Origin of the sequence: Micromonospora sp. NPDC002717, from assembly GCF_040295705.1 — a bacterium.
Classification (GTDB): domain Bacteria; phylum Actinomycetota; class Actinomycetes; order Mycobacteriales; family Micromonosporaceae; genus Micromonospora.
Window position 1 is genome coordinate 221,721 of sequence record NZ_JBEOVW010000009.1, and the last position, 55,426, is coordinate 277,146.

Here is a 55,426-nt window from a genome sequence, read left to right on the forward strand (position 1 = left end):
TCCGCAGCATGATCCACAGACACTCGACGAACGAACTCCTGCCGTCCGAAGATCTTGGCCTACTCGAAGGCTCCCCCATCAGGGCACTTGTACACCTTCCGCTACGGCCGCCCTACGGGGTCCTATACGCTGCAATGCCAGGTAGGCGCAACCTGTTCGTCGCCCTACGTCCGTTTGTATGCGAAAAGGGTAAGGTTGCACCATCCGAACAATCGCTAGCTGAGCAACGTTTCGATCGAGCCCAGGAGGGTTGACAGCACGTACGAGGGAAGTAGGGGGTGTGGATAATCTCCCACGCCACCTATAGCCAAGTCCGATCAGGTCTGTCAGTATCGGTCCCAACCGATCGCTCCCGGCGTAGCGAGTGATCGATCGGATCTAGAGGAGGGAGAAGTCGTCGTGACCGCAGACCCGGCACAGTCAGCTATCCGTGGCACGCAAGACGGCCCCCGTGGTTCATCGCCACCGCGTGACCCCTCTGCGAAGCCTTCGGCGGCTAGCCGAGAGCACGCTATCGATTCCCAAAGTCACGACATTACGGCGAGAGCAAGACTGACATTGGCTCTCGTAAAAAGGCGAATGAAGCGGGGAATTAGCCAGCGCCGCGTTGCCGCCCGCATGCACACGACCCAGTCGGCCGTCTCGGACCTCGAAAAGGGGCTTGTAGACCCGCGCCTGTCGACCCTGCAAAGATATGCGAGGGCGATTGACTGCCGGTTGGATTTCTCCGTAGTGGAAGATGATGGGCAACAGCTCGACTCTCACGTCTGGACTTCCACCGTCATCTTCACTTCCTGGAAGAACCGGTCACTGCCATATAAAGTAGATAGTGTGAGCGTAACCAGGAAGCCGGCTAAAGTGTTGGAGCGTGCGCTAAGGGACGGGCGACCCCAACAGCATTATCCAGCCTTAACGCACAGTCGGAATCCTTACGTCCGGGAGACCCGGGTTACGGAGACCCCTGACGCCTTCTTGAGTTCGGTAAGACGTGGCTGAAGATACATTGAGTGCCAAGCAAATCTCAGATCGCATTGCTGGTTCAATCTCGCTTATCGATCTGCGACTAAGGCATGTGAAAGCTAACCTGTTCCTGCTTGCGCCAGAACCGGAACTAGAAATCTGGCCGACAGTAGAGCCATCAATGACGCGCCTCTCCGACTTGGTTGTCTATGACACAAAGTATGTCATCCAAGCCCAGGATTCACGGCAGCGACCGGCGGTGGAAGCGGAGGTTACTTTTACGCTGATCTTCCAACTTGCCGATCAGAGCATTTCGTCTGAAGACCTCGCAGCATTCGGCGCAGTTGGCGCATTATCTGTCGCCCATCCTTATGTCCGCGAATTAATCCATAGCTTGACGGCCCGGATGGGAATACCTCCGCTTCTGCTCGAAGTGATGCCCCCAGAGTCGGAGCTCGCCTCCACCTGAGGGCACCGCCTCGCTTGGCCGAATCATCTGCGATGCGCCTTGGCTACCTCCGTGGCGACTCGTCGGGCCCACACTGGTCGCCGTCCGGGCCACACCTGGTGCCACTAGCCCAGTCGCGCGTGGATAGCGCTCGGCAGGCCTAGTCCTGCCCAAATTCTGCATCTTGATCGTACTTATCAAGGCCCTTGTAGTTCAACGGATCCGATCTGTGAATTTCAAGAGGCAGTCTATCGTTTTCCACTTCCTCGGGGGTCACCGAGACGGGATCGCCGTTATTGACTCGCCGCCAGCGACGACCGTTCGCATCAGTGAAACGCAGCTCAAAGATCAGAGCCTCGCGGCGAAGAGCTTGTGCGCTCACCACCCTAGGGGTATCGAACGCCGTGCTAACACGCCGCACTCTATCTGTCGGGAAACCCCTCATTATTCCGCTCTCCGAAGGAACGGGGGGAGGATCGGGTAGGAAGAGTTCGAACGTCTCCTTAGCCAATAATAGAGGGTCGTCCGAAATTTTGATTTCCGCGACGACATCGCGAGCCGGGACGGTGCCCGTGTTATGGACCGAAACCGATAGATAGGCAAGCAGGACCTGACCCTTGCCGATTTTCTTATCTACGACGGTGACCTGCGGCTTACCGGTCATGATGAATCGCGCGAGCGTCTTACGCTCATCGTCGCGCTGAGCGGCAAGCTCCGCCCGGTCTTCAGCAGCCGATTTGCGTTCCTCAGCAGCCTCCGCGCGCGCCCGGCGAGCCTCTCCCATCTCATGAATTAGCAATAATGCAGTGAGGGCGGCCGCGATGATTGCGCTGATGACACCGATTACACTTCCCCAACCTTGCATCCAGTCGGTAACTTTAGGGCGCTCAGCGCCGGGAGGCGCTTCATACGCTACCGACAGGGTCGAGAGCCCAAGCGTGATAGCACCAATACCAAATATCCCGCATCCAGCTAGGATGATCCATCTGCTCGAAAAGCGCACGATGGCATTCTCGCGGAGAGACGCCGAGAATTCCATCCCGTCTGCCGTCGACCCGCCCTCTTGGGGAGCGGGCCGCCGCCCGGCCCGCCACGTCAAGCGGACCTTGACGCCCGTACGGACGCTGGCGGGTCGGGCGGTGGTCTGCTCGGCTTGCCCGGGTCGATGCCAGACCGGGATGGCCTACCGCAACCACCCACGGGCCGTGACCCGCCGGCGGCGCCCCGGCCATCCTGGAGCCGGAGCGCCCCCGCCGGAGGCGCACTGACCGCGACCCCGCGACCTCCGCCCGTTCGCCGACGCGGTCGGCGTGCGCTCCCCTACGCCGCGCGGGCTCGTGGCCGCGCGGCCCGGCCGGCTGCCGGCCCACCACCCACCGGGTCAACGGCCTGTCGTTCGGCGGCGGCCCACCGGGCTACCCGCTCTCCGCGCCAGCCGCCGGGCATCAGGCGTGACGGCCGCAGAGCGCCAGCGGCAGCGGCCGGCGCGCGCCCAGGCGGCGGCGCGTGCGGCCCGTCAAGGGCCGCCTTGAAGACGTACAGAAAGTTTGAACCACATCGCCGGCAGCCGGCTGTCCGACTCCGGGTGATGCGTGACGTCGTGGCCTCGGCTGATTAGTTACATGGTCACAACACCCATGTCTACCAGCAGGATCAATCCGACTTGCTCATGATTCCCGTTGATTCACGCCACGGACGCGCGCAACGGATCCGTCGGGTCGATCGCGGCGTCGTCGAATCGCTGTTCCAGAGCCTCGGTGTCGTGCTGCTGACGGAACGCCTTCTCGGCTGCGGTGATCGGCAACAACCACAAGAGCCGGGCATGCCCAGTTGGCAACTCGCATACCTCCAGATCTGGGCCGTGCAGATAGGGCAAGCTGACGAGCAGGTGATCACACGCCGAGCCGGGCAGCCAAGGGTCGCCAATCGGCATCGTGTGCCAGTGGTCGAGGCGATGGGTCGCGTGGTAGTAGGCAACCATCGCGACCAGATCGACCACGGCCGCCTCCCGCCGTTTCGACGTCATCACGAACTCGATCCCGTGCCCGTCCTGGTTGACCGCCGACCAACAGCCAGCGGTGACATATGCCCAGGCGCTGCTGCGGGGTCCTGGACCGACGACCATGATGCGGAAGTCGGGCACGGCCCTGCGACGGCCGAACCCAAGGTCGTAATCGACAATCTCCACGTCATGCCCAGCGAAGAAGGCCCGCACGTGAGCCTCGGTCGCCTCCACAACCGCCAGCCGTTGCCGCCTCGGTGTCACCGCACCCTTTTCCTTGCCTCAAGTCCCGGCATGGTCAGCATCATTTGATCATGTCGACCATCATCCGACGCCGTTCCGTCAAGCATCATGGGAGACCAAGCATCGCCGGCAGGCGGCCGGCCTCAGATCGGAGGCTGTGTCGCTGCGTCGCCGCCCTGCTCGCGCCACTGGCCGCCGTCGGCCTGGACGAGACGCCGGACCATCGAGCGGGCGTCGTCCTCGGTGTCGAACTGCCACCGGAGCACCTTGCCCGTCTCCGAGTCGCCGGCCCTGGCCACGACGTGCCAGCGGACCTCGCGGGCTAGCCACACATCACGGCGGGTCAGCCTTCCCCACACCCCGTTCCACCAGCGCCCGACCAGTTCCCGTGCCACGCGGTGATCGTACATACGTACGAGACCGCTCGGTTCATGTCCGGCCTGATAGACGACTGCGCCCCGATCGGACCCTCCGTAGGCTGACCGCATGTCCGCCCTCATCGACACCGCTCGGGATATTGCGCGTCGCCAGCTAGAGGCGGTGTTGCCCCGCCGCTGGAGTCACGTCCAGGCCGTGGCCGCCAAGGCTCATCGTGTCTGTGCGGCCGTTCGTGAGGAGGACCGCGATGTGTTGGTCGCATCCGCGTGGCTGCACGACGTCGGCTACAGCCCGGACCTGGTCGACACCGGCTTCCACTCTCTGGACGGCGGACGATGGCTCAGGCGGGAGCACTTCGATGAGCGGATCGCGGCCCTGGTGGCGCACCACTCGTGTGCGTGGCTTGAAGCCGAAGAACGCGGGCTAGACGAGGCGTTGGCTGAGGAGTTTCCGCGGGAAGAAGGGGCTGTCGCTGACGCTCTCTGCTTCTCTGACATGACCACCGGACCGGACGGCCAGGACTTCGAGGTGCTGGAGAGGCTGGCTGAGATCCGGTCACGATACGGGCCAGAACACCTTGTTACCCGCTTCATCATCCGAGCGGAGCCAGAGATGGTGGCGGCTGTGCAACGCACGCAGTTGCGCCTTGGCGGCCGGGTGCCTCAGCCGATGTAGGGCTCTCGGCGGTCCTCGTAGCCGTGCTGGATGCGCAACAGTGTTGACGGGTGAATCGGAAGCTCCGGCAGCTCGTCACGGCTAAGCCATCGCACGTCGGATGACTCGTCGCTCGTTGCCAGCCTTCCGCCCCGAGGCTCTGCCCGGAAGCAGAGCGAGAACTGTTGGCGGACCTCGCCGTTGGAGTACTCGATGACGTGGCCGGGGTCGGAGTAGACACCGACAAGCCCCACGACTTCAACGTCGATGCCGGTCTCCTCCCGGGTCTCTCTGATCACCGTCTGCGTCACGGTCTCCCCGATCTCCTGACCGCCGCCAGGCAGGGACCAGAGGCCGTTGTCCGTGCGGTGAATCAGCAGTACGCGGCCACGGTCATCTCGCGCGAACACGGAGACGGCCACGACGATGCTGTTGGCCCTCGGCGCGTTCGGGTCGTGATAGTGCTCAGTCCTCGCCACAGGATCTAGGCTGCCACCTCGGTCTGCCCCAGCGGATACGAGGACAACAAGACCCGGTCGAAGCTGTCGGCGTAGGTCCTGAACAGATCGCCACCGGATAGCCGACGCAGGTGCATCACGGGGGCATGCGGCGCCGGGATCCCGAGGACATGCGTGTTGACCATCATCTCGTCGTCGAATCGGTAGATCGAGTTGTACAGGGTGGTCCCGTGGTACTTCACCTCAACACCTGGGGTGCCGTCGAGGCGGTCGTAGTACTGCATGACCTGCCGAATCTTGGCTGCCATGACACCAGGTGCACCCTCCTCGACACTCCTTCGCTCAATGGCTGGCTGCGCGGGATCGCCCAGCAGAATTTTCACTGCCACTCCATCGAGTGCCTTTTGTCTCAGGGTGTCGATTAGGCCGGGGTCCTGCTCGACGAGGAAGAGGCCCGCGTACGCGAGCACGTCGATCCGCTCTTCCGCCCTGTCGATGAGTCGACGCCAGACGTCGTAGGGCACCGACGACCTACGCGAGTAGAGCTGGACGACCTCGTTCTGACCGAGCCGCGACGCCTTCTCGGGCGTCACCGCGTTCGGCCACAGGTAGGACTCGCTCTCACGCACGACGGCGGCGATGGCATGCCGGTGACGCGGGTACGGCGTCCGGTCCTGGGTGATCCAGCGCTCCACCGTCTTCGGGTCAACCCCGATCTTCTCGGCGACGACGGCCGGCGTCATGCCGTTCCGAAGGATGGCGTCGCGCAGTCGGTCGTTCGGCATTGGAGCCTCCCCCTGGGACGACTAGGACGCATTCACGATAACGAAGACGTCCCTAGTTGTCCACGGTGTCGGGTGGCTCGTCCCGTCGATTTCGAGAGCCTTACTGGCAGAGGTCACGAGCAAGAGTCCACCGGGGACACGCTCAAGCTGACCCAAGACACAGGAGGTCTGTTGTGAAGCTGTACGTGGACACCCAGAGCAAGCAGGTCCAGGTGACGAAGGACCCGGAGCCGAAGAACGACCAGAACGGTAACCAGCGGTCGGAGAAGAACACTGGCCGGCTCATGTGGTCGACCCAGGTCTTCGTTCTCGACGAGACCGGCGGCGAGATCATCACCATCACCACGGCGGGTGAGAAGCCGGGCGTGACGGTGGGTCAGCTCGTCGCTGTCGAGCAGTTGGAGGCCATTCCGTGGGCGACCAACGGGCGTAACGGCGTCGCGTTCCGCGCCATCTCGCTGAAGCCGAAGGCTGGTAACTCGGCGGCTAAGTAGGTCCTTTGCTCACCGTGCTGTGTGAGCTTCTGGTGTCTGACGAAGCGGCCTGAGGTCCGCTGATCCGGTCCTCTGACAGGTCCGGGAGTGGTTCTGGCTCCTACGCTCCCGGCCCTGGCAACCCACGGTTGCCGTCCCATTAGTGGCGCGGGGCCGGTACTGGCCCTGTGCCTGCCGGCCTCGCTGCCGGTTCTTCCCCTGTTTCCTCGGCCGGCTGGCCGATTCACGAGGAGGAACACCATGTTCCGTTACTACGTCTCGTTCAGTCACGAGACCCCGACTGGTTTCGGGATTCTCGCCATGGACATGTCCATGGACAAGCGCATCACCGACGCGGATGACGTCACTGTTCTCCGCGACCTGTTCATCAAGCAGGGTTACGTCAACCCTGTCGTTCTCGGTTTCTCGCCGTACGCGCAGCCGAGGACCACCACCAGCAACAGCTGATCAATCGCACGAAAAAGCGTGGGGTCGGTACTGGCTCCTACACCTGCCGACCCCACGCCCTGCAACCCATCCAGCCCATTGCTTGGGAGGACGTGTCATGTCCAAGTCTAGTCCTCGTCGGTCCTTCGGCCGGAAGTCTGCCGGCACGATCACGGTCATTGAGGCCAAGGTCCACCGGTCCTCGGCCCGTAACGCCCGGTTGGCGTTCATCCTGACGGCGGTCATCGTCGGCCTTCTCGCGGCCGTGGTGGCCGCTTCTTACATGCACCCGATTCTCGCCCTGTTCGTCGGCGTCCTCGTCGGCGTTCCTTTGGGTGGTATCGCGTGGGTGCTGGTTCGTGTGTGGCCGGTGCTGCGGCTGCTGTGGTGGTGGACCCCGGAAATCGGGATCACCACGTTTCTCGGTGCGGGCTGGGTTCAGCTCGCCAACCACACCCCGACCGTGGTGACTCTCGCGGTCGTGGTCCTGGTCGTGGGCGTCCCCGCCGCCGTCCCGGTGCTGCGCCGCCAGGTGGTGGCGTGGACGTGGTGCCTGATCGTGCGGCACCGGCTGCGCGTGTGTTTCGCGCAGTTCATCATCGCTAACCAGTCCGGCAGCCTGCCACTGATTCTGTGGGCCAAGCCCACCCCGGTCGGTGAGCGGGTCTGGGTCTACCTTCGGCCCGGCCTGTCCCTGGCCGACCTAGAGGGGCGTCTCGACCGCATCGCGGTCGCCTGCCACGCCTCCACCGCCCTGGTCGAGCGGGCCTCGGACGGCAACGCCGCGTATCTGCGGTTCGACATCAAGCGCCGCGAGGTGCTCACCGCGACGGTGGGCTCCCCGCTGCTCGACGTCATTAACCCGACCACCCCGGGAGCGGACCGGCCTTCGCCTGCCGCACCGACGGCACTGGACCTGCCCGACGTCGACGTTCCCACGGTCACCCTGCCGGCGCAGAAGAGGCCGGCCACCTCGGCCAACGGCAGTAAGCCCGCGGCGTCCTCGTCCTCCGCTGCTGAGGACGACGTCTCCGACTGGATCTAACCCCCCACACCCAAAACCGGATGCGAGGAGCTGTCTTCGGCTCGTTCGTGTGGCTCCTCGCGCCCACCAAGCCCAAGGAGGGCACACCATGACCACCACGGCACCCGCCCCCGCTGCGGGGGTTCCGGTGGGGCCTGGCCTGTCGATGTTCGACCCCATCTTCGTGGGCATCGACGAGTTCGGTCAGCCCGTCTACATCACCCTCGCCTACCGCAACCTCCTCGCCGGCGGCGAACCCGGCGGAGGCAAGTCCGGTCTGCTCAACTGCATCGCCGCCCACGCGGCCCTCTCCGTCGACTCCCGCCTGGTCCTGCTCGACGGCAAGCTCGTCGAGCTGGGGCAGTGGGAAGACTGCGCGGACGCCTTCATCGGTCCCGACATCACCGAAGCCCTGACCGTCCTGCGGCGGCTCCAGGTCGTGATGAACAACCGCTACGCCTGGCTGCGCGCCCACGGGCGCCGCAAGCTCACCGCCCTCGACAACCTGACGGTCATCACCGTCCTCGTCGACGAAATCGCCTTCTACTCCGCCACCGTCGGATCGAAGCAGGAACAGGAAGAGTTCGTGGCGCTCCTGCGTGACCTCGTCGCCCGGGGCCGCGCCGCCGGCATCCCGGTCGTCGCCGCCACCCAGCGGCCGTCCTTCGACATCATCCCCACCAGCCTGCGGGACCTGTTCGGCTACCGGGCCGCGTTCCGCTGCACCACCCCCAACAGCTCGAACATCGTGCTCGGGCACGGCTGGGCCGAGCAGGGCTACTCCGCCACCGACATCCAGCCCACCAACCAGGGCGCGGCCTACCTCATCGCCGAAGGCGGTGTCCCCCGCCGCATCAAGGTCGCCTACCTCACCGACGGCCAGATCGCCGGCATCGCCGACTACGCCGCCTGGATCCGCCGACCCAACCGGCTCACCACCCCCGCCACCGCGGCAGACCTGGGGGTGGCGGCATGACCACCCGCGAACGCGCCTACGCCAAGGCGAACAACCAGCGGGCCGCCCAATACACCGAAATGTGGATCGTCGGCAGTCCCGAGGACCTGGCCGTGATGATCCAGGCCGCCTCCCGCACGGGCCGGCTCGTCTACGTCTCCGCACCCCACCAGATGGGCGGCGACGACACCCGCCACCGCCGCTACCTGCGGCTCCGCTCCAACTGATCGGCCGACAGGACCGGACCACGCCTGGCAGCAAATGCCGGTCCTGCCGACCACCAACCAACAGCCCTACCGAAAGGACGTGGCTGCCATGAAGGCTACCCACAACCCACCCACCGCAGTAGCGGTCACACCTGCTGACCTGCTGCGGATGGCTGCCCTCTACCTGCGCCGGCACGGCTGGCACCAGGGCACCTACTACGCCAAGAACACCGACACCCTCACCCCGCCGGCCTGCGCCGTCGGGGCCATCGGCATGGCCGCCGCCGGCCGTCCTCTCCTTCACCCGGTCATGCTCACTCAGGCCGACGAGGGCACCTACCACCGCGCCATCGCCGCGCTCGTCGACTACCTCGACGACTACGCGCCGGTCTTCCACGTCGACGAAGACGGCTACCTGCTCGACGAGCACACCTCCCCGTACTCGTGGAACGACGACCCGGCCCGCACCGCCGAGCAGGTCATCACCGCCCTCCTGGCGGCTGCTGACGAGTGGGACCGCCTCCACACCCAGGGAGGCGAGAACCGATGAACACCGTCAAGAAGTCCTTGACGCCTGTCCGTCCGGTGCAGCGGCGTCGGGAGGTCGTCGAGAACGACGAGTTCGCCGCCTTCGCCCGGCGCATCATCCGCGCCCACGGCCGCCGCGTCGCCACTGGCGATGTTGAAGCCCTCCGCGACCTCACCGCCCTGTCGGCGGTCATTGATCAGGCCATCACTGAGGCCGTGGTCGGGCTGCGGGCCTTTGGCTACTCCTGGGCCGAGATCGGCTCCCGTCTCGGCATCTCCCGGCAGGCCGCCCAGCAGCGCTGGGGAGGTCAGTCATGACCACCCTCGCTGAGGCCCCCATCGGTCTGGCGGTCGAGTTCTACGACCCGTCCGGCACCCGCTACGGGTTCCCCACCTTCCCCTACCTCACCGCACCCGCCGGCCTGGCTACCCGCCGGCAACTGCGCGCTGCCGGCCTCCGACCCGGAGGACACGACCCAGTCGCGCAAATCCTGTGGCGGCGCGGCAAGCGCGTCGCCTACCTCTACCGCCTCGACCTCGCCCAACCAAAGCGCACCGCCACCCCCGCGCAGCGGGAGGCCATCGCCAAAGCGCTCCGCGCCCGCCGGACCTGCCGCGTCTGCGGGCTCGTGCAGCCCTACTACATCCCCCGCCGTACCGGCGGCTGCCTCGACTGCATCCCTGGAGGTGCCTGATGACCACCACGACCGTCAACGCTGCCGCCGAGCAGCGCATGACTCCCGACGACTACGCCGTCACCACCATCGCCGCTGACTTCGCCGACCACGGCCAGGCGGCCCACCGGGCGTTCCTCGCCGGCTACTACGCCGAGTCGATCCGCCTCATCCACCAAGCCCACCTCACCGACTGCACCGTCGCCGAAGGCGACGTCTGCCCCACCTGCAACGCGATCCGAGGAGGCATGGTCGGTCTGCTCGCCGCGCAGCGCACCGACACCACCGGCCGAGGTGACCGGCCGTGACCCGCGCTGACCACACCACCGGCACCCGCGTCGAGGGCGTCGTCCTGGTTCTTATCCTCCTCACCGTCGCCGGCTTCGCCGGAGCCGCCTCCTTCACCCACGTCAAGGACTGGACCCTCACCAACTCGCCGGCCGGCACCGGGGCTTGGTTCGGCTGGGCCAACGCCGTCATCTCCGAACTCGTCCCCATCGCGGCCCTGCTCACCATCCGCCGACGCCGCCGCACGGGTGCGCCGATCGGCTACCCGCTGTTCCTGCTCATCGCCGCCGCCGGCCTCTCCCTCGCCGCACAACTCGCTGTCGCCAAGCCCGGCCCGTCCGGGTGGCTCCTGTCCGCCGTCCCCGCTCTCGCCTTCATGGCTCTGGTGAAACTCGTCCTCGCCCCGACGCCGGCCCGGTCGGAGGACACCACGCCGGCCGTCGAGCCGGTCGAGCCGATCCGCGTCCAGGTGGCCGAGCAGGTCACCACCGAACCGCCGGCTGCCATCACGCCCGCACCCGAACCGACCCCGACCCCGGCCGCCGAGCCGGCCCCGGCTGTTGAGCCGGAACCCGTCACCGCCCCGGCCCCTGAGCCGGTCGACGTCCCTGCCCACCTGCTGCCCATGGCGCGGTTCGCCGCCGTGCAGCACGAACAGGCCACCGGAGCACCCATCACCCCCGCCGAGCTGGCCGACCGGCTCGACGTCGCCCCGGCCGTCGCCGGGCAGCTCCTCGCCATCGCCCGAGGTGCCCGATGACCATCCACCTCGTCGACATCGAACACATCACCCACACCTGCCCCGCCAACCCTGACGGGCACCCGTACGACACCCGCCGCACACTCGTCGACGTCACCCCCGGCGGCCCCTGCCGCACACCGGTCACCATCCGCTGCGGCAACACCACCACCCAGATTCCCTGCCACCGGCACGAGCCGGCCAAGCGCCAATGCGGCGCCTGCCGGGTCATCGTCACCGAACGCACCATCACCACCCGCACCCCTGGGGTGTCGGCTTGATGGCGTCGACGCTGGACCTCACACCCCGTGCCTCGGCCCGGGGTGTGGGCTCGAACGCCGACGTCCCGCCCGTCTACGGCTACACCGCCGCCGGGTCCGCCTTCGAACGCGCCACCCGGCCGGACTACTTCGGCTGGCTGGAACACGTCCGCGCCGCCGCCGGCTGCACCCGCCCCATCCGCCTCGCCGGCCAACTCCTCACCGTCGAGCAGAGCACCGGCCGGGTCCTGGACCAGCGGCACACCGACGGAATGCCCGACGCCGCGATCTACACCGCCTGCGGCAACCGCCGCGCCACCGTCTGCCCCTCCTGCGCCCACACGTATCAACGCGACGCGTTCCAGCTCCTGCGCGCCGGCCTCGTCGGCGGCAAAGGCGTCCCCGAAACCGTCGCCACGCATCCAGCCGTGTTCGCCACCTTTACCGCACCGTCCTTCGGGCCGGTCCACGCCCGGGTGGTCAAGCGGCACACCTGCGGCAACCGCAAGCGCTGCGACTGCCGTGCCGAACCGTGCCACGCCCGCCGCGACGTCGGCGTCTGCGCACACGGTCGCCCCGCCGTCTGCTGGGCGCGCCACGAAACGGGTGACGCCGTTCTCGGCCGGCCGCTGTGTCTGGACTGCTACGACCACGACCACCAGGTCGTCTGGAACCTCTACTCCGGGGAACTGTGGCACCGCACCAAGCAAGCCGCGCAACGCCACCTCGCCAAGCTCGCCCGCCGCCGCGGCATCCCCCGAGTCGAGGTCGTCACCGCCTCCGGCAACACCCGCAAGGTCCCACCGGTCCGGCTCTCGCCCGGGAAGGTCGCCGAACTCCAGGCGCGGGGAGCGGTCCACTTCCACGGCATCGCCCGCCTCGACGGCGTCGACCCGGCCGACCCCGACGCGATCGTCCCCCCGCCAGCCGGGTTCACCGTCGCCGATCTCGTCGACGCGCTCCAGCACGCCGCCGCACAGATCACCTTCCACACGCCGGCACACCCCGACCGGCCCGATGGCTGGCCGATCGCCTGGGGCGAGCAGGTCGACCTGCGGCCGATCAGCACCAGCGGCGAAGGTGAGGTCACCGATGGTCTGGTCGCCGGCTACCTTGCCAAGTACGCCACCAAGAGCACCGAGGCCACCGGGCACACCTCCACCCGCCTTACCGCCGACTCGATCGGGGACTACGCCGACCCCGACGGCGACCACACCGCCCGCCTCATCGACGCCTGCTGGCGCATCGGCCGACCCACCCACACCCCCACGCCGCTACTCGACCGGCCCCGCGACCACCGGCCCCGGCCCGGCTTCGTCCAGCCCTGGCAGTGCCCCGACTGCGGCACCCACACCCGCTACGCCGCCTGCCCCGTCTGCGTCGCCGCCCGTCAAGCCAGCCTTGACACCGAACCGGCGAAACCGGTCAGCACCAACCCGTACGCCCGGCTGCGGCGGTGGGCTCACATGCTCGGCTTCGGCGGCCACTTCCTGACCAAGGGCCGCCGCTACTCGGTGACGTTCCGACTCCTGCGCGACAGCCGGGTGAGCTTCCGCCGGCACGAGGGCCAGGTCCACGAGCACCCTGCCGCCGGCGGCCCTCCCGTCGATCACCACGACGACGACGCCACCCTCATCGTCGGCACCCTCACCTTCGCCGGCGTCGGCTGGCACACCACCGGAGACGCCCTCCTCGCCAACACCGCCGCTGCCCTCGCCCGCGAGCGACGAACCACCGGCCGCGAAGAACTCGCCCACGAGCTCGGCACCTCTTCGGTCGGCACCGTGCCGGCTGCCGCGTAATGACCCAGACAATCAGTGAGGAGTAGACGACCAATGGCTAGGCAGGCGATCGAACCGCTGTGGACCGTCGAGGAGGTATCGGCCTACCTTGGCGTGCCCGTCGCCACGCTGTATCAGTGGCGCCACCGTCGCGTCGGCCCGCTCGCGTCTCGTGTCGGGCGGCATCTGCGCTACGACCCCGCCAACGTCCGGGCCTGGCTCATCGAGAGGCAGGCTGCTTGAGATGCCCGTCGATGATCTGTGGTATCTGACCAAGCGTGGTTCGGACGGCAAACGGCTACCCTCCAAGCGGCACGGTCGGGGAAAGCGCTGGAGGGTGCGATACGTGAATGACTCCGGCCAGCCCAAGCAGAAGCTGTTCGAGCGCAGGGCCGACGCAGACCAGTTCGACGTGAACACTCGGGCCGATGTCTTCCGGGGTCAGTACGTCGACCCTGCCGCTGGCAAGGTCACCGTGGCGGCCTACGGCGAGCAGTGGCGCAAGCACCAGTTGCATCGTGACTCGACGGCGGCGCGCGTCGAGATGACCCTTCGCGTGCATGTCGAGCCGATCCTTGGTCGGATGCAGCTTGCGCAGGTGCGCCCGTCGCATCTTCAGGCGTGGGTGAAAGACCGGGCGAAGGTGCTCGCACCATCCTCGCTGCGAGTCGTCTACCACGTGCTGGTCGGTATGTTCGAGGCGGCGACACGTGACCGGATGATCGGCCGTAGCCCGTGTGTCGGCATTCGGTTGCCAGAGATCGAGCGGGCGGAGCGGTTCATTCCCACGCCCGAGCAGGTGCACGCACTCGCTGATGCGTTCAGCGTTAGGCCAGAACCGGGCAAGCCGAGCCGGCAGCGATACGGGGCGCTGGTGTACCTGGCTGCCGGCGCCGGCCTGCGTCAGGGCGAAGCTTGGGGCCTGGAGCTGGAGCACGTCGACTTCCTGCGCCGGGAGATCCGGATCGTCCAGCAGTTGGTCACCCCGCCGGGAAAGTCGCCACGACTCGCGCCACCGAAGACTGCGACCAGTCGGCGGACCGTGGAGATGGGCCAGGTGGTCGCCGATGCGCTCGCCCGGCACATCGAACTATTCCCGCCGGTCGACGTGCACGTTGTCGATGAGACGAATCCGCGTAAGCCTGTGGCTCGCAAGGCGAAGTTGCTGTTCACGAGCGGCCGGGGTAACCCGATCCAGCGAACTGGGTGGGCGTACCCGTGGAGGAAAGCCGTGGAAGCGGTTGATGGCGTACCGGAGGGGTTCGGCTATCACGGGCTGCGCCACTACTTCGCCACACTGTTGATCCACGGCGGAGCGAGCGTGAAGACGGTTCAGATGGCGCTGGGGCATGCAACGCCGATTATCACCCTGAACACGTACGCGGGGGAGTGGCCGGAGGCGATCGACCGAACGCGAAACCTGGTCGACGGGGCTCTATCTGGCGCTCGGATGGCGGTAGGGCAGTGATGGGCCGAGCTGTGCCCAATCTGTTCCCGCGTCCTTGGATTGGCGTTGCGTCGCAGGTCAACGCGCTGGTTGCCTCCGGTTCTCACACTTCCGCTGGAAGTAGTGCCGGGACGCTCCTGCGACTAGAGGGAATAGGTGCGGGCGACGGCCAGCATCTCCGAGCTGTGCGAGCCGACCACCCCGACGTCCGGCGGGCGGGGCCGGAAGCCGGGCAGCGCGTCCAGACCGTCGCTGGCGTCCATCGCGCGCAGCGCCACCTGCCCCGCCTTCGGCGTGACGGTCAGGGTCACCTCGACGCCCTCCGGCGGCGGGGCGTGGAAGACCACGCCGAAGCCCCAGCGGCCGTCCCGGGCCTCCGCCGGCACCGACCGGCCGGCCACCTCCGCGCGCAGCACCGTCGCGGTCGCCGAGTCGACGTGCAGGGTGGCCAGGCGGACCTGGCGCTGCGGCACGAGCCGCAGGCGCAGGGTGCGCTCGGTGCCGGCGGTGGTGTCCGAGAGCACCTCCAGCTTCGGCGCGGGCAGGTTCGCCGCCTGCGCCGGACCGGCGCGCAGCTCGGCGTCACCCAGGCCGGGGAAGTCGGCGACCTCGACGACCCCGTCGACGTAGCCGTCGGTCCACGGCTGCGGGTCCTCCTCGTGGGAGAGCCAGCGGGCCTGCCCGGTGCCGGCGTCGAGGGCGTACATCAGGTGGGTGGGCGCGGGGTGCGCGGCGTCGAAGCGGTCGACGGCGAGCCCGACCCCGGCGAACACCACCGCCGCCAGCGCGGCGGCTGCGGCCGGCAGCGCGCCGAGCCGGCGGGCGCGCAGGGCGACCATGCCCCGCTGGCCGCCGGCCTGCGGGTGCAGGAGGTCGACCACCGGCAGTGCGGCCAGGCCGAGCAGCACCGCGACCAGCGCCGCGACGCCGCCCATCGCCATGCCGAGCGCCGGGAACAGCAGTACGACGGTGGGCAGCAGGACCACCACGGCCACCGCGGCGGCCAGGGTCGCCGCGACCACCGGCCACGGGCCGTCGATCCGCGCGCCCACCGCGACCAGCCCGGCCAGCGCGCCGGCCAGGGCCGGCAGGGTGACCAGGTACGCCCCGCCGGGCACCAGCACGGCGAGCAGCACCCCGAGCAGGGCCAGCCAGCCCAGCGCGCCGATCGCGAGCGCGGCCGGGCCGACCCGGCGGCGGGTCAGCGCGTACCAGGCGAACAGGACGGCGGCGGCGAGCGCCACCACGGCCAGCCGGTACCAGGTGGGCCGGTACGGGTCGAGCAGTTCGGCGTAGCCGGGGCGGACCGCGGTGACCGCCGCCCAGAGCAGTTGGGCGGCGAGCGGGGCGACCACGATCGGTGCCAGCGCCAGCCCGAACCCGGCGGCGAGCCGGCCCCCGGTGACGCGGCCACGACGCCGGGCCAGCCAGCCGAGGGTCACCACGGCGGCGAGCGCGAGCAGCGCCAGCGGCAGGGTCAGCCAGCCGGGGTAGCGGACCAGCCCGCCGGGCACCGGGAAGTAGGTGGCGTCGTGCCCGGACCCCAGCGCCGTCAGGTCGACCCGGCCGAATTCGCGGGCGAGGCCGAGGGCGTTGTCGCCGTGGTGCTGGAGGCTGGCCCGGTCCATGGCCGCCGGGGTGTCCAGCGGGGTGTGGTAGATCGCCCCGCCGTCGATGTACGCCGAGTTCAGCCCGACGAAGTCGGCGTCGAGGAACGCGGTGAAGTCGGTGTCGTTGGGCAGCGCCCGGTAGATCTCCACCGCGAACGACGTGCCGACCGGGTGCGGCGCGCCCCGGCCGAAGGCCTCCACCAGCGCCGCGTTGTTCCGCGAGGTCTCGAACATGATCACCGGGCCGGTGGAGCCGCGCGCCTCCAGGTTGAGCACCACCCCGCCGTCGGCCGCCAGGGGGTGGCCCGACGCGAACGCCGACGCCCCGCACAGGCACGCCTCCTCGGCGTCGGTGAGCACGAAGACGATGTCGTTGCGCGGCCGGGGGCCGGCGGCCAGCGCGCGGGCCACCTCCAGGATCGCCGAGGTGCCGGCGGCGTCGTCGTTGCCGCCGGGCCCGGACTGGACCGAGTCGTAGTGCGCGACGAGGAAGACCCGGCCGGTCGGATCGGTGCCGGGGAGCCGGGCCACCACGTTGCGGACCCGGGCCAGGGTGGCGCCGCCGGCCGCCCCGCTGAGCTGGCCGGCCTCGGGCGCGACGGTGTCCTGCACCTCCGTCTCCAGGCCGAGGCCGCGCAGCACCCCCTCGACGTGGGCGCGGACCTGGTCGTTGGCCGGGCTGCCGGCCACGTGCGTGCGCGCCGCGACGACCTTGACGTGCTCGTACGCCCGGCCCGCGCTGAACTCGCCGGGCGGCGCGTCGGCCGGTCGCGGCGCCGGGGTGCGCAGGTCGAGCAGCGTGCCGGCGCCGACGGCGACGAGCGCGACGAGCGCCGCCGCGGCGGCGGCCAACCGGCGGCGTGGCCGGGCGAGCGCGCGGTCGGCGGCGCGGGTGGTGGGTGCGCCCACGGGGACTCCTCGGGGGTGGGGCCAGGGGTGGCACCAATCCTGCACCGGGGCGGCGCCCGCGGGACTCCCCCGGACGGGCGGGGCAGCGCCCGGGCCGCCCGGCGGGCAGTGATCCGGCCCATGCCCGCGCCTGCGGCGCCCGTCGTGTTGTGTGCGAACGTTGTCTAATACAGGATCAGCAGGGCACTCGGAAGGAGCCCGACATCACCAGCGATCTCCCTCGTCTCGCGGCGGTGACCCGGTCGCACCGGGGGGCCGGCTCGGCCGGTTCTCCTGTCGTGCCGTACCCGCACGGCGGGATGGGGAGGCACCCCAACCTGCCTCCGGGTGAGCGGCTGCGGGTGCTGCTGGTCGAGGACGACGAGGGCGACGCCTTCCTGGTCGGCGAGCTGCTCGCCGAGACCAACTCCATGATCGAGCTGCTGGTGGCGACGAGCCTCAGCGAGGCCCGGCGGCGGGTGGTGGGCGTCGACTGCGTCCTGCTCGACCTCGGCCTGCCCGACGCGCAGGGCCTCGACGGCCTGCGCCAGGTGCTGGAGATGGCCAGCGGCGCCGCGGTCTGCGTGCTGACCGGCCGCTCCGACGAGCACCTCGGCATCGTCGCGGTCGCCGAGGGCGCGCAGGACTACCTGGTCAAGGGCGAGGTCGACGGGGTGCTGCTGACCCGGGCGCTGCGCTACGCGGTGGAGCGCAAGCGGGCCGACGAGAACGCGCGGCGGCTGCGCGAGGTCGAACTGCGCCAGGCCGAGTCCGCCCGCCTCGAACGGGGCCTGCTGCCGCAGCCGCTGATGACGACCGACGAGGTCGCGGTGCACACCTTCTACCGGCCCGGCCGGCACGCCGCCCTGATCGGCGGCGACTTCTTCGACGTGGTGCAGACGAGCCCCGACCGGCTGGAGCTGATCGTCGGCGACGTCTGTGGGCACGGCGTGGACGAGGCGGCGCTCGGCGTGGAGCTGCGGGTCGCCTGGCGGGCGTTGATCCTCGCCGGCGTGCCGGACGACGAGGTGCTGCCGGCGTTGGAGCAGGTGCTGATGAGCGAGCGCCGCCTCCAGGAGATCTTCGCGACCGTCGCCACCGCGCGGCTGGACCTCGACGCCAACCGGGCCACCGTCCGGCTGGCCGGGCACCCGCCGCCGCTGCTGCTCGCCGGCGGCAAGGTGGTGCCCGTTCCGGCGCCCGGCGGCCTGCTGCTCGGCGTGCGACCCCGCCGGCCCGTGGCCTACGACCTGGAGTTCGACACCGATGACTGGTCCCTGTTGATGTACACCGACGGGCTGATCGAGGGGCGGGTCGGCGAGGGCGACGAACGCCTCGACGTGCCCGGCCTGGGCGGCCTGCTCGCCGACCCGGCGAGCCTCGACGTGCCGCTGGCCGGGCTGCCGGCCTGGCTGGTCGAGAGCGCCGAGCAGCTCAACGGCGGGCCGCTCGCCGACGACGTCGCCATGCTGCTGGTCAGCCGGGGCGGTGGCCGGTGACCGGAGTCCGCGAGTGGACCCTGCGTCAGCGGGTCGTCACCCTGCTCGCCGTCGTCGCGGTGCTCCTGGTCGGCCTGGCCGGTGGCGCGGTCGTCGTGGCGGCGAAGAACCGGACGCACATCGACGCGATCCTGAACAAGACCGGCCCGCTGCGGGTGCAGGCGCAGGAGGTGCTGAACGCGCTGCTGGACCAGGAGACCTCCGTCCGCGGCTTCGCGGTCAGCGGTGACCCGGCCGACCTGGCCCCGTACGACGCCGGCCGGGCGCGGGAGCGGGAGCTGGTCGCCGAGATGCAGCCACTGCTTCGCGACTACCCCGGGATCCGGGAGCAGCTGCGGGTCGTCGAGGAGCGGGCCGAGGCCTGGCGCCAGTCGGTGGCGGTGCCCGTGATCACCACGACGGAGCAGAGCGGCACCGCCGCCGGGCAGGCGCTCGTCACCGACCAGGCCCGGGCGCAGTTCGACCAGGTCCGCGGCGCCCTGGACAACCTCGAGTCCGAGATCCTCGAGGCCCGGCAGCAGAGCGCCGAGGACGTCCGGCGGACGAGCGACCTGCTGGTCGTCCTGCTGATCGCCGCCCTGGCGGTGGTGGTCATCGCCGGCAGCATGCTGCTGATCTCGCTGGACAAGATGGTGGTCCGTCCGCTGACCGGGCTGGCCGACCAGGTCCGGGAGGTCGCCGAGGGCGACTATCGGCACGGCATCGTCGGTGCCGGCCCGCCCGAGTTCGTCCGGCTCGCCGGCGACGTCGACGCCATGCGGCGCAAGATCGCCAAGGAGCTGGACGAGGTACGGGAGGCCCGGGAGCGGATCGAGTGGGTCAACAGCCAGCTCCAGAAACAGGCCGAGGAACTCACCCGCTCCAACCGCGACCTGGAGCAGTTCGCGTACGTCGCCTCGCACGACCTGCAGGAGCCGCTGCGCAAGGTGGCCAGCTTCTGCCAGCTCCTCCAGCGCCGGTACGCGGGGCAGTTGGACGAGCGGGCCGACCAGTACATCGCGTTCGCCGTCGACGGTGCGCAGCGGATGCAGCGCCTGATCAACGACCTGCTGGCGTTCTCCCGGATCGGTCGGCTCACCACCGGCTTCACCGAGGTCGACATGAACAAGGTCATGGGCGACGTGGCCGGCCAGACCGAGGCCGCCCGGCAGTACGCCGACGCCGAGCTGACCTGGGGCGAGCTGCCGGTCGTCCGCGGCGAGGAGCCGCTGCTGACCAACCTGCTGGCCAACCTCGTCAGCAACTCGATCAAGTTCCGCCGTCCCGACGTGCCGCCGAAGGTGCACGTCTCGGCCCGGCTGGTCGGCGACGAGTGGGAGATCAGCTGCCAGGACAACGGCATCGGGATCGAGCCGGAGTTCGCCGACAAGATCTTCGTCATCTTCCAGCGGCTGCACGCCAAGGACGCGTACCCGGGCACCGGGATCGGCCTGGCGATCGTCAAGAAGATCGTGGAGTACCACGGCGGCCGGGTCTGGGTGGACACCGGCACCGAGGAGGGCACCGCGATCCGCTTCACCCTCCCCGCCCTGCCCGAGGACGTCGAGGCGGCGACCGCCGCCGCTGCCGACGCCGACGGGCCGGTGGCCGGCGACGGCACGAGCGGGGCCGGGGACGACGGCGGGGCGACGGGCGTGCCGGAGCAGGCCGCTGGTTCCGGCGACGAGACGGACGCCACGGACGGCCCCGACCGGGCGCCGGCAGGCGGTAGAACGGGTGACATGAGGGAGACGGTGGGATGACCGCGCCGGCGGACGGCAAGAGCCCGATCGAGGTCCTGCTGGTCGAGGACGACCCGGGCGACGTGTTGATGACCCAGGAGGCGTTCGAGGAGCACAAGCTCCGCAACCGGCTGACCGTCGTCTCGGACGGCGCCGAGGCGCTGGCCTACCTGCGGCGCGAGGGCCAGTACGCGGACGCGGTGACCCCGGACCTGGTCCTGCTCGACCTGAACCTGCCCCGCCGGGACGGGCGGGAGGTGCTGGAGGAGATCAAGAAGGACGAGCAGCTCTGCCGGATCCCGGTCGTGGTGCTGACCACCTCCCAGGCCGACGAGGACATCCTGCGCAGCTACCAGCTGCACGCGAACGCGTACGTGACCAAGCCGGTTGACTTCGAGCGGTTCATCTCCGTGGTCCGGCAGATCGACGAGTTCTTCGTCAGCGTGGTCAAGCTGCCGCCGCGTGGCTGACACCCTCCTCGACGACGTCGGTGGGCTGCTGCACGAGACCGCCGACCAGGTCGTGCTGCCGCTGTTCCGCAAGCTGGACGACGCCGACGTCACCGAGAAGGCGCCGGGCGAGCTGGTCACCGTCGCCGACCGCCGCGCCGAGGAGATGATCTCGGCGGCCCTGCGCCGGCTGCGCCCAGGCTCGGTGGTGGTCGGCGAGGAGGGCGTCGCCGACGACCCCGGCCTGCTGCGCCACCTGCGCGGGTCCGGCGACGTCTGGCTGGTCGACCCGATCGACGGCACGTCGAACTTCGCGGCCGGCCGGCGGCCGTTCGCGCTGATGGTGGCGCTGCTGACCGACGGCGAGCCGACGGCCGCCTGGGTGTTCGACCCGCTCGCCGGCACGCTGGCCGTCGCGCGGGCGGGTGAGGGGACGTGGCTGGACGGCCGGCCGGTGCGGACCGGCGTGGACACGCCGCCCGTGGACGCGCTGCGCGGTGCCGCGATGTCGCGGTTCCTGCCGCCGGCGTCGAAGGCGCGGGTCGAGGCGGGCGGCGGGCGGGTCGGCGAGCTGCTCCCCGGCCAGCACTGCGCCGGCCGGGAGTACCTGGACGTGCTCACCGGCGACCAGCAGTTCGTGCTGTTCTGGCGCACCCTGCCGTGGGACCACGCCCCCGGCACCCTGCTGGTCCGGGCGGCCGGCGGCGTCGCCCGGCGCTTCGACGGCGCCGACTACCACCCCGCGGACGAGGGCCACGGCCTGCTGGTCGCGGCGAGCGAGCGGGTCTGGGCGGAGGTCCACGAGGCGCTGCTCGGCGCTGCGTGAGGTCGATGCGACACTGCGTCGATGTTCGATGGCCGGGGCGGTCACGGGCCTGGTCACGAGCGGCCGGTCCGGTATCCTGACCGCCGGTCTCCGCCAGCAGGCCGCCGACCGGCGCCCGGCGGGGCCGCCGCCGCGCAGCGCTGCCACCCGGGGCCGGCGGCCGACGAAAGGATGCTTTCGTGCGCAGGACCATGCCCGTCGGGCGTCGCGGCCGTCGTCCGCTGATCGCCCTGTCGGCGCGGCGTGACCGCCGCCCGCTGCCCGCCCCGTCGGCCGTACGCCGTCCGCTGGTCGCCCTGCTCGTCGCGGTGGCGCTGCTCCTCGGCGGCGGCGCCGTGCCCGCGTACGCGGAGCCCAACGAGGGCGGCACCAAGAAGCTGCGCGACGCCCTGGAGGCCACCGCCAAGGCGCACATCGAGGCCAAGGCGAAGCTGGACAACTCCAAGCGCCGGCAGAAGACGCTGACGGGGCAGCTGACCACGCTGGAGGGCCGGCTGGTCGAGCTGACCGCGCAGGTCGGCGAGGTGGCCGCCCAGTCGTACCGGGTGGGCCGGCTCACCCCGACGGCGATGCTGCTCAACAGCGCCTCGCCCGAGGCGTTCCTGGAGCGGGCGGCGCACCTGGACCTGATGGCGCAGCGCGACGGCCGGCGGCTGCGCGACCTGACCGAGGCGCGCGAGCAGGCGCGGCAGGCCAAGATCGCCCTCGACGCCGAGGTCCGGGAGCAGCAGAAGCAGCTCGCGGTGATGGCGAAGAAGAAGAAGGAGGCCGAGGCGGCGCTCGCGGCGGTCAGCTCGGGCAGCAGCGGCGGCTTCAGCGGCGGGAACTCCTCCTCGGCGAAGCCCGCGCCGCGCAACCCCGACGGCTCCTGGCCCTCGGAGTCCTGCTCGGTGAACGACCCCACCACCTCCGGCTGCATCACCCCGCGCACGCTCAACGCCCTCCAGCAGACCCAGAACGCCGGCTACAAGCGGCACGTCTCCTGCTACCGCAGCGGCGGCTCCGGTGAGCATCCCAAGGGCCGGGCCTGCGACTTCTCGGCCGCCGCCGGCGGGTTCGAGGACAAGACCGCCACCGGCGGGGACAAGGCGTACGGGGACAGCCTCGCCGCCTGGCACGTGCGCAACGCCAGCCGGCTCGGCGTGCTCTACGTGATCTGGTACCGGCAGATCTGGCACCCGGGCACCGGATGGCGGGCGTACGGCGGCAGCGGCAGCCCCGCCGCCGACCACACGAACCACGTTCATCTATCGATGTACTGACCCGCGGCCCCATGTTCACTGCGTACCATCGCGCGGGTGAGCTTCCCATCGTCCGACGTCACGGCCTCTCCGGCCCGGCCGGAGAGGCCGCCCGCCAAGGCCCTGCCCAACGGGCTCGCCGCGTTCCTGGTCTTCTTCTCCAGCGGCGCCGTCCTGGTGCTGGAGACCGTCGCGCTGCGCCTGGTCGGGCCGTACGTCGGGGTGACCCTCCAGGTGACCAGCTCGGTCATCGGCATCGCGTTGGCGGCCATCGCGTACGGGGCGTGGTCGGGCGGCTGGCTGGCCGACCGGCGTAACCCGCGCACCCTGCTGGCCCCGGCACTGGTGCTGGCCGGCATCGCCACCGCGGTCACCCTGCCGGTGGTCCGGTACGCCGGCGAGGTGCTGCGCGGCGGGGCCGCCACGGCCATCCTGCTGCTCGTCGCGCTCGCCGTCTTCGTGCCGGCGGCCCTGCTCGCCGCGGTCACCCCGCTGGTCGTCAAGCTCCAGCTCGCCGACCTGCGGCGCACGGGCCAGGTGGTCGGCCGGCTCTCCGGCATCGGCACGCTGGGCGGCATCACCGCCACCCTGGGCACCGGTTTCGTGCTGGTCGCCGCGCTGCCCAGCACGGTCATCCTGTTCGCCCTGGCGGCCTCGCTCGGGCTCACCGGGCTCGGTCTCGGGGTGTGGCTGCGCCGGCAGGACCGGGCGGAGCTGCCCGGCCCGGCGCGGGCCAAGGCGGCCCTGGCCGTGCTCGGCCTCGTCGGCGCCGGGCTCACCACGGTCGCCCCGAACCCGTGCGACATCGAGACGGCCTACCACTGCGCCAGCGTCGAGGCCGACCCCGGCCGGGACTCCGGCCGCACCCTGCTGCTCAACTCGGCCCAGCACTCGTACGTGGACCTCGCCGACCCCACCCACCTGGAGTACGCGTACACGCGGTGGATCGGGGCGGTGGCCGACGTGGTGGCTCCGAAGGGGCAGCGGCTGGACGCGCTGCACCTGGGCGGCGGCGGGTTCACCGTGCCGCGCTACCTGACCGCCACCCGCCCGGGCACGGACAACGTGGTGTTCGAGATCGACGGCGGGCTGGTCGAGCTGGGCGAGCGTGAGCTGGGCGTACGCCAGGGGCCGGACCTGCGCGCGGTGGTGGGTGACGCCCGGATGCTGGTCGCGGGGGAGGCGACCGACAGCCGGGACCTCGTGGTCGGCGACGCCTTCGGACACCTGGTGGTGCCCTGGCACCTGGCCACGCGGGAGATGGCCGCCGAGATCCGTCGGGTGACCCGGCCCGGCGGCGTCTACGTACAGAACGTCATCGACTACCCGCCGCTGCGCTTCATCCGCAGCGAGCTGGCCACCGTCGCCGCCGAGTTCCGGCACGTCGCGGTGATCGCCCCGTCGGCGGCGCTCGCCGGGCAGGAGGGCGCGAACTTCCTCATCGTCGCCTCCGACGCCCCGCTGCCGTTGGACGCGATCCGCGACCGGCTGGTGGACCTGCGGGAAGGCGCCACCCTGCTCGCGGGCGCCGAGCTGACCGCCTTCGTCGGCGGGGCGCTGGTGCTGACCGACGACTACGCCCCGGTGGACCAACTCCTCGCCACCGCCTGATCGGGTGACTTCGGTGACCGATTCCGACCGCCGAGGTGTAGCCGGGGCAGTCCGGGGCAACAACGACCCCCATGGGTGGACCGATCCGGGACGGCGCGCAACTGCTGGGTGAGCGGTACCGGCTGATCGAGCAGCTCGGCGCGGGCGGCATGTCCGTCGTGTGGCGGGGCTACGACGAGGTGCTCGGCCGCCAGGTGGCGGTCAAGGTGCTCGCGTCCCGGCTGGCCAACGACCGCGCGTTCCGGCACCGCATCCGGATCGAGGCGCAGGCCGCCGCGCGGCTGTGCCACCCCAACATCACCAACGTCTACGACTACGGCGAGTCCGAGCAGGTCGGCCTGACCGTGCCGTACGTCGTCATGGAGCTGGTCGACGGCGAGTCGCTGACGGGCCGGCTGCGGCGGGGGAGCCTGCCCTGGCGGGAGGCGGTGACGATCGGCGCGGAGGTGGCCTCGGCGTTGGCCACCGCGCACGCCCGGGGCGTGGTGCACCGGGACGTCACCCCGGGCAACATCATGCTGACCACCACCGGCGTCAAGGTCGTCGACTTCGGCATCTCGGCGCTGGTGGGCGAGAAGGAGAAGGGGCCGGACGGGGCCCTGCTCGGCACGCCCGCGTACCTCGCCCCGGAGCGGCTCGACAACGGCCAGGTCTCCCCGGCCACGGACGTGTACGCGGTGGGCCTGCTGCTCTACCGGATGCTGACCGGGCGGCTGCCCTGGCAAGCGAGCACCACCACCCAGATGCTGCGCGCGCACATGTACAACGACCCGGAGCCGATGCCGTCGGTGCCGGGGCTCCCCGACGAGGTGCGCGACCTGGTGCGCCGGTGCCTGGCGAAGCGGCCCGAGGACCGGCCCGGCACCGCCGAGGTCGCCCGGACGCTCGCGGAGGCGGCCGGCATGATCGCGGCGGTGCCCGTCTCCCCGGCCGCCGGGCCCGTGGACCCGGCCGAGCTGGCCAGCGCCGGCACCACGATCCTGCCCTGGTCCGCCGCCACCGACGCGCTGCCGTTCTCGGGTACGCGCAACCGGCGGGCGGCGACGCGGCGCCGGCGGGTCGAGGCGGGGGTGGCCGCCGCCGGCCTGGTGGCGGTGACCGCGGCGCTGTGGGGGGTCACCTCCCGCAGCCCGGCCAGCGGCGGCATCGACCAGCCGACGCAGGCGCGGATGGGCGCGGAGCAGCCGGCGCCCTGCCGCGTGGCGTACACGCTGCGCAAGGACTCCGGCAAGGACTTCGCCGCCGAGCTGACCCTGACCAACACCGGCCAGCAGGAGCTGCGCGGCTGGCGGATGAGCTTCACCTTTCCCGGCCAGCAGACCGTGACGAAGTCGGTGCCCGTGCCCGTACGGCAGCAGGGCCGGACGGTGCTCGTGGAGCCGCCCCCGGAGCGGGCGTTGGCCCCCGGCGCGTCGGAGAAGTTCACGCTGACCGGCCGGCACACCGGGACCAACCCGCTGCCGGTGGAGTTCCGCCTCGGCGACGAGACCTGCGGGGTGCAGGTCTCCGGCGTGGCCGGCTCGGCGCCGAGCACCGCGCCCGCCACCAGGGCCCCGACGACCAAGACCCCGAAGACGAAGGCCGGCACCTCAGCGGGCGGCTCGAAGGCCAAGTCCGACAACTCCGGCAAGGGGAAGGGGTCGGGTGGTGGGAAGAAAGCAAGCCAGGAAAAGGGAAAGGGACGATGACGACGACTGAGCCAGCCGGGGTCAGCTGAGCCCGCCGGTCAGCTCAGCGCCGCGAAGCTCTGCACCTGCGCGATGTTCCCCTCGATGATCAGCATGCTGCCCGGGGAGATGACGGTCTCGTCGGTGGCGTACCGGAAGCGTTCGCCGGGCAGCTTCACGCCGACCACCCGCACCCCGTAGCGCTCGGTGGGCACCAGGTCCGTCAGCGGCCGGCCGACCATCGCCTCCGGAACGCACACCTTGGCGATGGCGAAGTCGTCGCCGAACTCGATGAAGTCGAGCATCCTGGTGACGATCAGGTGGGCCACCCGTTCGCCGGTCTCCGCCTCGGGAAAGATCACGTGGTGCGCGCCGACCGAGCCGAGGATCTTCGCGTGCTTCTCCGAGGTCGCGCGGGCCCAGATCTGTGGCACGCCCAGCTCCGTCAGCGCCAGCACACTCAGCACGCTCGCCTCCACCGAGGCGCCGATCGCGACCACCGCCCGGCCGAACTCCGCCACGCCGAGCTGCCGCAGCGCCCCCTCCTCGGTGGCATCGGCCTGTACGACGCGGTCGAGTTGGGCCGACCATCGCTGCACCTGGTCCGGGTTGCGGTCGATGGCCAGCACGTCGTGGTCGAGCGCGGTCAGCGCGCCGGCCAGGTGGTAGCCGAACCGGCCCAGCCCGATCACCAGGACGCCGCCTTCGTTCGTGGTTCTATCCGACAATGGGTTGCTCCTCCGGGTAGCGGTACAACCGCCGGCGGGTGTTCAGGGCGATCGCCGACCCGAGGGTCAGCGGCCCGACCCGGCCGACGAACATGAGGACGATCAGGGCGAGCTGGCCGCTCTCCGGCAGCGCGGAGGCGACCCCGACGCTGAGGCCGGTGGTGGTGAACGACGAGGTCACCTCGAACAGCGCCTGGTAGTAACGGACTCCCTCGGTGAGAAAGACCAGCAGCACCGTGCCGACGGCCACCAGCGCGACGCTGATCAGCGCGACGGTGATCGCCTGGCGTTGGCTGGCGGTGGCCACCCGGCGGTTCCCGACCGTCACGTCCGGCTCGCCGCGCAGCTCGGCCCAGATGACGAAGGCGAGCAGGAAGAAGGTCGTCACCTTGATCCCGCCGGCGGTGCTGGCGCTGCCGCCGCCGATGAACATCAGCGCGATGATCAGCGGATAGGTCTCGTCCTCCAGGCCCTCGACGTCGACGACGTTGAAGCCGCCGGTGCGGATGAACGCGTTCTGGGTGAACGCCACGAGGAGCTTGTCCGGCCAGGCGTAGACGCCCAGCGTGCGCGGGTTGGCCCACTCGATGACCAGCAGGCACAGGAAGCCCACCACCAGCAGCGTCAGGCTGCCCCAGACGGTGAGTTTGGTGGCGACGGCCCAGCGACGCGGCTGCCGCCACTCCCGGGTCGCCTCGAACAACGCCGGGAAGCCGAGCCCGCCGACGATGGTGCCGATGGCCAGCGGCAGGGTGACCCAGGCGTCGGAGGAGAAGCCGATGAGGTTGTCGGTGTAGAGGGCGAACCCGCCGTTGTTGAAGGCCTGGACGGCGTGGAAGACGCCGATCCAGAGGGCCCGGGTGAACGGGTAGTCGTAGGTGATCCAGAGCCGGGCCGTCAGGATCGCGGTGATCACCGACTCGCAGACCAGGGCGAGGCCGGCGATGCGCAGCAGCAGCCGGCGTACGTCGCCGATGCCGAACTCGGCGGTCTCGGCCTGCACCAGCAACCGGCTGCGCAGCCCCAGCCGCCGGGCCACCACCAGGATCACCAGCGTCGCCCCGGTGACGATGCCGAGGCCGCCGACCTGGGTGAGCACGGTGATCATCACGAGCCCGAACTCGTTCCAGTAGTTCGGGGTGTCCACGACCGCCATGCCGGTCACCGAGACCGCCGAGGTCGCGGTGAACAGGGCGGTCAGGAACGGGGTGTAACTGTGCTCGCTGGTGGCCCAGGGCAGCATCAGCAGCCCGGTGCCGAGCAGGATCGCCACCAGGAAACCGAACGGCACGATCCGTACGGGGTGACGAAGAAGCCGGCGCACCAGACAATCTTCCTTTTCCATCGCGATCCGGGTGTCGAAACCGGAATGCCCAGGGTTCATCCGCCCGTCAGCCGCCGACCAACTCGCCGTCAATCCGGACAGGTCTGCTGAGGCGGATCCCTCGACGACAGGAGACGGCGTTGCGACGTACCCTTTCCGCCCTCGGAGTGGCCGGGGCCCTGCTCGCGGCCGTTGTGGCCGTGCCGGCCGTGGCCGCGTCGGCCGCCCCGGCGCCCGCCGCCGAGCGGGCCCGGGCGACCGACCGGCCCCTCGTCATCGCCCACCGCGGCGCCAGCGGCTACCGGCCGGAGCACACGCTGGAGGCCTACCGGCTGGCGATCCGGCAGGGCGCGGACTACATCGAGCCCGACCTGGTCGCGACCCGCGACGGCGCGCTGGTCGCCCGGCACGAGAACGAGATCAGCGGTACGACCGACGTGGCCGCCCGCCCCGAGTTCGCCGACCGCAAGGCCACGAAGACCATCGACGGCGTCGCGGTCACCGGTTGGTTCACCGAGGACTTCACCCTGGCCGAGCTGAAGACGCTGCGGGCCAAGGAACGGCTGCCGCAGGTGCGCGTCGGCAACACCGCGTTCGACGGGCGGTTCGACGTGCCCACCCTCCAGGAGGTCATCGACCTGGCCCGCGCCGAAGGGCGGGCGCGGGGGCGCACGATCGGCGTCTACCCGGAGACGAAGCACCCCACCTACTTCGCGGCCATCGGGCTGCCGCTGGAGGAGCCGCTGGTCGAGGTGCTGCGGCGCAACAAGCTGACCCACCGGAACTCGCCGGTGATCATCCAGTCGTTCGAGACGGCCAACCTGCGCAAGCTGGACCGGATGATCGACGTCAAGCTCGCCCAGCTCCTCGACGCCACCGGCCGCCCGTACGACTTCACCGTCGCCGGCGACGCCCGCACCTACCAGGACCTGGCGAAGCCGGCCGGCCTGAAGTGGATCGCGAGCTACGCCGACGGTGTCGGCGCGCAGAAGAACCTGATCGTCCCGCGCGACGCCACCGGCAAGCTGCTCGCCCCGACCACCCTGGTCCGGGACGCGCACCGGGAGCGGCTGGTCGTGCACGCCTGGACGTTCCGGGCGGAGAACCAGTTCCTGCCGGCCGACTTCCGGATCGGCACCGACCCGAACGCGCACGGCGACATCAAGGCCGAGTACGAGCTGTTCCTCGGCCTCGGCCTGGACGGCATCTTCAGCGACCACCCGGACACCGCCGTCGCCGCCCGCGAGGGTCTCGCCCGACGCTGACCGATCCCGCCGCCCCATCGCCGGCCCGTCACCCCTTTCCGGGTGGCGGGCCGGCGTCGTTTGTCGGGGTGCCCGTGGTGCTCAAGGTGCTCGCGCGGGCCGTCCGTGCCCGGTGCCTGTCGAGCTGATGTCGCAGACGATTGAGGTGTGCCCGGGGGTGGCTGCGCGACGCTGTCGAGCTGCCCCACCTATGAGGGCGCCCCCGGCCCCATGCCCGCCGCCACCCCGACCCGTGATTCGCGGGGTGGGGCGGCGAACGCCCGAGATCTTGGTACGAAACGGCCCCTCCAGGGACACTTTCGTACCAAGATCTCGCAGGCGCTGATCCGGCGAGCCGGGTGGCTACGTGGTGGGGCGCTCGGCCACGTAGGTGCCCCGGCCGGGCTGGCCGGTGATCAGCTCGCGGTCGTGCAGCAGCGAGAGGGCTCGCGAGGCGGTGTTCATGTGGACCTGGTAGGCCTCCGCCAACTCTCGGGTCGACGGCAACTTGTCGCCCGGCTTGAGTTCGCCGCTCTTGATCTTCGCGGTGATGTCGTTGGCGATCTGACGATATGGGGCTTCTGCTGTGGGCATGGAGAGACTCCGGTTGGTTCGGCGTCTCCGATCATGCCGGCCTACACCAGTAACTGCAACAAGCTGTCGTGTCGCGACACCGGGGGTCGACCTACACAAACATTTGGGGTAGCTTCTCCCTGTCCGGCTCCGGTTGGTTCGGCAAGCCTCCGGGTTCGGACCTCGAGAGGGCTCCGGGGTCGTACCGCCGACGAGGGCTGCGGTCGCGGGGCCGGCGGCCCGGTCCGCATCCCCTACCTGCGGACCGGGCCGCCTTCCAGCGGACGCGACGCGAGGACGGTGGTCATGCGCAAGGTGCTGAACCTGTTCCGACCGGCCCGGCGCAGGCGGGTGACCCGGCCGCCGAACGGCGGCTGGTACCGGTCGGACTCCTGCCGCCCGCTCACCGCCGGGCAGATCCGCGACCGCCGGTTCCGCTCGGTGCGGCGGGGGCTCGACCCGGTCGAGGTGCACGCGTTCCTGCACCGGGTGGCTGCCGAACTGGCCGCCACCCGTCGGGACCTCGTCCTCACCGCCGAGGAGAACGCGCGGATCAAGCGGGCGCTGCGCAGTTGGCAGTCCCGGTTCGCGCCGGGCGGGCGGCGGTGAGCCGGGAGCGGTTCGTGGTGCACCTGCCGGTGCTCGCCACCGACCTGTCCGCCGCGAAGCGGTTCGCCCGGGCGATCACCCGGGCGCTGGGATTCCTCCCGGACGTCGACCGTGGCGAGACCACCGTCTCTGCGGAGGACGCCCAGTTCGTACGCCATCGGGTCTTCTGCGACAGCCTGCTCGACGGCGGTCGCCGCTGCGGACGGGCGGCCGACCACGACGGCCCCTGCATTCCGCCGGCGCGGCCGTGACGGGTGTCCCGGCCGGCGGGGCGCGGGAGGAATACGGCATTCGGTGGGTGTCGGTGGCGCGGGGCGACACAGGAGCGTTTCCATCGATGGTCCGGAGACCCATCGCGGACGTGCGCCGTCAATGCCGAGTCGAGACCGTTGTAACTCTCGGCCACCCCACCCCTGTTACTTGTGTGTTTCGGCCACATAGCCCGTGCGTGACGTCACTTCTAGCGTGAGCCGTCACATGTAGTTCCCTACCTCCGAGTCCTCACGTGGAGTCGCAATGACGGTCCGGACGACGCGGCGGGTGTTCCTCTCCGCCGCCACCATGATGGCCGCGGCGCTCGCCGCCACGGCCTGTGGCAGCCCGCAGGAAACCGCCTCCGGCGGCGGTGACAGCGCCGCCCCGGTGAAGGTTGGCCTGGTGTACTCCCAGTCGGGAGCCCTCGCCAGCTACGGCAAGCAGTACATCGAGGGGTTCAAGGCCGGTCTCGACTACGCGACCAAGGGCACCAACAAGGTCGGCGACCGGACGATCGAGATCACCGAGGTCGACGACGCCGGTGACCCGGCGAAGGCGGTCTCCGCGGCCAAGGACCTGATCGGTAAGGGCAACAAGATCATCGCGGGCTCGACGGCGTCCGGCGTGGCGCTCCAGGTCGCCCCGATCGCCGCGCAGAACAAGGTCCTCTTCATCTCCGGGCCGGCCGCCACCGACGCGGTGACCGGTGCCAACAAGTACACGTTCCGCTCCGGGCGGCAGTCGTACCAGGACGTGGTGACCGCCAAGTCGTTCATCGGCGACCCGGCCGGCAAGAAGGTCGTGGTCTTCGCCCAGGACGGCGCCTTCGGCGACGCCAACGAGGCCGCCGTCAAGACCGTCATCGGCGGCGCGGGCGCGACCGTCAGCAGCGTCCGGGCCCCGGCCAGCGCCACCGAGTTCACCCCGTTCGCCAGCCAGATCAAGTCCGCCAAGCCGGACCTGCTCTTCGTCGCCTGGGCCGGCACCACCGCCCCGGCCATGTGGCAGACCCTCGACCAGCAGGGCGTGCTCTCCTCCACCACGGTCGTCACCGGCCTGGACATCCGCGCCTCGTGGCCGACCTTCGGCGCCGCCGGCAGCAAGATCTCCTTCCTGTCGCACTACTTCGACGGGGCCTCCGACAACGAGGCCGCCAAGGCGCTGAAGGCCAAGGTCGGCACCGTCGACCTGTTCCACCCGGACGGCTTCGCCGCCGCGCAGATGGTCGTGCGCGCCGTCGAGGAGGGTGGCGACGACGTCGAGAAGATGGTCAAGGCCCTGGAGGGCTGGAGCTTCGACGGGGTCAAGGGCAAGATGAGCATCCGCGCCGAGGACCACGCGCTGCTCCAGCCGATGTTCCAGGCCAAGCTGACCGGCAGCGGCACCACGTTCACGGCCACCGCCCAGAAGGCGCTGACCGGGGACGAGACCGCGCCGCCGGCCGTGGCGATGAAGGGCTGACAACAGATGCTCGCCACCCGCGGTCTGACCTGGCGGATCGGTGAGGTCGCCATCGTTGACAGCGTCTACCTCGACCTGGCGCCCGGGGAGTTCCTCGGCGTCATCGGGCCGAACGGCGCCGGCAAGACCTCACTGTTCAACCTGATCACCGGCGTACGCCGGGCCACGGAAGGTCGGATCACCCTCGACGGGGAGGACATCGGCTCCCTCCCGCCGCACCGGCGGGCCCGCCTCGGGCTCGGCCGTACCTTCCAGGCATCCTCGGTCTTCGGCTCGCTCAGCGTGCGGGAGAACGTCCGGCTCGCCGTGCAGGCGCACCGCGGGGGCTCGATGAAGCTGTGGCGGCGGGCGGCGGCCGACCGTGAGGTCGCCGCCGCCGCCGACGCGGCGCTCGACCGGGTCGGCCTCGCCCACCGGGGCGAGGCCCTCGCCGGCACCCTCGCCCACGGCGAGAAGCGGAAGCTGGAGATCGCCCTGCTGCTCGCCGGGGAGCCCCGCGTCATGCTGCTCGACGAGCCGATGGCCGGCGTCAGCGCCGAGGACGTGCCCGAACTCGTCTCGGTGATCCGCTCGCTGACCGGCGACAGCGGCCGGTCGGTGCTCATGGTCGAGCACCACATGGACGTCATCCTGGAGCTGGCCGACCGGATCGCCGTGATGCACCACGGCGCGCTGCTCGCCTGCGACACCCCGAAGACGGTGATGGCCAACCCCACCGTGCAAGAGGCCTACCTGGGGGAGTCGCTATGAGTAGTGAACCGATTCTCAGCGTGGAGAACCTGTCGGTCCGGATCGCCGGGCTGCACATCCTCCAGGGGGTGTCCTTCACGGTCGCCCCGACCGGCGTCACCGTCCTGCTCGGGCGCAACGGCGTCGGCAAGACGACCACGCTGCGCGCGATCGTCGGCCTCACGCCGCGTGGCGGCGAGGTCCGGGGCGCGATCCGGATGGGCGCGCAGAGCCTGCTGGCCCGGCCGACCCACCGGCTGATCCGCGGCGGGCTCGGCTACGTGCCGGAGGACCGCTGCGTGTTCGCCGGGCTCACCGTCACGGAGAACCTGCGGCTCGCCGAACGCCGGGGCACCACCCCGGCGTACGACAAGGTCTACGCCCTCTTCCCGGAGCTGGACCGGCGCGGACGGCAACGGGCCGGCTCGCTCTCCGGCGGGCAGCAGCAGATGCTCGCGATCGGCCGCGTGCTGCTCAACGACAACCGGCTGCTGCTGATCGACGAGCCGACCAAGGGCCTGGCGCCGAAGGTGGTGACGGAGGTGGCCGAGGTGCTGGAACGGGTCGCCGAATCCGTGCCGGTGCTGCTGGTCGAGCAGAACCTGGCGGTGGTCCGGCGGCTCGCCCGGGACGCGGTCGTGCTGGCCGCCGGGCAGGTGGCCTGGACCGGCGACGCCCAGGAACTGCTGCTGGAGACCGCCCTGACCAAGTCGTTGCTGGGCGTGGGCTCGGCGGAGGTGCACCACTGATGGACACCGTCATCCTGTTGGCGCTGACCGGGCTCGGCCTGGCGGCGCTCTACTTCCTGGTCGCCAGCGGGCTCTCCCTGGTCTTCGGCCTCGCCGACGTGCTCAACTTCGCGCACGGCGTCTTCCTCGGCGTCGGCGCGTACGGGACCTGGTGGGCGGCGCACAACCTGCCCGGCGCCGGCTCGGACGGCTTCGGCTTCGTGGTCGCCGTCGCCTTCGGGGTGGCCGCCGGCACGCTGGTGGCGATGCTGGTCGAGCTGGTGCTGATCCGGCCGCTCTACTCCCGGACCATCGAGCAGGTGCTGGTCACCGTCGGCCTCTCGCTGGCCGGCGTGGCCCTGCTCCAGGCCACCTGGGGCGCGGACGCCCGGCCTTTCCCGCGCCCCGAGTGGACCCGGCAGGTCACCTCGATCCTCGGCGCGAACGTGCCCAACGGCGGCCTGCTGCTGATCATCGCCGCGGTGCTGGTGCTCGGCGCGATCCTCGCCTTCCTCCGCTGGACCCGCTACGGCCTCATCATCCGGGCCGGCGTCGAGAACCGGGAGATGGTCACCGCGCTCGGCATCGACGTGCGCAAGGCGTTCACCCTCGTCTTCGCCATCGGCGGGGCGGCGGCGGCGCTGGCCGGCGCGCTCGGCGGCGTCTACTTCGGCACCGTCTCGCCCGGCCAGGGCAGCTCGCTGCTGATCTTCGCGTTCATCGTGGTGGTCATCGGCGGGATGGGCTCGGTGGTCGGCTCCGCGTACGCGGCCGTCGCCGTCGGGCTGACGCAACAGTTCGTCAACTACTACGGCACCTCCGGGCTGGGCGACATCTGCGTGGTCGCGCTGCTGGCCGTGGTGCTGCTGCTGCGCCCGCAGGGCATCGCCGGAAAGGTGGCAACGGCATGACCGAGGTCAAGAGCCCCGAGGTCCCGGCTCCGCCCGCGGCGGTGCCCGGCGAGCTGGGCCCGCGCCGGGGACGCTGGCACGGGCTGCGCCCGTTCCTGCCGCTGGTCGCGCTGGTCGTCGCGCTGATCCTGCCGTACTCCACGCTGCACCTGCCGGGCATCTTCGAGGGGGCGCTCAACTCCCCGGGCACCCTGCAACTGCTCGCCGTCTGCCTGGTCTTCGGCGGCCTGGCCGCCGGGTACGACCTGCTCTTCGGCCGCACCGGGATGCTGTCCTTCGGGCACGCCCTCTACTTCGCCGCCGGCGTCTACGGCACCGACATCCTGATCACCAAGGCGGGGCTGCCGCTGTGGCAGGCGGCGCTGCTGGCGATCACCGGCGGGTCGATCCTCGCCGCGCTCCTCGGCGCGGTGGCGCTGCGCACCGTCGGCATCGCGTTCGCCATGGTGACGCTGGCCTTCGCCCAGGTCGGCGCGATCCTGGTGGCCCGCGACTTCGGCGGGCTGACCGGTGGCGAGGAGGGCCTGCCGCTGGACGTCTCCGGGCTGCCGCAGGGGCTGGTCGGGGTCACCAACACGGTCAACCTCTACTGGCTGGCGCTGGCGTACCTGGTCGTGGTGGTCTTCGTGGTGCACCGGGTCTCCGGCTCGCCGACGGGGCGGGTGCTCGCCGGCCTGCGCGACGACGAGCGGCGCATCGGGGTGCTCGGGCTCGACCCGTACCGGTTCAAGCTGGTGGCGTTCACCCTGGCGGGTGGGCTGGCGGCGGCCGGCGGCGTGGTCTACGTCCTGATCGTCGGCGGCGCCTCGCCGCACATCACCTCCTCCGAGTGGACCCTGGCGCTGCTGGTCATGGTGGTGCTCGGCGGGCCGGGCACCCGGTGGGGCCCGGTGATCGGCGGCATCCTCTACATGTACCTGGACCACCGCCTGGTCGCGTTCGGCACCTCCGACGCGGTGGAGGCGCTGCCCGGGTTCCTGAGCCGCCCGCTGTCGCAGCCGCTGTTCGTGCTCGGCACGGTCTTCATCCTGGCCGTCTACTTCTTCCCCGGCGGCCTGGCCAGCCTCGCCCCCCGCGTGGCACTCCTACGCCACACGCTCCGCCGCCCCCCTCGCCCCTAACCCCCCACCCCGGACAAACCCCGTTGATCATGAGGTTGTTGCCGCGAAACGCCGTTGACGGTGGCAATAACCTCATGATCGACGGGGGCTCGGTCGTGGGGAGGAGCGGTGCGGGATGGGTGAGCGGTTGGCGGTGGTGAGTGGTGGCGGGACCGGGATCGGGGCGGCCGTCGCGCGGGCGCTCGCGGGGGACGGGTGCGACGTCCTGATCGTGGGGCGGCGGGCGGACGTGCTGCTCGCCACGGCCGAGCGGGTGAACGCCGAGTGCGGTCGTCCCGGGGCTGCGCAGGCGGTCAGCGCCGACCTGACCGATCCGGAGCAGCTCGGCGGGGTGGTCGAGGCGGTCGCCGGGCGGCCGGTCGACGTGGTGGTCAACAACGCCGGGGGCTACCTGGGCGGGGACGTGAGCACGCTCGCCGGCACCGCCGCGCACTGGCGGACCAATCTGGACGCCAACGTGCTCACTGCCGTGCTGCTCACCGAGGCGCTGCGGCCGGCCCTGCGCCGACCGGGCGGCCGGGTCATCCTGGTCAGCTCGATCGCCGCCCAGCGGGGCGGAGGCGGGGCGTACTCGGCGGCGAAGGCGGCGCTGCACGGCTGGGCGTACGACCTGGCCGGGCAGCTCGGCCCGGAACAGATCACGGTCAACGTGGTGAGCCCCGGCTACGTGGCGGAGACGGAGTTCTTCGGCGACCGGATGACTCCGGAGGGGCACGCGAAGCGGGTGGCGGCGACGCTGGTCGGGCGGGCCGGCGTACCGGACGACATCGCCGAGGCCGTCCGTTACCTGGCCGGCCCGGCCGCCGGCTACGTCACCGGCCAGGTACTCGGCGTCAACGGCGGCTCCGTCCTCGGGCGCTGACAGCTGCGCGACGGGCCGGGACATCCAGCGGAGCACGGAGCGACCGGGTGCCGCGGCCCCCCGTGCGGCCGCGACACCCGGTCGCCTGCGTCGTCGATCAGCCGTTGAGCATCTCGTACGCCAACTTCGGCGCCTGCTGCGCGGCGTCGCCGCTCGGCGCGACGAGCTTCGGCGCCGCGCCGTAGTCGAGGTACTTCACCACGTACGTCCAGGCCTTCGCCTTGCCGGCGGCCGGCACGTCCAGGGTGAGCGAGGCGAGGTTGCCGTCGGCGCCGACGACGGCGGTGAAGGGCACCTGCCGGGCGGCGTCGCCGAGGGCCGCGACCTCCTTCTCGCCGACCGCCTCGGCAGCCGAACCGCCGGTCAGGCTCACCGCAGACCAGTGCCGTCAGATCGCGGTGGACCGCTGGCTGCGCGGCCCGTACGCCTCGATGGAGGAACTCGCCGGCCGTTGCCTGCTGCCGCCGACCGTCACCGACCGGCTCCGTGAGCTGCTGTTCTTCCTGCCCCCGACGCAGGCCCCCACGCCGGAGCGACCGCCACCGGCCGGATCGTGACCGGAACCTCCGGCGTGAACCGGGGCGCGGTCGTCCGGCGCTGGTAGAAATGCCGGATGAGCCAGGATCGGACGGCGGTACGGGAGCGGGCCGAGGCGGTGCTGCGGCGGTTGGCCGGCGAGCACGCCCGGCTCCGCGAGGACCAGTGGCGGGCGATCGAGGCGCTGGTGGTCGACCGGCGCCGGGTGCTCTGCGTGCAGCGCACCGGGTGGGGCAAGTCGGCCGTCTACTTCGTGGCCACCGCCCTGCTGCGGGGGCGCGACCATGATGCCGCCGCTGGACGGGGCGACGGGGGCGGCACCGGCCCGACCGTGATCGTCTCGCCGCTGCTGGCGCTGATGCGCAACCAGGTCGAGTCGGCGGCCCGCGCCGGCATCCGGGCCCGCACGATCAACTCGGCCAACCTCGACGAGTGGGACGAGATCACCGCCGAGATCCACGCCGGGGCCGTCGACGTGCTGCTGATCAGCCCCGAGCGGCTCAACAACCCGGACTTCCGGGACACGGTGCTGCCGAAGTTGGCCGCCACCACCGGCCTGCTGGTGGTCGACGAGGCGCACTGCGTCTCCGACTGGGGGCACGACTTCCGGCCGGACTACCGTCGGCTACGTACGTTCCTCGGCAACCTGCCCGAGCGGACCCCGGTGCTCGCCACCACGGCCACCGCCAACGCCCGGGTCACCGCCGACGTCGCCGAGCAACTGGGCGACGCCCTCGTGCTGCGCGGCAGCCTGGACCGGGAGTCGCTGCGCCTCGGCGTGCTCGACCTGCCGACCCCGGCGCACCGGCTGGCCTGGCTCGCCGACCACCTGGACCGGCTGCCCGGCTCGGGCATCGTCTACACGCTCACCGTCGCCGCGGCGGGGGAGACCGCCGAGTTCCTCCGCTCCCGGGGCTACGCGGTCGCCTCCTACACCGGCCAGGCCGAGGACGCCGACCGGCGCGCCGCCGAGCAGGACCTGCTCGACAACAAGATCAAGGCGCTGGTCGCGACGAGCGCCCTGGGCATGGGCTTCGACAAGCCCGACCTGGGCTTCGTGGTGCACCTCGGCGCGCCGGCCTCACCCATCGCGTACTACCAGCAGGTCGGCCGCGCCGGCCGGGCCGTCGCGCACGCCGAGGTGCTGCTGCTGCCCGGCGTCGAGGACGCCGCGATCTGGCGCTACTTCGCCTCGCTGGCCTTCCCGCCGGAGGAGCAGGTCCGCGCCGTCCTGGCCGCCCTGCACACCGACCGCCCGCTCTCCACGCAGGCCCTCGAACCGATCGTCGACCTGCGTCGGGCCCGGTTGGAGCTGATGCTCAAGGTGCTCGACGTCGACGGCGCGGTCCGCCGGGTGCGCGGCGGCTGGCTCGCCACCGGCGAGCCCTGGGCCTACGACGAGGCCCGGTTGCGCCGCGTCGCCCAGGCGCGCACCGCCGAGCAGCAGGCCATGCGGGAGTACGCGACCACGCCCGACTGCCGGCTGCGCTACCTGCGCGAGTGCCTGGACGACGCCGGGGCGACCGACTGCGGCCGGTGCGACCGCTGCGCCGGCCCGCTGTTCACGCCCGAGGTGTCCGACGTCGCGCTGGCCGCCGCGCAGACCTTCCTCGGCCGCCCCGGCGTGGAGATCGCGCCGAAGAAGCTCTGGCCGACCGGGCTGGAGGCGGTGGGCGTACCGCTCAAGGGGCGGATCGCCCCGGCGGAGCAGGCGTTGCCGGGGCGCGCGGTGGGGCGGCTGTCCGACCTGGGGTGGGGCGGCCGGCTGCGTGACCTGGTGGCACCGGAGGCGCCCGACGTCGCCGTCCCCGACGACGTGGCCGCCGCCGTGGTCGAGGTGCTGAAGGCGTGGGCGCACGGGGACGACCCGTGGCCGCGCCGCCCGGTCGGCGTGGTCGCGGTCGGCTCGCGCAGCAGGCCCCGGCTGGTCGGCTCGCTCGCCGAGCGGATCGCCGCCGTCGGCCGGCTGCCGATGCTCGGCCGGGTGACGGCGGCCGGCCCGGCTGGCGGCGGGGCTTCGCGTGGCAACAGCGCCCAGCGGGTACGCGCGCTGCACGGTTCCTTCACCGTGCCGGAGGACCTGGCCGACACCCTCGCCGGCCTCGACGGGCCGGTGCTCCTCGTCGACGACCTGGTCGACTCGGGTTGGACGATGACGATGGTCGCCCGGGAGCTGCGCCGGGCCGGCGCCCCCGACGTCCTGCCCCTTGCCCTGGCGGTCGCCGGCTGAGCCGCGCGTCCGCGTCGCGGACCCGGCCGGGAAGTTCCCGGGCGGGCGGGATTGCGACCGCCGCCACGCCGCGTCGCCGCCGGAGCGGCGCGACCGTGACGGAGGGTAGCGTAAGCGACATGACCGATCAGCAGCCCGGGCGTGAGCGGGAGGGCAGCGTTGCCTGACCAGGCGTCGGCCGTGCCGGACCAGGGATCGACGGTGCGTGCGCAGACCTCGGCGGGGCCGGAGCAGTCCCCGGCCGGGCCGGAGCAGTCCCCGGCCGGGCCGGAGCAGGTGTCGGCCGTGCCGGACCGGAGCACGCTCCGGCTGGCGCTGGTCGTCGGCGGCCTGGTGCTCGCGGTGCTGCTCGGCTTCGGTCTCGGCCGGCTCAACGGCGGTGGCCCGGCGGGGTCGGTGGGGCTGGACAGCGCCCTGGCCGACCACACCCACGCGCCCGGGACGGGCGCGCACGAGCACGGCGCCGACCAGGGCGCGGCGGCGGAGGCGGCGGGCCTCTCGGTCACCTCGGCCGGCTACACGCTCGCCCCCGTGGCGTCGTCGTTCATCGCCGGCCGGCCGGGCGAGCTGCGCTTCCGGGTGCGCGACGCGCAGCGCCGCCCGGTGACGCGGTTCGCCGTCGTGCACGACAGGCCGATGCACCTGATCGTGGTGCGCCGCGACCTGACCGGCTACCAGCACCTGCACCCGACCATGGCCGCCGACGGCACGTGGTCGGTGCCGTTGACCCTGCCGCAGCCGGGCGTCTGGCGCGCGTACGCCGACTTCACCGCGCTCGCCGACGACGGCCGGCAGACGGCGGTGACGCTCGGGGTCGACCTGGTCGCGCCCGGCGGCTACCAGCCGCGGCCGTTGCCGGCGCCGGCCACCTCGGCCACGGTCGACGGGTTCACCGTCGGCTACCAGGGCACACCGCAGGCGGGTCTGACCGTCCCGCTGACCTTCCGCTTCGGCTCGGCCGCCGGCGGCACCCCGACGCTGGAGCGCTACCTCGGCGCGTACGGCCACCTGGTCGCGTTGCGCGAGGGCGACCTGGGTTACCTGCACGTCCACCCGGAGCCGGAGGCGGTCGACGGGGCGGTGAAGTTCTGGGTGACCACGCCCGGCCCGGGCCGGTACCGGCTCTACCTCGACTTCCAGGTCGGCGGCGTGGTGCGGACCGCCGAGTTCACCCTGACCGTGCCCTGACCCTCCGGCGGCCGGCCCCATCGCCGTGCCGCCGGCCGCAGCCGTCATCGCCGCTGGCGCTGTGGTGGCGGCTCGGGCGGCGCTGCGGGGTGGTGTCTCGGCCCGCGCTGCGGGTGGCGGTGGTGCGGGTGGCGGCTCAGCCGGCGCGCCGGATCGGGCGGCGGGCCAGGTAGCGCAGCAGGTCGCGGATGTGGTGCTTCTCCTCGGCCGGCACGGTCGGATCGGCCAGCCGTTGCAGGATCACCCGGACGTCCGCCTCGACCGGGCCGTCGTCGACGCGCCGACGGGGCGCGGGGCCGGCGTCGGGCAGGCCGAGCGCACGGAACGCGGCCGCGACCGGCAGGTCCAGCGCGGCGCAGAAACCCCGCACCTTGGCGAGTTCGGGGTAGTCCTGCCAGTCCCCGGCGAGCCAGCGGAACACGGTGGAGCGACCGACGCCGGTGTGGGACGCCAGGTCCGTCACGGTCCACCCGCGTTCCTCGCGGGCGTCGTCGATGGCGCGCCGCACGAAGCGTGCGAAGGCCATCTGCGGCGATACCTCTACCGAACCCATCCCTGCGGGTCTTCCCTCCCGACCGGCACCCGGCGGTGCGCCTCCGAGGGTAGTACGGAAAGGTATGGATGCAATTGACTGACCGACCAGACCGTCCTGTGGGCGGGACTTTTTCGCCGGAACAATGACGCGAATCACCCAGGACCGAGCGATGGTTGTCGCTTCACAACCACGCTGCGAGCGGCCGGGTCACCGCGGCCGGCGTCGGGCGACCGCGCTAGCGCGCTGACGCGCCGGCGTCCGGGGTGGTTGCGGGGAGCAGCGTCGCCAGCCGTGGGGTGACGTCCCACTGGCCGACCAGGTCCTGGTACTCCGCCCGCTGGCCGTCCGTCGGGGCGGTGCCGGTGCGCCGGGCCCGGATGAGCAGGTTGCGCGGGGTGTGCCGGGAGTCGACGAACTCCACCACCTCGGCCCGGTAGCCGTGCAGCCGGAGCAGCCCGGCCCGCAGCGCGTCGGTGAGGACGTCCGCGAAGCGCTCGCGCAGGATGCCCTGCCGGGTCAGCAGGTCGTACGGCGCGGGCGCCGGCCTGGCGCGCAGCTGGGCGGCGACGTCGTGGTGGCAGCACGGTGCGGCGAGCACCCAGCGGGCCCGCCAGCGCACCGCCCGAGCCAGCGCCTCGTCGGTGGCGGTGTCGCAGGCGTGCAGTGCCAGCACCAGGTCGGGGGCGGGCTCCACGACGGCGTCGGCGATCGTGCCGGCCACGAAGCTGACCCGCTCGGCCCAGCCGAGCCGCTCGGCCAGCTCGGTGTTGCGGCGGCGCTGGTCCTCCCGGACGTCCACGCCGACCAGCTCGACGTCGAGCCCCCGCCGCGCCAGCCACCGGTACGCGGCGAAGGTCAGGTACGCGTTGCCGCACCCCAGGTCGACGACGCGCAGCGGGCCCGTCAGGTCGTCGGGGAGGGTCGCCGCCAGCGCCCGCAGGAACGCGTCGACCTGCCGGCGTTTGGCCGCCGAGCCCCCGATCTCCGCGAAGATCGGGTCGCCCGGGTCGAGCAGGTACTCCTTCGCCCGGTCGTGCCCGCCCGGCTCGGCGACCGGCCGGGCCGCGGCGGCCCGGTGCACCTGCGCCTCGCCCGACTTGGTCACCCGCAGTTGCAGCGTCGCGTCGGCGGTCTCCACGTGCCAGTTGCCGAACGGCTCGGCCAGCAGCGCGTCCATCGCCGCGTCGGCCTCCGGGCCGGGGGCGACGTTGCGGGTGTACGGCCGGGAGCCGTCGGAGGTGGATATCTGTAGCCGGGGACCGGCCTTCAGCGCGACCGGCCGCAGTTCGGCGCGGACCACCGAGGGGCGGTGCCCGCGCCGGCGTCCGGCGGCCACCGCGCGCGTCAGCGTGGGGTCGAGCAACAGCGCCCGGACCTCGGTCAGGGCGGCATCCAGCGGTTCGGGCATTGCTCCATCCTCCTCGTCGTCGGCGGCGCACCGCCGGGCGGCCCGATCCCCTCGGGCACGCTGCGCTCCCGCGGACGCGCCGCGGGCGCCCGACCATGCGCGGTGGGACCGGTCGCGTTCGGTCACCCGGTCGCGCGGGCCTTCATCCGGTCACGACGGCGACATCCCCGCACCGGGGGACCGGTACGGGGATGTCGGGTGTCGTGCTCGGGTCAGTCGGCGGTCGCCTCGGCCGGCGTACCGGCGGCGGAGCCACCGCCACCACGACGGCGCCGGCGGCGGCGCGGCTTCGGGGCCTCGCCCGCGGCGGCGGGGGCGTCGGCGGCCTCGGTGGTGATCACCGCGGTCGGCTCGCCCGAGACGGTCTCGCCAGCGCGGCGACGCCGGCGGCGACGCGGGGTGCGGGTGCCCTCCTCGGCGGCCTCGGCCGGCGCGTCGGCGCCCGGCCCGCCGGACTCCCCGGTGGCGCGGCCCTGGCGGCGCTCGCCGCGACCGCGGCCGTCGCCGCGCCGGGAGCCCCGGCCCTCGCCCCGGCGGGACCGGCCACCGCCCAGGTCCTCCTCCACCTCGGCCGCCAGGCCGGCGCGGGTGCGCTCGGCCGTCGGCAGGGTGCCGGTGACCTCGGTGGAGATGTGCAGGTCGGTGTAGAGGTGCGGGGACGTGTGGTACGTCTCCGGCGGCTCCGGCATCTCCAGGCCCAGCGTCTTGTCGATGATCCGCCAGCGCGGCATGTCGTCCCAGTCGACGAAGGTCACCGCGACGCCGCTCGCCCCGGCCCGGCCGGTGCGACCGATCCGGTGGGTGTAGGTGTCCTGGTCCTCGGGGCAGTCGTAGTTGATCACGTGCGTGACACCGCTGACGTCGATGCCCCGGGCGGCGACGTCGGTGGCGACCAGGGTGTCGATCTTGCCCGCCCGGAACGCCCGCAGTGCCCGCTCGCGCGCGCCCTGCCCGAGGTCGCCGTGCACGGCGGCGACGGCGAAGCCCCGGAAGTCGAGGTCCTCGGCGACCCGGTCGGCGGCCCGCTTGGTGCGGGTGAAGATCATGGTCAGCCCGCGACCCTCGGCCTGCAGGATGCGGGCCACGATCTCGATCTTGTTCATCGAGTGGGTGCGGTAGGCCAGCTGCTCGGTCTGCGGCGACGGCCCCGTCTCGGCGGTGTGACCCGCGTGGATCGTCACCGGGTGGCGCAGGAAGCGCCGGGAGAGGGTGACGATCGGGTCGGGCATGGTCGCCGAGAAGAGCATCGTCTGCCGGTCCTCCGGCAGCATCGCGAGGATCCGCTCGACGTCGTCGAGGAAGCCCAGGTCGAGCATCCGGTCGGCCTCGTCGAGGACCAGCGCGTGCACCCGGTCCAGGCGCAGGTGCTTCTGCTTGGCCAGGTCCAGCAGGCGGCCGGGGGTGCCGACCAGGATCTCCACGCCCTTGCGCAGCGCGTCGACCTGCGGCTCGTAAGCCACACCGCCGTAGATCGGCAGGACCCGGACGCCCCGCGTCCGGCCCGCGGCGGCGAGGTCCTTGGCGACCTGGATGCCCAGCTCGCGGGTGGGCACGACGACCAGCGCCTGCGGCACGCCGTCGCCACCCTCCTCGGGCGCGAAGACGCGCTCCAGCAGCGGTACGCCGAAGCCGAGGGTCTTGCCGGTGCCGGTGGGCGCCTGGCCGATCAGGTCGGTGCCGCGCAGCGCGATCGGGAGCGCGTACTCCTGGATGGCGAACGCGCGGGTGATGCCGGCCGCGGCCAGCGCGTCGACGGTCTCCTGACGCGCGCCCAGCTCGGCGAAGGTGGGTGCCTCCGGACGCACCGGAGCGGTGGCGGCCAGCTCCTGGCCGTCCATGAGTTCTTGGGTCAGCTCGCTCATATGGATTTGGGGGTGCCCTCTCGTGGGTGCGCCCCGTCATGTCCTCAGGGCGCGATCGGTGTGGCGCGGGCCACACGGTCGGCGGCAGAACGCCTGGCCGGACCGGGCCGCACGCGCGCCGTGGAGTCGGACTTCGATGGGACCGACCGGTCTGTTGGACCGGCCTGGCCAGCTCGGCGCCCACGGCAACTGCTCCATGTTACCTGAACAGCACGCCAGTCGTCCTGATTCCTGGCGCAGGTGGCACGCCCGGGGGCATCGGGTGTGACCCGCGTCACTCCCCCCGGTCGGTGCGGGCGGGCGGTAGCCTGCGCTCGTGCCCGACCCCGACCAGACCGGCCCTGCCGTCCCGGACCCGCCCGGCGCTGCCGTTTCGGCTCTGTCGGCCCACGTCGTCCCGGACCTGCCCGACCCTGCCCTCCCGGACCCGCCCGACCCCGCCGTCCCGGATCTGCTCGGCCTGGTCGCGTTCGGCGAACTGCTCGCCTTCGAGCGGATGGCCGTCGACGCCCGGCTCGCCCCCGACCTGCGCCGCCGGGCGGCCCTGAGCGAGATGGCCGCCGCCGAGATCGGCAACTACCGGCGACTGGCCGACCGGCTCGCCGCGCTCGGCGTGCTCCCCGACGACGCGATGGCGCCGTACGTCGCGCCGCTGCAGGCGTACCACGACTCGACCGAGCCGCGGGACTGGGCGGAGGCGGTGACCAAGGCGTACGTGGGCGACGCCATCACCGACGACTTCATCCGGGAGATCGCCGCGGCCCTGGCCGAGCCGGACCGCCGGCTCGTCCTCGACGTGGTGCACGACTCCGCGTACGCCGACTTCGCCGTCGCCGAGATCCGGGCCGCCATCGCGGCCGACCCGAAGGTGGCCGGCCGGCTCTCGATGTGGGCGCGGCGGCTGGTCGGGGAGGCCCTGTCGCAGGCCGGTCGGGTCGCCGCCGACCGGGGTGCGCTGACCGCCCTCATCGCCGGCAGCGACCGGGTGGACGTGCAGGGACTTTTCCGGCGGCTGACCGACGCGCACACCACGCGGATGGCCGCCGCCGGGCTGAACAACTGACGCGCGGGCGACTCCACCGCGACTGGCGCCAGGAAGCCTGCCGCTCGACGACCGACGCACCGGCACACGGAGTGCCGGGCGAGTCGGCGTGCCGGGCCGGGCCGGCGGGGTCCGCGACGGGCGACGTCGTCACCCGTCGCGGGCTGCCGACCGGGTCAGCGGACGGTGAAACCGACCGCCCGCGGCGACGCCTCGGCGATCTCGACGTAGGCGACCTTGTTGACCGGCACGATCACCCGCCGGCCCTTCTCGTCGGTCAGGGAGAGGGTGCCCTCGTCCTTGGTCATGGCGTCGGTCACGATCTGCTCGATCTCGGCCGGCGACTGCGCGCTCTCCAGCACCAGCTCGCGGGGCGCGTACTGCACGCCGATCTTGACCTCCACAGTGCCTCCTCGTTCGGGCGAAAGAGCCGCCGAGGGGAAGGCTATCCGATCTCGCGCCCCGATGCTCAGGCTGACTCACCTTGCAGCGGGAAGCTGGCGATGCCCCGCCAGGAGAGCGCGGCGACCAACGCCTCCGCCTCCGCCTTGGGCACCTGCCGGCCGCCGGCCAGCCAGAACTGCGCGGCGGTCTCGGCCGCCCCGACCAGGCCGGAGGCGAGCAGCTCGGCGTGCGCCCGGCTGACCCCGGTGTCGGAGATGATGGTGTCGGTGATGGCCGCGATGCAGCCCTGCTCGACCCGCTCGACGCGCTGCCGCACCGCCGGGTCGTTGCGCAGGTCGGACTCGAAGACGAGGCGGAACGCCTCGCTCTCGTGGTCGACGAAGTCGAAGTACGCGCGCACCGACGCGCCGACCCGCTCCTTGTTGTCGTTGGTGCCGCGCATGGCCTCGTCGACCTTCGCGAGGATCGCGTCGCAGTGCGTGTCCAGCAGCGCGAGGTAGAGGTCCATCTTGCCGGGGAAGTGCTGGTAGAGCACCGGCTTGGAGACTCCCGCCCGTTCGGCGATGTCGTCCATCGCCGCCGCGTGGTAGCCCTGGGCGACGAACACCTCCTGAGCGGCGGCGAGCAGTTGCTTGCGGCGCGCCGAACGGGGCAGGCGGGTGGGCCGGCCGGCTGTCTGTGCACCGTTCCCCACAGCGGTCATGGGAACCTCCGAGTTTCTTCGTACGAGCCGGCATTTCACCCGAACCGGTCTGGGCTCATGGCCCGTCGCGGAATTGGCCCGCCGCTGTAACTTATCGCCACTGTCACCACACGGTAGCCTCAGCGGGGGCGACCAAGGAGCGCGCGGTGAGTGAAACAGGGCAACCCGGTGCCGCCACCCCGGGAGAGCACGGCGACGGGACGGGTCAGCAGGACGACCTGGGCCGGGCCGGCGGCGGGTGGGCGCCCTCGGCGGCCGGATGGTCCCGGGGTCAGGAGATCTCCGGGGCCCGCGAGCAGGCCTCGGCGTGGGGTCCGCCCGACCCGGGTCTCGGCTGGGCCGCCTCCTCGCCCCGGCACGGCGACCTGCCGTCGCCGCTGCCCGGTCCGCCGGCCGCACCCGAGCCGCCGGCTCGGGCCAACGGTCACCACGTCAACGGCGTCAGCCACGCCGACGACGCGCCGGCCGGCCGCCAGGCCCCGGTGAGCGCCCCGCCCGGCATCCTCGGCGAGCAGCGCCGCGACCCGGGAGGCGACCGGCTGGTGGTGCCCGCGCAGCGGCCGGCGCCCGCGGCCGAACAGCCGTCGGACCCGCAGCACGGGCCCGCCGAGCCCGAGACCGGCCCCGCCCGGCACTCCTCCGCGGACCCGTCGGCCGGCCGCCAGCCGCGCTGGGCCGACCCCGGCCTGCCGACCTCGGCCCCGCCGGCCATGCAGGTCCCGCCCGTCGGCACGGCGGCCAGCGGCTTCGAGGTGCCGCCCGGCTTCCACGCGCCGACCGTCGACCGCCCCGCCGCCGAGGAGCCCTCCCCGGCCGCCGGTGCCACCGGCTGGGCCGACTCCTTCCCGCCGGAGCCGCCGGCCCCCGCCCCCCGTCCGTTCCCGCCGGCCGGCGAGCGCCCGCCCGCGCCCGAGGCCTCGGCGGGCGACCGACCGGCGACCGGCGACCGGCTCTCCGGCGTCGACCGCGCGCTCGGCGCGGAGCGCGCCTTCCGGCAGGAGTACGGCTCCGACCCCGACCGTGGCCCGGTCGCCGGGCAGGAGCCCGCGCCGGCCCCCGCCGAGCAGGCCGGCACCTCTGGTGCCACCGGCCCCGACCGCGTGCCGGGCGTCGAGCAGGTGGCCGCGGAGCACGCGCCGGGCGCCGACCGTGGGCCCGGTGCCGGCCGGGAACCGGGCGACTCCCGCGCGTCGGCCGCCGAATGGCCACCGGCGACCGAGCCGGACTGGTCCGGCCCGAACTGGAACCGGCCGAGCTGGGGCGGCGGCTGGGCACCCCCCTGGTCCCGTGAGGAGAGCGAGCCGGCCGGCCGCCGGGCCTGGGACGAGCCTGCCACCACCGGACGCCGGTCCCGGGCGGAGGACGAGCCGGTCGGCCGCCGGGCGCGCGAGGAGGACGAGCCCGTGGGCCGCCGGTCCCGGGAGGACCGGGCGCCGGGCTGGACCGCAGAGCCGCACCGGCCCTACGAGCCGCCGCGCGCCGAGCCGCCCGGCCGGCCCTACGAGCCGCCGCACGCCGAGCCGGGCCGCCCCTACGAGGTCGGCCGGACCGAGTCCGCGTCGCGCCCGGCGTACGAGCCGCCGGCCGACCCCGCCGACCGGGCGGCGTCGCCCGCGGCCGACCGCTCCATCCCGGTCCCGGCCGAGCGACCCGCCTGGGCGGGCGGGGGGCCGTCGGGCGCGCCCGCGAGCGCGCCCCCGGCTGCGTACGACCTGGCCGGCCCGGTGGAGGGCACCGCTCCTGCGCCGGCCGGGGACGAGACCGCGGGCCGGACGGCCCGGCCGTTCCGGCTCCGGTCGGTGAGCGAGGAGCGGCCCCCGGTGCCGCCGGAGGCATCGGGCGGCCCGCAGGCCGCCTCCGCTCCCGCCGCCACGAGCGGGCCCGGGCGACGTGACCGCACCCCGTCCGTGCCCGCCCCGACGAGCGCACCTCCCTACGCGGCCCGCCGATCCGCCCCCGAACCGGCGTCGACGGCCGAGCCGGCCGGCGACGACCGGCTCCCGGACCGTTCGTCGGCGGTGTTGCCGCAGCGCGTCCCCGCCGAACCGGACGTGCCCGTCGTGCCGGAGCCGCCAGCCGTGGAGCCACCCGCCGAAACCCCGGAACTCGCCCGCATCGCCACCCATCTGCGCCGCGACGACGAGCCCGCACCGCTGCGGGAGCGGCCGGAGGGCTTTGACGTCAACGCGATCCTCGACGCCGTACGCGGGGTGGCCGGCGTTCGCGACGCGGCCCTGCGCCGCACCCCGGCCGGCGCGCACAGCCTGCGGCTCGACCTGGCCGACGGGGCCGACCCGGCCGAGGTGAGCCGGCAGGTCGCCCGCCTGCTCCAGGAGCGGATGGGGCTCGCCGCCGCCCCACAGAACGTGCCCGGCATGCCGGCCGCCCCGGTGCGCCGCCGGTCGGCCGAGCCGCGCGCCGCCGAGACCAGGTCGCCGGGCTCCGCCGGGCCGCGGAGCGCCGAGCCGCCGGCCGCCGAGACCCGGGTGCCCGGCAGCCGCGTGGCCGCCGGCAGTCCGACCGAGGCCCCGCAGGCCCGCGTCGAGCAGCGTCCCGAGGCGGCGCCGGAGCCCCCGCGCCGGCGCCGGCAGTCCACCGCCCCGCACCGGGGCCGGGCCACCGTGGAGGAGCCGGGCTCGGTGTCGGCCGCCCCGGCCGGGACCCCCACCGGCAGCCCGGCGACCGTCGGCACGTCGTACTCCGGCGGGCAGGTGACCACGACGGAGTCCGCGCCGTCCCGGCCGTTGGACACCGGCGGCGCGGCCGGTCCCCGGGTGGTGATCGACCACGTCCAGGTGAGCACCTTCGGGCTCGACGCCACCGTGGAGGTGCGCCTCGTAGCCGGCGGGGAGAGCGCCGCCGGCTACTCGACGGGACCGGCGGTCGACGGGTACGTGCTGCGGCTCTGCGCGGTGGCCGCCGCGGCGGCGGTGGACGAGCTGCTCCGCGGCGGGGATCCCGGGCCGGAGCGGGGCCGCTGCTTCGTGGAGCACGCCGCGGTGGTGCCGTTCGGCAACTGCGAGGTGGCCACGGTCGTGGTGCTGCTCGTCTGCGACGGCTGGGTCGAGCAACTCGTCGGCTCCGCGCTGGTCGCCGGCGATCCCCGGCAGGCGGTCGTCCGGGCCACCCTCTCCGCGGTCAACCGCCGGATCGAGGCGCTGCTGGCCTGAGCGCGCGGGTGCGGCCCGACGCGCCGGGGGAGCGGTGCGTGCCGCGAGCGGCCCGCTCGCGGCGCGGGCACGGTCCGAACGCTGCCGGGCGGCGCGGGCGCGGTTCGACGCGCTGCCGGGCGGCGCGGGCGTGGGCAGACTGGAGGGATGAAGCGCGCCATCCTCTGGCCGGACCATCTCCTCCCCGAGCACTCCGTCCCGCCGCCCTGGCCCGGGCGCGAGGTGCGCCTCGACGGCACCGTGACGTACGTCCGGGACACCCCGGCCACCGCCCCCGGCGCGGAACCGGCGCTCTACGTGCACGGCCTGGGCGGCTCGTCGCAGAACTGGACCGACCTGGCCGGCCTGCTCGCCGACCGCCTCGACGGGCAGGCCATCGACCTGCCGGGGTTCGGCCGCAGCGAGCCGGGGCGCCGCTACACCATCCCGGCCTTCAGCGAGCGGGTGATCCGCTGGATCGAGCACTCCGGCCGGGGGCCGGTGCACCTGTTCGGGAACTCGTTGGGCGGGGCGATCTCGGTGCAGGTGGCGGGGCTGCGGCCGGACCTGGTCCGGACCCTGACCCTGATCTCGCCGGCTCTGCCGTTCCTCGACTTCCGGCGCTCGTTGCAGGGTCGGATGCTGCCGCTGCTGGCGATCCCCCGGGGCGAGCGCCTGGCCGCCCGGCAGTTGGCCAAGCTCGCCCCCGAAGTGATGGCCCAGCAGGTCATGGAGGCGTGCATCGGCGACCTGAGCCGGATCAGCGAGCAGCGCCGGCAGGAGGCGCTGGAGGAGATCCGGGTGCGCTACGAGGCCGAGCACTACGCCGCCGCGTACGTCCGGACGTTCCGCGGCCTGGTCTCCAGTTTCCTGCGGTCGTACCTGCCGGGGTCGGGGTCGCTGTGGCGGCTGGCCGGTGTGGTCCGGGCGCCCACGCTGGTCATCGGGGGGCGGCACGACCGGCTGGTGGACGTCCGGGTGGCGCCGCAGGCCGCGCGGGTCGTCCCGGACAGCCGCCTGCTGATGCTCGACGGCGTCGGGCACGTGGCGCAACTGGAGGTGCCGCGCCTGGTCGCCCGTGCCGTGCTGGGCCTGCTCGCCGAAACGGGGGACACCGCGAAACGGTCCGACATGGCAGGCTGACCGGGATGTCCTCCGCCCGCCGCCGCCCCGCCCCGCCCCCGCCCCGGGGCCGGCGGGCCGCAGCCTCCACCGGCGGGCGTCGGCGCTCCACGGAGCGGGCGCCGGCCGCCGTCCAGGGCCCGGACCTGTCCCGTCCCCGGCACCGCCGGCCGGCCCGCCGGCGTCGCCTCGTCGAGCTGGTCGCACTCCTCCTCGCGGTCGGCGCGGCGGTGGCGGTGGTCGCCGACCGGCGGGGTGCCGACGTCGGCGCGGAGGTGCTCACCGCCGAGGAACTGGCCCCCGCGCCGGCGGCCGCGCCGGTGTCCGCCTCGCCGGTCCCGGCGTCGCCCGCCGCCGCGGCCACCACGCCCCCGCCGCCGGTGCTGCGGCTGCCCGGGCCGGTGCCGTCGGCGGGCCGGGGCAGCTTCGGCTACGACGACCGGGTGCGCCCGGTGCTGGGGGAGGCCGGCAGGCTGCACCGCTACCGGGTCGCCGTGGAGTCGGGCTCCGACGAAGACGCGGGTGAGTTCGCGGCGGCCGTCGAGGAGGCGCTCACCGGGCCGGGGAGCTGGGTCGACGGCGGGCTGCGGTTGCAGCAGGTACGCGCGGACGCCCGGCACGACTTCACGGTCTACCTGGCCACCGCCGCCACGGCGGGCCGGATGTGCGCGGCGGGCGGGGTCGACATCCGGGTGGGCGGGCGGCCGTACACGTCGTGCCGGGCGCCCGGCAAGGTGATCATCAACCTGGACCGTTGGCGGCTGTCGGTGCCGCACTACATGAGCGCCCGCGTGCCGCTCGCGGTCTACCGGACGTACGTGGTGAACCACGAGGTCGGGCACCAGTTGGGGCACCGGCACGAGCGCTGCCCGGGCAGGGGCCGCCCGGCGCCGGTGATGATGCAGCAGACCCTCTTCCTCAACGGCTGCGTCGCCAATCCCTGGCCGTACCGCGACGGTCGGCGTTACGCCGGGCCGCCGCTCTAGCCGCCGCCGGCCGGACAGCGGGGGCAGGAGCGCCCACCGGTGCCGCGGTCGACGGCCTGGACTGGCCGTAGCCAAACTGCGCTAAAAGCGCGGAAATGGCCAGATTCGCGTGGGACGCTCAGGTCATGACGTCGTCGTCCCCTTGCGACCCGCCTGGTCCGCCGACCCACCGTCCGTCGCCGCGACCCCTGCCCCGGGGCCGCCGCCTGCCGGCCCTGCTCCGGGACCGGCGCACCCTCGGAACCGGTCTGGCCCTGCTGCTCGCGGCGGCCGCCGTGGTGACGCTGGCCCCCCGGCCCGACGGGCAGGCCGGCGAGCCGCCCACGAGCGACCCGGGCCGGCCGGCGTACGGGGCGGCGGCGGGCGAGCACGAGGAGCGCCCCACCCCCACCCCCTACCCGCGGGAAGGCACGGGCAGCTTCGACGCCGCGACCGGGGACTCCCCGGTGCGGGGCACCGCCGGGCCGGTCCGGCGCTACCGGGTGGCCGTGGAGTCGGGCACCGGCCAGGACGTCGTCGCCTTCGCCGCCACCGTCGACGAGGTGCTGGGCGACCCGCGCGGCTGGACCGCGTCGGAGGAGTTCCGGGTGCAGCGGGTGGCCGAGGCGGACGACGCCGACTTCACCGTCTACCTCGCCACCCCGGACACCTCGGAGCGGATGTGCGCGGAGGGCGGGCTGAGCACCGACGGCTACACCTCCTGCCGGCTCCCCGGTCAGGTGATCATCAACCTCGCCCGCTGGCTGGAGGCCGTTCCCGACTACGGGGCGCCGCTGGAGATCTACCGCGCCTACGTGATCAACCACGAGGTGGGCCACGAGTTCGGCGGGGAACACCAGGCGTGCCCGGCCCCGGGCGAGCCGGCGCCGGTGATGCAACAGCAGACGTACGGACTGGACGGCTGCGTCGCCAACGCCTGGCCCTACGTCGACGGCTCGCGCTACGAAGGCAAGCTGGTCCCCGGGATCTGAATATTCCCGCTCCCGCAGTTCGGGCGACGTGTCCCTCCTCATGGCCGACCGGCCCCATGACGGGCGACAATGGCTCGGTTCGCCATCAGCCGATCCCGGGGAGTCCACCGTGTCGTTGCCCCCGCTCGTCGAGCCCGCCGCCGAGCTGACCGTTGACGAGATCCGCCGCTACTCGCGCCACCTGATCATTCCGGACGTCGGGGTCGAGGGGCAGAAGCGGCTGAAGAACGCCCGGGTGCTCTGCGTCGGCGCCGGCGGTCTCGGCTCGCCGGCCCTGATGTACCTGGCCGCCGCGGGCGTCGGCACCCTCGGCATCATCGACTTCGACACCGTCGACGAGTCCAACCTCCAGCGCCAGATCATCCACGGCGTCTCCGACGTCGGCCGCTCCAAGGCCGAGTCGGCCGCGGCGTCGATCCGGGAGATCAACCCGCTGGTCGACGTGGAGATCCACAACACCGCGCTGGACCGGGACAACGTCCGCGACATCTTCTCCCGGTACGACCTGATCGTCGACGGCACGGACAACTTCGCCACCCGCTACATGGTCAACGACGCGGCGGTGCTGCTCGGCAAGCCGTACGTCTGGGGGTCGATCTACCGCTTCGACGGCCAGGCGTCGGTGTTCTGGGCCGAGCACGGCCCCTGCTACCGCTGCCTCTACCCGGAGCCCCCGCCGCCCGGCATGGTTCCCTCCTGCGCCGAGGGCGGGGTGCTCGGCGTGCTCTGCGCGTCGATCGGCTCGATCCAGGTCAACGAGGCGATCAAGCTGCTCGCCGGCATCGGCGAGCCGCTGGTCGGCCGGCTGATGGTCTACGACGCCCTGGAGATGAGCTACCGCAAGATCAAGGTCCGCAAGGACCCGAACTGCGTGCTCTGCGGCGAGAACCCGACGGTCACCGACCTGCTGGAGGACTACGAGGACTTCTGCGGCGCGGTGTCGGTGGAGGCGCAGGAGGCGGTGGTCGACTCGACCATCACCGCACTGGAGCTCAAGGAGTGGCAGGACGCCGGCAAGGACATCTTCCTCGTCGACGTCCGCGAGCCGGCCGAGTACGAGATCGTCCGGATCCCGGGCGCGACGCTGATCCCCAAGGGCGAGATCATCTCCGGCGAGGCGCTGGCCAACCTGCCGCAGGACCGGCAGATCGTGCTGCACTGCAAGTCCGGGGTCCGCTCCGCGGAGGCGCTCGCCGCGCTGAAGGCGGCCGGGTTCCGCGACGCCGTGCACGTGCAGGGCGGCGTGCTCTCCTGGATCAAGCAGATCGACCCGTCGCTGCCCGCGTACTGACCGGTCGCACCAGAGGCCCTTCCGCCCGTGCGGGAGGGCCTCTGTGCCGTGCCGCCGGCCCCGGTCCGCATGTCGCGCCGGTCGACGGTGGCTACCCGGTGGACCCGGCCGAGCCGTTTCCCGGAGGCGCGACCGACTTTTCGCAGGTAGCGTGTCCGCCGTGGTCGACATGGACGCCGCGATCGGCTTCGTCGTGGCGCACGGGGACGCGGTGGACCGCGCCCGTCTCTCCCGGTTGCGCACCGGCGCGCCGGCGCCGGTGGAACTGCTCGACGAGGCCGAGGCCGGGCAGGCGCCCGGCGGTGGCTGGCCGGCGGTGCTCGGCGGCGAGGTCGCCTCGGTCGACGCGACCTGCTTCCGCCTCACCGAGCTGGACGACCTCGGCGCGCTCGGCCGTCCCGCCGCCCGGCACGCGCTGGACTGGCTCGCCGCCCGGCAACTGCCCGACGGCGGCTGGGAGGAGGACCCGCGGCTGGCCGGCCTGGCTCCGGAGTGGGCCCGCCCCGGTGACCCGGAGGCCCGGTTCTACCTGACCGCCAACGCCGGCTACTGGCTGACCGTCGCCGGGCTCGACGCCCGGGCCGCCGGCCCGCTGGACCACCGGGTCGGTGGGGCGTACGCCGGGGTGGTGCAGGCGGCGGCGCACGCGCTGGCCACGGCGCTCGCCCCCGACGGCAGTTGGCCGTCCTTCCTCCCGGCCGGGTGGCTGAGCGCGGCGGTGCTGCACCGGCAGCAGATGTACGACGAGTCGGCGCGCATCCAGGCGGTGCTGGCCGAGCGGGTGCCGAAGATGTCCCCGGCCGACGTGGCGTGGCTGGCTGCCACGCTGCGCCAGGTCGAGGGGAGCGAGGAGCAGTGGCTGTTCGTCGCCGCCCGCAGGCGGCTCGCCGAGACCCAGCGCAGCGACGGCGGCTGGGACAGCGACGACGGACACCAGTTCGACGTGCACACCACGCTGACCGCGATCCGGGCCTGCCGCCCGGCGGTCACTTCAGCTGGCTGATCACCAACGGCCACCAGCCGTCGGGGGTGAAGGCGGCCGGGTCGATGCTCTCCAGCACCATCCGCAGCTGCTCCGCCCGTTCGGCGCGCCCCGGCTTGCCCTCGTCCGCCTCGACGAAGAGCGCGAACTGGTAGAGGAACTCGACGAAGGTGCGGAAGTTGCTGTTCACCGGCTGCACGTCCGGCTG

The 55,426-nt window shown here is 72.5% G+C and carries 59 protein-coding genes (1 of these 59 running past the window's edge); 43 read left to right on the forward strand and 16 right to left on the reverse strand.

Going from position 1 to position 55,426, the window contains the following annotated elements:
• Positions 1-579 precede the first annotated feature (579 nt).
• The gene (locus ABT006_RS16340) at positions 580-996 is read left to right on the forward strand and encodes a helix-turn-helix domain-containing protein (protein WP_502890981.1); all 417 of its coding nucleotides are present in this window, start codon (positions 580-582) and stop codon (positions 994-996) included.
• Positions 989-1,429 carry a hypothetical protein gene (locus ABT006_RS16345; protein ID WP_350707084.1) on the forward strand — a complete coding sequence of 147 codons (441 nt, stop codon included), beginning with the start codon at positions 989-991 and terminating at the stop codon, positions 1,427-1,429. Before ABT006_RS16340 ends, ABT006_RS16345 begins: the two co-directional genes overlap by 8 nt.
• A gap of 139 nt (positions 1,430-1,568) precedes the next feature.
• Here ABT006_RS16345 and ABT006_RS16350 read toward each other — a convergent pair whose 3' ends face one another.
• The 3 genes from ABT006_RS16350 to ABT006_RS16360 all read right to left on the reverse strand — a co-directional run bounded on the left by ABT006_RS16350 (position 1,569) and on the right by ABT006_RS16360 (position 4,048).
• On the reverse strand, positions 1,569-2,447 hold the full coding sequence (locus tag ABT006_RS16350; protein WP_350707086.1) for a hypothetical protein: 879 nt from the start codon (positions 2,445-2,447) through the stop codon (positions 1,569-1,571).
• 645 nt (positions 2,448-3,092) lie between these two features.
• Entirely contained in the window at positions 3,093-3,644 is a 552-nt protein-coding gene (locus ABT006_RS16355) for a suppressor of fused domain protein (RefSeq protein ID WP_350707088.1), read from the reverse strand.
• 152 nt (positions 3,645-3,796) lie between these two features.
• Entirely contained in the window at positions 3,797-4,048 is a 252-nt protein-coding gene (locus tag ABT006_RS16360) for a hypothetical protein (RefSeq protein WP_350707089.1), read from the reverse strand.
• 91 nt (positions 4,049-4,139) lie between these two features.
• Between ABT006_RS16360 and ABT006_RS16365 the strand changes: the two genes are divergently transcribed.
• On the forward strand, positions 4,140-4,706 hold the full coding sequence (locus tag ABT006_RS16365; RefSeq protein ID WP_350707091.1) for an HD domain-containing protein: 567 nt from the start codon (positions 4,140-4,142) through the stop codon (positions 4,704-4,706).
• Here ABT006_RS16365 and ABT006_RS16370 read toward each other — a convergent pair.
• Both ABT006_RS16370 and ABT006_RS16375 read right to left on the reverse strand, forming a co-directional pair.
• A complete protein-coding gene (locus ABT006_RS16370) occupies positions 4,694-5,164 on the reverse strand; it encodes an NUDIX domain-containing protein (protein ID WP_350707093.1) in 471 nt (156 codons plus the stop codon). The genes ABT006_RS16365 and ABT006_RS16370 overlap by 13 nt on opposite strands.
• A gap of 5 nt (positions 5,165-5,169) precedes the next feature.
• Positions 5,170-5,928, reverse strand: a complete 759-nt coding sequence (locus tag ABT006_RS16375) for an XRE family transcriptional regulator (protein WP_350707094.1) — start codon at positions 5,926-5,928, stop codon at positions 5,170-5,172.
• Between the two features lie 173 nt (positions 5,929-6,101).
• Here ABT006_RS16375 and ABT006_RS16380 point away from each other — a divergent pair, with 173 nt between their 5' ends.
• From ABT006_RS16380 to ABT006_RS16445, 14 genes are all read left to right on the forward strand, one after another.
• Positions 6,102-6,422 (forward strand): hypothetical protein, encoded by a 321-nt coding sequence (locus ABT006_RS16380; RefSeq protein WP_089021118.1) that lies wholly within the window; start codon positions 6,102-6,104, stop codon positions 6,420-6,422.
• Between the two features lie 240 nt (positions 6,423-6,662).
• Entirely contained in the window at positions 6,663-6,869 is a 207-nt protein-coding gene (locus ABT006_RS16385; protein WP_350707096.1) for a hypothetical protein, read from the forward strand.
• 97 nt (positions 6,870-6,966) lie between these two features.
• Positions 6,967-7,893 carry a hypothetical protein gene (locus ABT006_RS16390; protein WP_350707191.1) on the forward strand — a complete coding sequence of 309 codons (927 nt, stop codon included), beginning with the start codon at positions 6,967-6,969 and terminating at the stop codon, positions 7,891-7,893.
• Positions 7,894-7,981: 88 nt separating this feature from the next.
• Complete coding sequence (locus ABT006_RS16395) at positions 7,982-8,848, forward strand: FtsK/SpoIIIE domain-containing protein (protein ID WP_350707098.1); 867 nt, start codon at positions 7,982-7,984, stop codon at positions 8,846-8,848.
• On the forward strand, positions 8,845-9,054 hold the full coding sequence (locus tag ABT006_RS16400; protein ID WP_350707100.1) for a hypothetical protein: 210 nt from the start codon (positions 8,845-8,847) through the stop codon (positions 9,052-9,054). The genes ABT006_RS16395 and ABT006_RS16400 overlap by 4 nt, the downstream gene beginning before the upstream one ends.
• 88 nt (positions 9,055-9,142) lie before the next feature.
• Positions 9,143-9,583: a DUF6197 family protein gene (locus ABT006_RS16405; protein ID WP_350707102.1), complete on the forward strand. Its 441-nt coding sequence runs from the start codon at positions 9,143-9,145 to the stop codon at positions 9,581-9,583.
• The gene (locus ABT006_RS16410; protein ID WP_350707103.1) at positions 9,580-9,879 is read left to right on the forward strand and encodes a hypothetical protein; all 300 of its coding nucleotides are present in this window, start codon (positions 9,580-9,582) and stop codon (positions 9,877-9,879) included. The genes ABT006_RS16405 and ABT006_RS16410 overlap by 4 nt, the downstream gene beginning before the upstream one ends.
• Positions 9,876-10,256, forward strand: coding sequence for an RRQRL motif-containing zinc-binding protein (locus tag ABT006_RS16415; protein ID WP_350707105.1), 381 nt, complete (start codon positions 9,876-9,878; stop codon positions 10,254-10,256). The genes ABT006_RS16410 and ABT006_RS16415 overlap by 4 nt, the downstream gene beginning before the upstream one ends.
• Complete coding sequence (locus tag ABT006_RS16420; protein WP_350707106.1) at positions 10,256-10,543, forward strand: hypothetical protein; 288 nt, start codon at positions 10,256-10,258, stop codon at positions 10,541-10,543. Before ABT006_RS16415 ends, ABT006_RS16420 begins: the two co-directional genes overlap by 1 nt.
• Positions 10,540-11,283 (forward strand): hypothetical protein, encoded by a 744-nt coding sequence (locus tag ABT006_RS16425; RefSeq protein ID WP_350707108.1) that lies wholly within the window; start codon positions 10,540-10,542, stop codon positions 11,281-11,283. Before ABT006_RS16420 ends, ABT006_RS16425 begins: the two co-directional genes overlap by 4 nt.
• Positions 11,280-11,543 carry a hypothetical protein gene (locus ABT006_RS16430; protein WP_350707109.1) on the forward strand — a complete coding sequence of 88 codons (264 nt, stop codon included), beginning with the start codon at positions 11,280-11,282 and terminating at the stop codon, positions 11,541-11,543. Before ABT006_RS16425 ends, ABT006_RS16430 begins: the two co-directional genes overlap by 4 nt.
• Positions 11,543-13,324: a replication initiator gene (locus tag ABT006_RS16435; RefSeq protein WP_350707111.1), complete on the forward strand. Its 1,782-nt coding sequence runs from the start codon at positions 11,543-11,545 to the stop codon at positions 13,322-13,324. The genes ABT006_RS16430 and ABT006_RS16435 overlap by 1 nt, the downstream gene beginning before the upstream one ends.
• Positions 13,325-13,339: 15 nt before the next feature.
• Entirely contained in the window at positions 13,340-13,546 is a 207-nt protein-coding gene (locus ABT006_RS16440; protein WP_350707113.1) for a helix-turn-helix domain-containing protein, read from the forward strand.
• Position 13,547: 1 nt separating this feature from the next.
• Positions 13,548-14,771: a tyrosine-type recombinase/integrase gene (locus tag ABT006_RS16445; RefSeq protein WP_350707115.1), complete on the forward strand. Its 1,224-nt coding sequence runs from the start codon at positions 13,548-13,550 to the stop codon at positions 14,769-14,771.
• 122 nt (positions 14,772-14,893) lie between these two features.
• On the opposite strand, the gene ABT006_RS16450 is transcribed toward ABT006_RS16445, so the two are convergent.
• On the reverse strand, positions 14,894-17,269 hold the full coding sequence (locus ABT006_RS16450; protein WP_350707117.1) for a M28 family peptidase: 2,376 nt from the start codon (positions 17,267-17,269) through the stop codon (positions 14,894-14,896).
• A 299-nt stretch (positions 17,270-17,568) separates the two neighbouring features.
• On the opposite strand from ABT006_RS16450, the gene ABT006_RS16455 reads away from it, so the two are divergent.
• The 7 genes from ABT006_RS16455 to ABT006_RS16485 all read left to right on the forward strand — a co-directional run bounded on the left by ABT006_RS16455 (position 17,569) and on the right by ABT006_RS16485 (position 26,283).
• A complete protein-coding gene (locus ABT006_RS16455) occupies positions 17,569-18,747 on the forward strand; it encodes a PP2C family protein-serine/threonine phosphatase (RefSeq protein WP_350707119.1) in 1,179 nt (392 codons plus the stop codon).
• Positions 18,744-20,489 (forward strand): sensor histidine kinase, encoded by a 1,746-nt coding sequence (locus ABT006_RS16460; protein ID WP_350707121.1) that lies wholly within the window; start codon positions 18,744-18,746, stop codon positions 20,487-20,489. The genes ABT006_RS16455 and ABT006_RS16460 overlap by 4 nt, the downstream gene beginning before the upstream one ends.
• A complete protein-coding gene (locus tag ABT006_RS16465; protein WP_091102297.1) occupies positions 20,486-20,938 on the forward strand; it encodes a response regulator in 453 nt (150 codons plus the stop codon). The genes ABT006_RS16460 and ABT006_RS16465 overlap by 4 nt, the downstream gene beginning before the upstream one ends.
• A complete protein-coding gene (locus tag ABT006_RS16470; RefSeq protein ID WP_350707123.1) occupies positions 20,931-21,743 on the forward strand; it encodes an inositol monophosphatase family protein in 813 nt (270 codons plus the stop codon). The genes ABT006_RS16465 and ABT006_RS16470 overlap by 8 nt, the downstream gene beginning before the upstream one ends.
• Positions 21,744-21,934: 191 nt before the next feature.
• On the forward strand, positions 21,935-23,005 hold the full coding sequence (locus tag ABT006_RS16475; RefSeq protein ID WP_466022514.1) for a coiled-coil domain-containing protein: 1,071 nt from the start codon (positions 21,935-21,937) through the stop codon (positions 23,003-23,005).
• 36 nt (positions 23,006-23,041) lie between these two features.
• On the forward strand, positions 23,042-24,595 hold the full coding sequence (locus ABT006_RS16480) for a fused MFS/spermidine synthase (RefSeq protein ID WP_350707127.1): 1,554 nt from the start codon (positions 23,042-23,044) through the stop codon (positions 24,593-24,595).
• 71 nt (positions 24,596-24,666) lie between these two features.
• Positions 24,667-26,283 carry a serine/threonine-protein kinase gene (locus tag ABT006_RS16485; RefSeq protein ID WP_350707129.1) on the forward strand — a complete coding sequence of 539 codons (1,617 nt, stop codon included), beginning with the start codon at positions 24,667-24,669 and terminating at the stop codon, positions 26,281-26,283.
• A gap of 38 nt (positions 26,284-26,321) precedes the next feature.
• Here the strand turns inward: ABT006_RS16485 and ABT006_RS16490 are convergent, their stop codons facing one another.
• Positions 26,322-26,954, reverse strand: coding sequence for a potassium channel family protein (locus tag ABT006_RS16490; RefSeq protein WP_350707193.1), 633 nt, complete (start codon positions 26,952-26,954; stop codon positions 26,322-26,324).
• A gap of 25 nt (positions 26,955-26,979) precedes the next feature.
• Complete coding sequence (locus ABT006_RS16495) at positions 26,980-28,314, reverse strand: TrkH family potassium uptake protein (protein ID WP_350707195.1); 1,335 nt, start codon at positions 28,312-28,314, stop codon at positions 26,980-26,982.
• A gap of 140 nt (positions 28,315-28,454) precedes the next feature.
• Here ABT006_RS16495 and ABT006_RS16500 point away from each other — a divergent pair, with 140 nt between their 5' ends.
• Positions 28,455-29,579: a glycerophosphodiester phosphodiesterase gene (locus ABT006_RS16500; RefSeq protein WP_350707131.1), complete on the forward strand. Its 1,125-nt coding sequence runs from the start codon at positions 28,455-28,457 to the stop codon at positions 29,577-29,579.
• Between the two features lie 342 nt (positions 29,580-29,921).
• Here the strand turns inward: ABT006_RS16500 and ABT006_RS16505 are convergent, their stop codons facing one another.
• A complete protein-coding gene (locus ABT006_RS16505) occupies positions 29,922-30,152 on the reverse strand; it encodes a GntR family transcriptional regulator (protein WP_210776528.1) in 231 nt (76 codons plus the stop codon).
• Positions 30,153-30,437: 285 nt separating this feature from the next.
• Here ABT006_RS16505 and ABT006_RS16510 point away from each other — a divergent pair, with 285 nt between their 5' ends.
• From ABT006_RS16510 to ABT006_RS16545, 8 genes are all read left to right on the forward strand, one after another.
• Positions 30,438-30,740, forward strand: a complete 303-nt coding sequence (locus tag ABT006_RS16510; RefSeq protein WP_350707133.1) for a DivIVA domain-containing protein — start codon at positions 30,438-30,440, stop codon at positions 30,738-30,740.
• Positions 30,737-30,991, forward strand: a complete 255-nt coding sequence (locus ABT006_RS16515) for a hypothetical protein (protein WP_350707135.1) — start codon at positions 30,737-30,739, stop codon at positions 30,989-30,991. Before ABT006_RS16510 ends, ABT006_RS16515 begins: the two co-directional genes overlap by 4 nt.
• A 265-nt stretch (positions 30,992-31,256) precedes the next feature.
• Positions 31,257-32,456, forward strand: a complete 1,200-nt coding sequence (locus ABT006_RS16520) for a substrate-binding domain-containing protein (protein WP_350707137.1) — start codon at positions 31,257-31,259, stop codon at positions 32,454-32,456.
• Between the two features lie 6 nt (positions 32,457-32,462).
• A complete protein-coding gene (locus tag ABT006_RS16525; RefSeq protein WP_350707139.1) occupies positions 32,463-33,206 on the forward strand; it encodes an ABC transporter ATP-binding protein in 744 nt (247 codons plus the stop codon).
• On the forward strand, positions 33,203-33,934 hold the full coding sequence (locus ABT006_RS16530) for an ABC transporter ATP-binding protein (RefSeq protein WP_350684783.1): 732 nt from the start codon (positions 33,203-33,205) through the stop codon (positions 33,932-33,934). The genes ABT006_RS16525 and ABT006_RS16530 overlap by 4 nt, the downstream gene beginning before the upstream one ends.
• Positions 33,934-34,824 carry a branched-chain amino acid ABC transporter permease gene (locus ABT006_RS16535; protein ID WP_350707141.1) on the forward strand — a complete coding sequence of 297 codons (891 nt, stop codon included), beginning with the start codon at positions 33,934-33,936 and terminating at the stop codon, positions 34,822-34,824. Before ABT006_RS16530 ends, ABT006_RS16535 begins: the two co-directional genes overlap by 1 nt.
• The gene (locus tag ABT006_RS16540) at positions 34,821-35,945 is read left to right on the forward strand and encodes a branched-chain amino acid ABC transporter permease (protein ID WP_350707143.1); all 1,125 of its coding nucleotides are present in this window, start codon (positions 34,821-34,823) and stop codon (positions 35,943-35,945) included. The genes ABT006_RS16535 and ABT006_RS16540 overlap by 4 nt, the downstream gene beginning before the upstream one ends.
• A 115-nt stretch (positions 35,946-36,060) precedes the next feature.
• Positions 36,061-36,807 (forward strand): SDR family NAD(P)-dependent oxidoreductase, encoded by a 747-nt coding sequence (locus tag ABT006_RS16545; RefSeq protein WP_350707145.1) that lies wholly within the window; start codon positions 36,061-36,063, stop codon positions 36,805-36,807.
• A 97-nt stretch (positions 36,808-36,904) separates the two neighbouring features.
• Here ABT006_RS16545 and ABT006_RS16550 read toward each other — a convergent pair whose 3' ends face one another.
• A complete protein-coding gene (locus ABT006_RS16550; protein WP_350707147.1) occupies positions 36,905-37,180 on the reverse strand; it encodes a hypothetical protein in 276 nt (91 codons plus the stop codon).
• Positions 37,181-37,205: 25 nt separating this feature from the next.
• Between ABT006_RS16550 and ABT006_RS16555 the strand changes: the two genes are divergently transcribed.
• The 3 genes from ABT006_RS16555 to ABT006_RS16565 all read left to right on the forward strand — a co-directional run bounded on the left by ABT006_RS16555 (position 37,206) and on the right by ABT006_RS16565 (position 40,762).
• Positions 37,206-37,364, forward strand: a complete 159-nt coding sequence (locus ABT006_RS16555; RefSeq protein ID WP_350707149.1) for a hypothetical protein — start codon at positions 37,206-37,208, stop codon at positions 37,362-37,364.
• Positions 37,365-37,420: 56 nt separating this feature from the next.
• Complete coding sequence (locus ABT006_RS16560) at positions 37,421-39,574, forward strand: RecQ family ATP-dependent DNA helicase (RefSeq protein ID WP_350707150.1); 2,154 nt, start codon at positions 37,421-37,423, stop codon at positions 39,572-39,574.
• 201 nt (positions 39,575-39,775) lie between these two features.
• Positions 39,776-40,762, forward strand: coding sequence for a DUF8832 domain-containing protein (locus ABT006_RS16565; RefSeq protein WP_502890983.1), 987 nt, complete (start codon positions 39,776-39,778; stop codon positions 40,760-40,762).
• A gap of 136 nt (positions 40,763-40,898) precedes the next feature.
• On the opposite strand, the gene ABT006_RS16570 is transcribed toward ABT006_RS16565, so the two are convergent.
• The 3 genes from ABT006_RS16570 to ABT006_RS16580 all read right to left on the reverse strand — a co-directional run bounded on the left by ABT006_RS16570 (position 40,899) and on the right by ABT006_RS16580 (position 44,567).
• The gene (locus tag ABT006_RS16570) at positions 40,899-41,315 is read right to left on the reverse strand and encodes a helix-turn-helix domain-containing protein (RefSeq protein ID WP_091627481.1); all 417 of its coding nucleotides are present in this window, start codon (positions 41,313-41,315) and stop codon (positions 40,899-40,901) included.
• Between the two features lie 217 nt (positions 41,316-41,532).
• Positions 41,533-42,705, reverse strand: a complete 1,173-nt coding sequence (locus tag ABT006_RS16575) for a class I SAM-dependent methyltransferase (RefSeq protein WP_350707152.1) — start codon at positions 42,703-42,705, stop codon at positions 41,533-41,535.
• A gap of 212 nt (positions 42,706-42,917) precedes the next feature.
• Complete coding sequence (locus tag ABT006_RS16580; protein WP_350707154.1) at positions 42,918-44,567, reverse strand: DEAD/DEAH box helicase; 1,650 nt, start codon at positions 44,565-44,567, stop codon at positions 42,918-42,920.
• Positions 44,568-44,883: 316 nt separating this feature from the next.
• Here ABT006_RS16580 and ABT006_RS16585 point away from each other — a divergent pair, with 316 nt between their 5' ends.
• A complete protein-coding gene (locus ABT006_RS16585) occupies positions 44,884-45,630 on the forward strand; it encodes a ferritin-like fold-containing protein (RefSeq protein WP_350707156.1) in 747 nt (248 codons plus the stop codon).
• A 155-nt stretch (positions 45,631-45,785) separates the two neighbouring features.
• Here the strand turns inward: ABT006_RS16585 and ABT006_RS16590 are convergent, their stop codons facing one another.
• Entirely contained in the window at positions 45,786-46,013 is a 228-nt protein-coding gene (locus tag ABT006_RS16590; protein WP_350684773.1) for a DUF3107 domain-containing protein, read from the reverse strand.
• A 65-nt stretch (positions 46,014-46,078) separates the two neighbouring features.
• Positions 46,079-46,717: a TetR/AcrR family transcriptional regulator gene (locus tag ABT006_RS16595; protein WP_350707158.1), complete on the reverse strand. Its 639-nt coding sequence runs from the start codon at positions 46,715-46,717 to the stop codon at positions 46,079-46,081.
• Positions 46,718-46,863: 146 nt separating this feature from the next.
• On the opposite strand from ABT006_RS16595, the gene ABT006_RS16600 reads away from it, so the two are divergent.
• From ABT006_RS16600 to ABT006_RS16625, 6 genes are all read left to right on the forward strand, one after another.
• The gene (locus tag ABT006_RS16600) at positions 46,864-49,887 is read left to right on the forward strand and encodes a hypothetical protein (RefSeq protein ID WP_502890985.1); all 3,024 of its coding nucleotides are present in this window, start codon (positions 46,864-46,866) and stop codon (positions 49,885-49,887) included.
• 147 nt (positions 49,888-50,034) lie between these two features.
• Positions 50,035-51,009 carry an alpha/beta fold hydrolase gene (locus ABT006_RS16605; protein ID WP_350707160.1) on the forward strand — a complete coding sequence of 325 codons (975 nt, stop codon included), beginning with the start codon at positions 50,035-50,037 and terminating at the stop codon, positions 51,007-51,009.
• Between the two features lie 5 nt (positions 51,010-51,014).
• Positions 51,015-51,974, forward strand: coding sequence for a DUF3152 domain-containing protein (locus ABT006_RS16610; protein ID WP_350707162.1), 960 nt, complete (start codon positions 51,015-51,017; stop codon positions 51,972-51,974).
• Between the two features lie 125 nt (positions 51,975-52,099).
• Positions 52,100-52,945 (forward strand): DUF3152 domain-containing protein, encoded by an 846-nt coding sequence (locus ABT006_RS16615; protein ID WP_350707164.1) that lies wholly within the window; start codon positions 52,100-52,102, stop codon positions 52,943-52,945.
• A 109-nt stretch (positions 52,946-53,054) separates the two neighbouring features.
• Entirely contained in the window at positions 53,055-54,236 is a 1,182-nt protein-coding gene (gene moeZ / locus ABT006_RS16620; protein ID WP_350707166.1) for an adenylyltransferase/sulfurtransferase MoeZ, read from the forward strand.
• Positions 54,237-54,405: 169 nt separating this feature from the next.
• Positions 54,406-55,239 carry a prenyltransferase/squalene oxidase repeat-containing protein gene (locus tag ABT006_RS16625; RefSeq protein ID WP_350707200.1) on the forward strand — a complete coding sequence of 278 codons (834 nt, stop codon included), beginning with the start codon at positions 54,406-54,408 and terminating at the stop codon, positions 55,237-55,239.
• Here ABT006_RS16625 and ABT006_RS16630 read toward each other — a convergent pair.
• Positions 55,223-55,426, reverse strand: partial view of an SUKH-4 family immunity protein gene (locus ABT006_RS16630; RefSeq protein WP_350707168.1) — the 3' portion only. 312 nt of this gene lie beyond the right edge of the window; 204 of the gene's 516 nt are visible here — the last part of the coding sequence; the start codon falls outside the window, past its right edge — the gene reads right to left on this strand; its stop codon occupies positions 55,223-55,225. The two genes, ABT006_RS16625 and ABT006_RS16630, sit on opposite strands and share 17 nt — an antisense overlap.

Coding starts and splice junctions, on each gene's coding strand:
- ABT006_RS16410 (WP_350707103.1), top strand. CDS start 9,580: ATGAACACCGTCAAGAAGTCCTTGACGCCTGTCCGTCCGGTGCAGCGG.
- ABT006_RS16405 (WP_350707102.1), top strand. CDS start 9,143: ATGAAGGCTACCCACAACCCACCCACCGCAGTAGCGGTCACACCTGCT.
- ABT006_RS16455 (WP_350707119.1), top strand. CDS start 17,569: ATGGGGAGGCACCCCAACCTGCCTCCGGGTGAGCGGCTGCGGGTGCTG.
- ABT006_RS16415 (WP_350707105.1), top strand. CDS start 9,876: ATGACCACCCTCGCTGAGGCCCCCATCGGTCTGGCGGTCGAGTTCTAC.
- ABT006_RS16385 (WP_350707096.1), top strand. CDS start 6,663: ATGTTCCGTTACTACGTCTCGTTCAGTCACGAGACCCCGACTGGTTTC.
- ABT006_RS16375 (WP_350707094.1), bottom strand. CDS start 5,928: ATGCCGAACGACCGACTGCGCGACGCCATCCTTCGGAACGGCATGACG.
- ABT006_RS16435 (WP_350707111.1), top strand. CDS start 11,543: ATGGCGTCGACGCTGGACCTCACACCCCGTGCCTCGGCCCGGGGTGTG.
- ABT006_RS16545 (WP_350707145.1), top strand. CDS start 36,061: ATGGGTGAGCGGTTGGCGGTGGTGAGTGGTGGCGGGACCGGGATCGGG.
- ABT006_RS16540 (WP_350707143.1), top strand. CDS start 34,821: ATGACCGAGGTCAAGAGCCCCGAGGTCCCGGCTCCGCCCGCGGCGGTG.
- ABT006_RS16340 (WP_502890981.1), top strand. CDS start 580: ATGAAGCGGGGAATTAGCCAGCGCCGCGTTGCCGCCCGCATGCACACG.
- ABT006_RS16525 (WP_350707139.1), top strand. CDS start 32,463: ATGCTCGCCACCCGCGGTCTGACCTGGCGGATCGGTGAGGTCGCCATC.
- ABT006_RS16505 (WP_210776528.1), bottom strand. CDS start 30,152: ATGCCCACAGCAGAAGCCCCATATCGTCAGATCGCCAACGACATCACC.
- ABT006_RS16530 (WP_350684783.1), top strand. CDS start 33,203: ATGAGTAGTGAACCGATTCTCAGCGTGGAGAACCTGTCGGTCCGGATC.
- ABT006_RS16465 (WP_091102297.1), top strand. CDS start 20,486: ATGACCGCGCCGGCGGACGGCAAGAGCCCGATCGAGGTCCTGCTGGTC.
- ABT006_RS16510 (WP_350707133.1), top strand. CDS start 30,438: ATGCGCAAGGTGCTGAACCTGTTCCGACCGGCCCGGCGCAGGCGGGTG.
- ABT006_RS16485 (WP_350707129.1), top strand. CDS start 24,667: ATGGGTGGACCGATCCGGGACGGCGCGCAACTGCTGGGTGAGCGGTAC.
- ABT006_RS16560 (WP_350707150.1), top strand. CDS start 37,421: ATGAGCCAGGATCGGACGGCGGTACGGGAGCGGGCCGAGGCGGTGCTG.
- ABT006_RS16605 (WP_350707160.1), top strand. CDS start 50,035: ATGAAGCGCGCCATCCTCTGGCCGGACCATCTCCTCCCCGAGCACTCC.
- ABT006_RS16595 (WP_350707158.1), bottom strand. CDS start 46,717: ATGACCGCTGTGGGGAACGGTGCACAGACAGCCGGCCGGCCCACCCGC.
- ABT006_RS16610 (WP_350707162.1), top strand. CDS start 51,015: ATGTCCTCCGCCCGCCGCCGCCCCGCCCCGCCCCCGCCCCGGGGCCGG.
- ABT006_RS16520 (WP_350707137.1), top strand. CDS start 31,257: ATGACGGTCCGGACGACGCGGCGGGTGTTCCTCTCCGCCGCCACCATG.
- ABT006_RS16350 (WP_350707086.1), bottom strand. CDS start 2,447: ATGGAATTCTCGGCGTCTCTCCGCGAGAATGCCATCGTGCGCTTTTCG.
- ABT006_RS16575 (WP_350707152.1), bottom strand. CDS start 42,705: ATGCCCGAACCGCTGGATGCCGCCCTGACCGAGGTCCGGGCGCTGTTG.
- ABT006_RS16580 (WP_350707154.1), bottom strand. CDS start 44,567: ATGAGCGAGCTGACCCAAGAACTCATGGACGGCCAGGAGCTGGCCGCC.
- ABT006_RS16445 (WP_350707115.1), top strand. CDS start 13,548: ATGCCCGTCGATGATCTGTGGTATCTGACCAAGCGTGGTTCGGACGGC.
- ABT006_RS16570 (WP_091627481.1), bottom strand. CDS start 41,315: ATGGGTTCGGTAGAGGTATCGCCGCAGATGGCCTTCGCACGCTTCGTG.
- ABT006_RS16390 (WP_350707191.1), top strand. CDS start 6,967: ATGTCCAAGTCTAGTCCTCGTCGGTCCTTCGGCCGGAAGTCTGCCGGC.
- ABT006_RS16400 (WP_350707100.1), top strand. CDS start 8,845: ATGACCACCCGCGAACGCGCCTACGCCAAGGCGAACAACCAGCGGGCC.
- ABT006_RS16365 (WP_350707091.1), top strand. CDS start 4,140: ATGTCCGCCCTCATCGACACCGCTCGGGATATTGCGCGTCGCCAGCTA.
- ABT006_RS16625 (WP_350707200.1), top strand. CDS start 54,406: ATGGACGCCGCGATCGGCTTCGTCGTGGCGCACGGGGACGCGGTGGAC.
- ABT006_RS16475 (WP_466022514.1), top strand. CDS start 21,935: ATGCCCGTCGGGCGTCGCGGCCGTCGTCCGCTGATCGCCCTGTCGGCG.
- ABT006_RS16615 (WP_350707164.1), top strand. CDS start 52,100: ATGACGTCGTCGTCCCCTTGCGACCCGCCTGGTCCGCCGACCCACCGT.
- ABT006_RS16420 (WP_350707106.1), top strand. CDS start 10,256: ATGACCACCACGACCGTCAACGCTGCCGCCGAGCAGCGCATGACTCCC.
- ABT006_RS16535 (WP_350707141.1), top strand. CDS start 33,934: ATGGACACCGTCATCCTGTTGGCGCTGACCGGGCTCGGCCTGGCGGCG.
- ABT006_RS16430 (WP_350707109.1), top strand. CDS start 11,280: ATGACCATCCACCTCGTCGACATCGAACACATCACCCACACCTGCCCC.
- ABT006_RS16395 (WP_350707098.1), top strand. CDS start 7,982: ATGACCACCACGGCACCCGCCCCCGCTGCGGGGGTTCCGGTGGGGCCT.